Origin of the sequence: Marinobacter sp. UBA2688 (genome assembly GCF_002352785.1) — a bacterium.
GTDB classification, from domain to species: domain Bacteria; phylum Pseudomonadota; class Gammaproteobacteria; order Pseudomonadales; family Oleiphilaceae; genus Marinobacter; species Marinobacter salarius.
The window spans coordinates 474,932-519,986 of sequence record NZ_DELU01000010.1; the positions used below are offsets into that span (position 1 = coordinate 474,932).

Here is a 45,055-nt window from a genome sequence, read left to right on the forward strand (position 1 = left end):
CCCCAGCAACTGTTCTGGTACTCCAAAGCCGGGGAGTTCGACAAAGCCGAGCACCTGAACCTGTTCGATTGCATCGAATGTGGTGCCTGTTCCTACGTCTGCCCCAGCTCCATCCCGCTGGTGCAATATTACCGGGCAGCCAAAGGCGAGATACGGGTACAACAAGCTGAACAGCTGAAGGCGGACCGGGCCCGTGACCGCTTTGAAGCCCGTCAGGCGAGACTCGAACGGGAACAGCAGGAGAAAGAGCAGCGGCGCAAAGAACGCGCGAAGGCGGCGGCCGAAGCCCAGGCCAGGAAACAGGCCGAGGCTGAAAAGGCGGACGCAGAAGGCCAGCCCGCCAACGACCGTGCCGCCAAGGCCGCCCTGGTACAGGAAGCCCTTGCCCGTAAAAAGGCCAAGGGCCAACAGCAGGCCGAAACGAACGCCGGGGCCGCTGAAACCAAAGCCACTAGCGAACCGGCGCCCGATATTGACGCCCGGGAGAAGCAGCTTGCCCAGGCCACCGCCAAGCTCAACACCATGCAAAGCATGCTGGAGGACGCCAGGGCCGAGAGTGCGGACAATGTCGAAAAACTCGAGCGAGCCGTCACCAAGAACCACGACCGGGTAAAACGGGCGGAAGAGGCTCTGGCTGAGGCCCGGCAATCTGTGGCGGCCACCGATACCCAAACGACAGACTCATGATGAACAGGCTCCAACGCTAATGGCACTTGCGCAACAGTCCTCGCCCCACGCCCGTAACGCCCGCTCCACGTCACAGGTCATGCTGTGGGTGATTCTGGCGGCCCTGCCCGGCCTGCTGGCACTGACCCTGTTCTTTGGCTGGGGCAATCTGATCAACGTGATCTGGTGCATCGCGGTGGCACTCGCGGCCGAGGCTGCCATCCTCAAGCTTCGCAAGCGCCCGGTGGCTTTCTTCCTGAAAGACAACACCGCTGCGGTCACTGGCCTTTTGCTGGGCCTTTCCCTGCCTCAGTTTGCGCCCTGGTGGGTGTCCGCGGTTGCCGTCATCGCCGCCATCGTCATGGCCAAGCAACTCTACGGTGGTTTGGGCTCCAACCCGTTCAACCCTGCCATGGTGGGTTACGCTCTGGTGCTGATCTCATTCCCCGTGGCCATGACCACGAATTGGGCGCAGCCCGGCCTCCTATGGGAGACCGCTCCGGGGTTTGGTGACACCCTGAGCATGATCGCCTCCGGCCAACAGACAGCGGTAGACGCCTTCACCATGGCCACGCCGCTGGATGAGTACAAACACAAGATTACCACCCACACCGCAGCGGAAGTGCTTGCTCACCCCACCTTCGGTGACGGTGTTGCCCGGGGCTGGGAATGGGTCAACGCCGCGTTCCTCGTGGGTGGTCTGGTTCTTGTCGGCCTGAAGATTATCACCTGGCACATTCCAGTCAGCATGCTGGCGGGCCTCGCGATTATGAGCCTTGCCTTTGGCAGCAACGCGGACCTGTATGCGCCGCTGTCCATGCACCTGCTGGCTGGGGGCACCATGTTGGGCGCGTTCTTTATTGCCACGGACCCAGTGTCCGCTGCATCCAGCCATCAGGGCAAGCTTATCTACGGAGCGGGTATTGGTATCCTGATCTACCTGATCCGCACCTGGGGCGCCTACCCCGATGCGGTGGCCTTCAGTGTTCTGCTGATGAACTTCGCGGTGCCGTTTATCGACCACTACACGCCGCCCCGTACCTACGGGCATCATAAGCCCCGGCGCGGCATTCCCGGCAAGGGTCAGGGGTAAACCATGGCAGCACTCGCAAAGTCCATCCGTCGCAACGCCATTGGCCTGGGCCTGTTCGCCATCATTACCGGCGGCACCATCGCCATCACCCAGGTCATGACGGCCGAGCGCATACAGGAACAGGCCGCCAGGGCGGAAGCACAGGCGCTGTTTGAGATCATTCCGGAAAACCGGCACGACAATCATCTGCTGACCGACACGGTGCAGCTTCCGGCGGATAACGGAATGAACGCTAACGACCCCGTCACGGCCTGGGTGGCGCGCCGCAATGGCCGCCCTACCGGATTGATCATGCCGGTGGTGGCCCCTGACGGTTATTCTGGCAACATTCACCTATTGGTGGGTCTGGATATGAAAGGCACGGTGCTGGGAGTTCGGGTGACCAGCCACCGGGAAACCCCTGGCCTGGGTGACCGCATTGAAACCAAGAAGTCAGACTGGATCCACTCGTTCACCGGTCGCTCCCTTGGCAATCCGGAACCGGAACGCTGGGCTGTCAGGAAAAACGGCGGGACATTTGACCAGTTCACCGGTGCGACCATCACCCCGAAGGCCGTGGTTAATGCGGTGCAAAAAACACTCATCTATTTCCGTGAGCACCGCAGTGACATTCGCGACATCCTCAATGAACCCGCGTCACCCCGAAGCACGCCGCTGACGCCCGAGGAAATCGCTGGCCAGACACCAGACCGGGAGCATTCGTAACATGGCGACCAAATCCAGCTCAGAGATCATCCGTGACGGGCTTTGGACCAACAACCCTGCCCTGGTTCAGGTGTTGGGGCTTTGCCCCCTTCTGGCGGTGACCAGTACCGTCGTTAATGCCATCGGCCTGGGCCTGGCAACGCTGATGGTGCTGATGGGCTCGAACCTGGCAGTGTCACTGATCCGCAACTTTGTCAGCGAGTCGGTGCGCCTGCCTGCCTTCGTGATGATCATCGCCTCTTTCGTTACCTGCGCTGAACTGTTGATGCAGGCCTATACCTATGAGCTCTACCAGATCCTGGGTATTTTCATTCCGTTGATTGTGACCAACTGTGCCATCCTGGGCCGTGCGGACGCGTTTGCTTCCAAGAACCCGCCCCTACCCGCCCTGCTGGACGGTGTCATGATGGGTATCGGTTTTCTGGTAGTGCTGATTGCACTCGGCGCCATGCGGGAGCTCGTGGGCCAGGGCACCCTGTTTACCGATATGGATCTCCTGCTGGGCCCCATGGCGGCAGACTGGGGAATCCGTCCGCTGGAGCAGTACCCGGACGTGCTCTTCATGGTGCTGCCGCCAGGCGCCTTTGTGGGGCTGGGGCTGCTTATCGCGCTGAAGAATGGCATCGACAATCATCTCAAGGCCCGCCGTACGGCGGCAGAGCCCATCGTGGCCGGTAGCAAGCGAGTGCGGGTAACAGGCCATGTATCCTGAACATCCAATGACCATTACTTTCTCAGCCAGCGGATAACCCATGAACAAGGCAAAACGTACGGAAATCTTTACCCGTTTGCGGGAAGCCAATCCGACACCCACAACCGAGTTGAACTATACCAACCCGTTCGAACTGCTGATCGCGGTGATCCTCTCGGCCCAGGCCACGGACGTCGGTGTGAACAAGGCAACAGCAAAACTATACCCCGTAGCCAACACACCCGAAAAAATCCTCGCGCTGGGAGTGGATGGCCTGAAGGAATACATCAAGACCATCGGGCTGTTTAACAGCAAGGCCGAGAACGTGATCAAGACCTGTCGTGCGCTGATTGAAAAACACGGCGGGGAAGTTCCGGACAACCGGGAAGACCTGGAAGCCCTTCCGGGTGTGGGCCGCAAGACCGCCAATGTGGTTCTGAACACCGCGTTCGGGCAACCGGCAATGGCGGTGGATACCCATATCTTCCGGGTATCGAACAGAACGGGGATTGCGCCGGGCAAGAACGTGCTGGAAGTGGAAAAGCGCCTGATGCGGCTGGTGCCCAGGGAGTTCCTGCTGGATGCCCATCACTGGCTGATCCTTCACGGGCGCTACACCTGTACCGCCAGGAAGCCAAGATGCGGCGCCTGCATCATCGAAGATCTGTGCGAATTCAAGCAGAAACGGGATTACATGGACTGACACCGGCCCCGGATAACCGGAACCGGTGCCCCTACCGGGCGCTTACCGCTGGCCCAGCATCTTCTCTTTCAGGTCTTCCTGGGCAGGCTCATCTGACAACCAGATGCCGAACAGGGCCTTCTTGAACTCCAGATCGCCAATGGTGGCGCGTCCCTCACTATTCTTAAGTACGCGCACGCCCTCACCCGGCAGGTAAACGAGATCAAACACGTCACCGTCCTTGATCTCTTCTGAAAACACATCCAGGAACGCATCCACATCGTCCTTGATCGCGGCCAGGTCTCCCCCTGTGGAATTTTCAAACCCTTCCATTGTGGCGGATTTCATTTTGTCGCTGGTGATCATCCCGGAAATGATGTGCAGGGTGATGGCCTGGGGCTCGTCCGCGTTGATAATGGCCTGGCCATCGTCGATGGTCTCGGGCACATACAGACCACCGATATAAAGGTCCATGAACCACTTGGAACGGGTACCCGCACCATTGAGCTTGAGCTCGGTATCCATCGCCGAGTAGGTATCCGGCACGTCAACGCCCTCCACCGTCAGAGCGGCGGCTGGTGTTGTAAGGGCTGCTGTCAGCAGCAGTGATGCAAATCCTGTTGATAGGGCCTTCTTCATCGTCCTTTCCTTATTGATCGTTATTATTGAATGTCTGATTGCACCGGAGTTCGACACCCATATCCCCCTCCGGCCATCCAAGTTTAACAGGGAGCAAACGAACGCTTACGCCGGCTGGTTCTCATTTGGCAACGCAAAAAAAACCGGCCCGCAGACAACGGGCCGGTTTTTGGTGGTACAGAAGCGATTACTTGAACAGCATGGTTCCCGACAGGCCTTCCTTCTCCAGGATCTCGCGAAGACGACGTAGCGCCTCCACCTGGATCTGGCGAACCCGCTCACGGGTCAGACCAATCTCCTGGCCCACTTCCTCAAGCGTGCTGATGGGGTAACCCCTCAAGCCAAAGCGACGGGAGAGAACTTCCTGCTGCTTGTCGCTGAGCTGATCGATCCACTTTTCGACACAGGAGCACATGTTGTTGTCCTGCAGCAGGTCGGCGGGGTCGGAGGCGCCTTCGTCTGCGACGGTATCCAGAAGGGATTTTTCGCCGCCGGTACCAATGGGCGTGTCCATGGACGCAACGCGCTCGTTCAGGCCCAGCATCCGCTTAACGTCTGCTACCGGCTTGTCGACCATCCGCGCAATTTCTTCCGCTGACGGCTCGTGGTCCAGCTTCTGAGTAAGCTCCCGTGCCGCGCGCAGGTACAGGTTGAGTTCCTTAACAACGTGGATGGGAAGGCGGATGGTGCGGGTCTGGTTCATGATGGCCCGCTCAATGGTCTGGCGGATCCACCAGGTGGCGTAGGTGGAGAAACGGAAGCCCCGCTCGGGGTCAAACTTCTCTACCGCACGAATAAGCCCGAGATTACCCTCTTCGATCAGGTCTAACAGTGTCAGACCACGGTTCACGTAACGTCGAGCAATCTTGACCACCAGACGCAGATTGCTCTCGATCATACGTTTGCGGCCAGACTCCTCTCCCTTACGGGCGAGCCGTGCAAAGTACACTTCTTCTTCGGGTGTCAAGAGAGGAGAGAAACCGATTTCGTTGAGATAAAGCTGGGTGGCGTCCAGTTGTTTCTGGCTGGTGAAGTATCGACCCTGGGCCGGGATGTCTTCTTCTGTTTCAACGGCTTCCACTTCGGCCGTTTCTTTTTCTTCTACTTTGTCTTCTGCTAATAGCTGATCGTCTGCGTCTTCAACATCTGATACACGATCAATGATGAGTTCTTCATGCTCTGCTGACATAACTCTTTGCCCCGCCTTTCAATGATCCTGGAAATTCGCTCACGTCTTTTTGTTATTGCGAGCGCCTGCTTTCTTCGTGTTCTTGTTCAGGACATTTATTGCTAGCTATTGACGGTTGCCGGAACCGTCGTTTTTTTATTGTTTGTCTCGACTATTGTCTTTCGTTGCCTCTGATTTTCGGTGCCGGACGCCAGGTTTTTTCCTGTTAATCCGTTTCATCGGGCCGGGAGGTAGTGGGCGGGGTCGACCGGGTTGCCATTTTTCCGGATTTCAAAATGCAACTTGGGTCTGTCCGTGCCGCTGTTTCCCAGTTCAGCGATGACCTGTCCGGCTTTAACGTCCTCCCCTTCCTGCACCAGAATCTTCCGGTTGTGAGCATAAGCACTCAAATAGTGCTCATTGTGGTTCACTATGATCAGGTTGCCATAACCGAGCAACCCACTTCCGGCATAAACGACATTACCACTTGCCGCCGCCCTCACAGAATCACCTGCTTTTCCAGCAATATCAATACCTTTATTGACTTTCCCGGATGTTGAATATCCTGCAATTACGGTGCCAACGTGGGGCCAGCGCCAGTTGACATTCGAAACCGTCTGGCTCTGACCTGTTAGTGGTGACGAGGTATCGGGCCGTCGCGAGACTGTCGGTTTTGGCTCCGGTTTGGGAGCAGACTGCCGCGACGCGGCGCGGGTTGGCGGTCGAGAGGCCGACGACTTGCTACTCCCACCATTGTGGGCGGTAGATGTTACATTTCCGCGAAGGTCCAGCCTGAGAACCTGCCCTGCCTTGATATGGTAAGGCGGGCTTATACCATTGGCATTGCCTAGTTCCCGGTAGTCACGACCATAACGCCAGGCGATGCTGTAGAGCGTTTCACCGGATTTGACAACATGACGCCCCCAGTACACCGGCGGGTTGTAGAGGTCATCACGGTAGATTGCCTGCGTGTTGCAGCCAGTCAGCAGCATGGAACCAAGAAGCACGAGCAGAAAGGTGTAGAGACGCTTCCGTTTTTTTGAACACGGAGAAGCAGGGGCACCGAAGGGGAGCCGCGGGAAGACTGCCGTCGCAGCAATGATGAACCCACGCACTAATCTCAAAAGAATAAAAATATGCCCGTTATTAGTAATTCGTATAAAAATTCGGCGGTTTATAAAGTGTTTTAAGTAACTTGCTAATTTATTGCACATTTTGGGCATGAAACCAAGTTACCCATCTGTTGCATTTGTTACTGCCCGAAACAACCTTACGGATCAAAAAGTAACACTTAGTCTCGATACGCCCGTGAACGCCGTCACAACAGCGAACAGAAAACCAAGCTAACGGGCGGCGCCAGGCTGTTTTTTCCTACCCACCCATTCCACCAGCAAAACCAGCGACAGACCGGCTAACGCACAGGTCATCGCCAGCAGTAATTGTGACTCGTCACCGGTCAACTCAGCATAGCCCATCGGACTGACGCTTGCTTCGTTCAGGGGCACCTGCTGGCCGGCACTGTTGGTACGCCAGCTTAGTGTCTCTTTCCAGGGCCAGACCTTGTTCAGCGCCCCCACCATAAAACCAGTCAACAACGCCAGCACAAGGTCATGGTAGCGATGGAACGCCCAGGTAATGAGCCGGGCAACCGACAGTAAACCGACCAGGCAGCCAACAGCGAAAATCACGAGGATGCCCAGATCCAGGGAACGTATGGCGTCCAGCACCGGGACGTACATACCCAGAATCACCAGGATAAAACTGCCGGAGATTCCTGGCAGGATCATGGCGCAGATGGCCAGGGCCCCGGCACCGAAGAACACCGGCATTGAGGGCGACAACGGGCTGCCGGACAAGGTCGTTACCCACCAGGCAAAAACGGTTCCCACCGAAAATGGCAACAGCAACAATAGCTCATAGCGACGAATCTGACGGCCGACGTGCCACACCGAGGCGACGATCAGGCCGAAGAAAAAACTCCAGATCAGGATCGGATAGGTGGCAAGGGCATGACTGATCACGGACGCAAGGGTGGCAATACTGCCCAGGATCCCCGCCAGCAGGCACAGTAGGAAGGTGCCGTCACACGCCGCCCAGAACTGCCTCACCTGCCCACGGATCAGGTGCTGGAAGAAGGCTTGTGGAACGGCATTGATGGCTTCCAGCAACCGGAAGTAGATGCCGGTAATGAATGCAATGGTGCCACCCGACACACCGGGTACGATATCAGCCGCCCCCATGGCCATACCCCTCAGGAATACCGCAAAGGGATGATGGGAGTGAGGTACGTCGGCAGAAGACTCAGAGGGGCGTTCTGCCGTCACCGTACAACCCCGCCCAACAGGGGCACAAAACGCACCGGTTCAATATCCCTGGTCTCGAAACGGTCGCCCTGGCGTACCATTTCCACCAACATCTGTGTGCCCTCACCGATCGGGGCCACAATAACGCCTCCATCCGCCAGTTGGTCTTTCAGTTCCGGCGGGATCTCACGGGGTGCTGCGGTGACGATGATGCCATCAAACGGCCCCTGTTCTGGCCACCCCATCCCCCCGTCTGCGTGCTTGAGCATGGTGTTGCGGTAGCCAAGCTGGCGAAGCCGGTCGCGGGCCCGGTCCTGGAGCGGTTTGATGCGCTCAACGCTGAAAACCTGATCCACCAGCCTGGCAAGGATCGCGGTCTGGTAGCCTGACCCCGTTCCCAGCTCCAGCACCTTCCTGGGTTTGTGGCGCATCAGGGATTCGGTCATTCGCGCGACAATATAGGGCTGGGACAGGGTCTGACTGTAGCCAATGGGCAGTGCCGTGTCTTCGTAAGCCCTGTGGGACAGCGCTTCATCCAGAAATATGTGGCGCGGCACATCGGATATCGCCGTCAGCACCTGCTCATCGGCTATACCAGCTTCTCTGAGTCTTTGTATCAGTCGCATTCGGGTTCGGCGGGACGTCATTCCAATACCGTCAATCGCTGCCACCATTAACGTCCCTCCCGTCCTGATAGCAACTCAACCCACTCTCGCAGTGGCGACAGTACCTCATGGCGCGTCATGTCCACGTGGACGGGAGTGATCGAAACGTAATTCTCGCGCACCGCGTTGAAATCGGTGCCCGGCCCGGCGTCGCTGCCCTTGCCAGCGGCACCGATCCAGTAACGGGCCTTGCCCCGGGGACAGGTCATCGGCACCGCGCCTTCAGCCCGGTCGCGATGGCCAAGCCGGGTCACGCGGAAGCCGGCAATCTCTTCCCATGGCACATCGGGAACGTTCACATTGAGAATGCACCGAGGACCAAGGGTTAGCGGCTGATCGCTTTCCAGCAACGCGCGCACAACCCTGGCCGCCGTTTCGTAGTGGAAACGGCCTTCGTTCACCAGCGATACCGCGATTGCCGGCAACCCCAGGTTTCTACCCTCAGTGGCGGCCGCCACCGTACCCGAATAGATGATATCGTCGCCAAGGTTAGCGTGGGTATTGATGCCCGAGACCACGCGATCAAACGGCTCATCAAACAGCCCGTTAACCGCGAGGTGAACGCAATCTGTCGGGGTCCCGTCCACAGAGCGGAAGCCATTGGCATGGTCTTCCACCGTTAACGGGCGACTCAGCGTCAAGGCATTGCTGGCACCGCTATGGTCCCGATCCGGCGCCACGACCTCAAGATGGCCCAGCCCCTGGAGCCCGTCGTGTAGGGCCTGAAGACCAGGCGAGTGAACGCCATCATCATTGGACAACAGAATTCGCACAATTTTCTCCAATAAACGTGGTTGCGTCCGTTATATCAAACACATCGTCCAGCAACGTCGTTGCGTATTGCCCCGGCGCAAGCCGGAATGACAGCCGCAACTGATCATCGCCATCCCAATGCCATTCCAGAGCTTCCGGTTTCAGGTTCAGTGGCCGACGTTCAGGCTTCATGCGGGTGGTTGAAAACACCGCTGCCAGCTGCGGGTGTCCCGCAACCACGGAACGCTCGATTTCGCCCTGGACTGACACTGCCTCGGTGCCACCGTCGCCCCAGAGAGGACCTGTCACCATCAGGTTCTGATTCTCACAGGCGCCTGGCTCTCCCTCCAGAGGTTCCAGCCAGGTGCCTGTCTCAACACGATGGGCGAGCACCTCGTTGAATAACCACGAACGTGCCGCCGAAAAGTACAATACGTTCTTACTGTCACGACTGCCAGAGGTTGACCGCCCTCGCCCACGTTTTTTGACATTGCGACCACTCCGACGGTTCAGTGTTGTCGGGTCCATGATCAGCGCCCTGTCCAGGTTGGCACCGCCATGGCCAAACCGTTGCGAACCGAAATAATTCGGGCATCCGAGGTCCCGCAACCGGGCCAGAGCCGCATCGATAGCAGATGCGTTGCCGACCACGTCCTTTAGCACCAGTTCAAACCGGTTACCCTGATGATCGCCCCGCCTCAGTTTTCGAGCCTGGCGGTACTGAGCCAATACCTGCCAGTGTTCCTCCACCGCCTGGATGAACGTTGCATCGTCGTCTTCCTGTCCCGGCCGATAAAGGCTAAACCATTGACGCGTAATAGCATGACGATCCTTCAGCCCGCAAAAACCCACGTCGAAATGCCGACAGCCGCAAATATTAGCAAGCTGCCGAGCCACGTAGTCGGTGTTGTCCCCGACTTTTTCCAGACGCAGGCAAAGGTGCTCTCCTCCACCGCCACTGTCATCGGGCATAGACAGATCTTCATCCACGAAAAAGTCGGCAGGTAAGGATTTGATACGCGCCGAAGCCACCCGAGAGCCTGAGGAGGTTGGCCAGTCGAGTCGCCAGCCTTTGGAAGCGTACTGAGCATCCGTCATGATGAAACCTGCTCCAGCAGGCAAACCGCCTGGCATGCAATGCCCTCACCGCGACCGGTAAAACCCAGCTTTTCGGTGGTGGTCGCCTTGACGCTGACCCGGCTCGCCGGGATCGCAAGATCCTCGGCAATGGTCAACCGCATGGCCTCAATGTGGGGCGCCATTTTCGGGGCCTGGGCAATAATGGTGGCATCCACGTTACCGACACCAAACCCTTCACCGGCAACACGTTCCATCACGCGGCGCAGCAGGTCCCGGCTGTCCGCGCCCGCCCACTCCTCACTGGTGTCGGGAAACAGATGGCCGATGTCACCGAGGGCCACCGCACCCAACAGGGCATCTGCAAGGGCGTGCAAAAGCACGTCCCCATCGGAATGGGCCTTGAGGGCATGGGTGTGCGGAATCGTCACACCGCCAATAGTGACCTGATCGCCCTCGCAGAAAGCATGGACATCAAAGCCTTGCCCAATTCGCATAGTGCCATTTCCTTCTCAATCAGTGATGATGCAGGTTCGCCGCTAGAGGCGGCCGAGAATAAAACCGGCCAGTGCCAGATCAGCGGGCACCGTTATCTTTATATTATCCGGTCGACCCTCCACGATACAGGGAACATTGCCTGCGTATTCCATGGCCGAGGATTCATCGGTCACCGGGTAACCTGATGCGATGGCAGCCTCCAGAGCCCGCCTCAAGGCGCCACAACGGAACATTTGAGGTGTCAGTGCGCGCCACAGATGACGACGGTCGATGGTTGTCTCCACCTGATTACTGTCACTTGCCACAAGCTTGAGCGTATCGGCCACCGGCGTCGCCAGCAAGCCACCCACAGGGTGATCGTGTAGCTGGGTCAGCAATCGTTCGAGGTCATTGGAATGCAGGCAGGGCCGTGCCGCATCATGTACCAGAACCCAATCGTCATCACCCGCCTGATGTGCCAGCGCGTCAAGTGCAGCCAATACCGAATCCGCACGCTCAGCGCCTCCGGCACAGGTATCGATACGTGTGTCAGAACTGGCCATGGTATCCGGCCACCAGGGATCATCCTCACGAATAGCCACCACACAACCTGAAAAATCGGCATGGTCCAGTAGCCTGGAGAGAGTGATATCAAGGATATATCGATGGTCCAGCTTGAGATACTGCTTGGGACAGTCTGCCTTCATTCGCTGGCCGGAACCTGCGGCGGGAACAATCAACCAATAGCGGGGTTTACTCATGGACGTGGTCAGCTTTGATCGGCCTGGCTTGCGGCTGGGTTACTGCTCGACCACCAGGAAGAAGGTTTCATCGTTACGGATCAGGCCCAGGTTCATACGGGCACGTTCTTCAACCGCGCCTTTCTCGCCGCGAAGGTTGCGCACTTCTGCATAGAGACGCTCATTGCGGACTGCAAGCTCAGCGTTTTCCTCGCGCTGCTCGGCAATGGCGTTCTCCAGTCCCCATACCTGGGCAAAACTACCCTCCCCCACCCACAGGCGAACCTGCAGCAGGAGAATAAGAATAATCATGATGGACCAGAGTAACTTCATTGCGAATTCCGTTTACGATGCATCAACCGGACAGTAAGTATAGACCTTAGTGTAGTTTAGCAACAAGTTCTGCTAACCAGTTGTACAAAAAGGCCATCACGCCTCATCTATTGAGGATCATGATGGCCGTTCCGGATCGGTTACCTGTCAGCACCCTGCCGACAGGGTAATCCTTAACAGGCGATTAACCCTGGCCTTTGATCTCGCTCAGGCCACGATAGGGAGCCTTGCCATCCAACGCTTCCTCAATGCGAAGCAACTGGTTGTACTTGGCAACCCGGTCGGAGCGGCACAGGGAGCCGGTCTTGATCTGACCTGCACAGGTGGCCACGGCCAGGTCGGCGATGGTGGTGTCCTCGGTTTCACCGGAACGGTGGGAAATCACCGCCGTGTAACCCGCATCCTGGGCCATCTTGATGGCATCCAGAGTTTCACTCAGGCTGCCGATCTGGTTGAACTTGATCAGGATGGAGTTCCCGACGTTCTTGTCGATACCCTGCTTGAGAATTTTGGTGTTGGTCACGAACAGGTCGTCACCCACCAGCTGAACCTTGTCACCCAGCTTCTCAGTCAGCACTTTCCAGCCGTCCCAGTCGCTCTCATCCATACCGTCTTCGATAGACACAATCGGATAGCGCTCGCACAGGCCCGCGAGATAGTCGGCAAAACCGGCGGAATCAAAGGACTTGCCCTCGCCGGACAGCTGGTACTGGCCATCCTTGTAGAACTCGGAAGACGCACAATCCAGCGCCAGGGTCACATCGGTACCCAGCTTGTAGCCGGCCTTCTCCACCGCTTCCTGGATCACCGCCAGAGCGCCTTCGTTGGAAGGCAGATCCGGTGCAAAACCGCCTTCGTCGCCGACGGCGGTGTTAAGGCCTTTGCTGTTAAGAACCTTCTTCAGCGCGTGGAAAATTTCCGCACCAATCCTCAGCGCTTCGGCAAATGACTTCGCAGCCACTGGCTGGACCATAAATTCCTGGATATCGACGTTGTTGTCTGCGTGCTCGCCACCGTTGAGGATATTCATCATCGGCACCGGCATGCTGTACTTGCCGGAGGTACCGTTAAGGTCCGCAATGTGAGCATACAGCGGCTTGCCCAATGAAGCGGCAGCAGCTTTGGCAGCGGCAAGGGAGACAGCCAGAATAGCGTTGGCGCCCAGGTTGGCTTTGTTCTCAGTGCCGTCCAACTCCAGCATGATGTTATCCAGGGCACGCTGGTCTGCGGCATCTTTGCCAATCAGCGCTTCACGGATTTTGGTGTTCACAGCTTCGACAGCCGTCAGAACACCTTTGCCCAAGTAGCGATTTGCGTCTTTATCTCGAAGCTCCAGAGCTTCACGGGAACCGGTAGACGCACCGGAGGGTGCACACGCACTACCAATGGTGCCGTCCTCAAGAATCACGTCCGCTTCAACCGTGGGGTTCCCGCGAGAATCCAGTACTTCACGGCCTTTAATGTTGGCAATCTTGGTCATTCTTCTCTGTCTCCAAGTTTGATTTCAAAATTGGGAGTAAGAGCGAGCGGGAACGGCCCTACGAAAAACGCTACAAGCACATCCCTGTGCGCTTGGGCTCCGCCATCCATGGCTCCGCACATTTTCGTAGGGCCGTTCCCGCTCACTCCCATAGTCCTTATGGAACGCAAAAAACCGCCAATCAGGCGGTATCAATAGGTTTGAAACTCTTCACAAGGTCATCAACGGCCTTCACCCGGGCCAGGAACGGCTCAAGCTGGCTCAGGCGGAGAGCACAGGGCCCGTCGCACTTGGCTTGATCCGGGTCGGGGTGCGCCTCAAGGAACAGACCCGCAAGCCCCTGGGACATACCCGCCAGAGCCAGGTCGGTTACCTGGGCGCGGCGGCCGCCGGCTGAATCCGCGCGACCACCGGGCATCTGCAAGGCGTGAGTGACGTCGAACATCACCGGCACATTCATGGATTTCATAATTCCGAAGCCCAACATATCCACCACAAGGTTGTTGTAACCGAAGCTGGTGCCGCGCTCACACAGGATCACCTTGTCGTTACCGGCTTCCCCACACTTCGCAATGATGTGCTTCATTTCCTGTGGCGCCAGGAACTGGGCCTTCTTGATATTGATGACCGCTCCGGTTTCCGCCATGGCAACGACAAGATCCGTCTGCCGGCTCAGGAAAGCCGGCAATTGGATGATATCGCAAACCTCTGCGGCAGGTGCGGCCTGCTCAGGCTCGTGAACATCGGAAATGATAGGAACACCGAACTTGCTTTTGATGTCCGCCAGAATCTGCAGCCCCTTCTCAAGACCGGGGCCGCGGAAGGAGTGCACGGAAGAGCGGTTGGCCTTGTCGAACGACGCTTTGAATACGTAGGGAATCCCAAGCTTGCGGGTAGCCTCGACGTACGCCTCGGCCACTTCCATCGCCATTTCGGCAGATTCCAGCACGTTCATGCCACCGAACAATACGAACGGCTTATCGTTGGCAACCTCGATTCCCGAGACGTTCACCGTACTCTGCGCCATGATCAGGATTCCTTTTTACGGGCCAGGGCTGCCTCAACAAAGCCCTTGAACAGCGGGTGGCCGTCCCGGGGCGTGGAGGTAAATTCTGGGTGGAACTGGCATGCCACGAACCAGGGATGATCAGGCACTTCCACAACCTCAACCAGCTTGCCGTCGGTGGAGCGACCGGAAATTCTCAGGCCGGCACCTTCCAACTGTGGCAGGAAATGATTGTTCACCTCGAACCGATGACGGTGGCGCTCACGGATGGTCTTACGACCGTAACAGTTGGCGATGGTGGAACCTTCAGCGACCACGCAGTCCTGAGCGCCCAGGCGCATGGTGCCGCCCAGATCAGACTCTTCGGTGCGCTCCTCTTTCTCGCCACTGGCATCCAGCCACTCCGTGATCAGTCCCACAACCGGCTCCGGGGTGTGTTCGCGGAATTCGGTGCTGTGGGCATCTTTCAGGCCCGCCACGTTGCGGGCGTATTCAATAACGGCCACCTGCATACCCAGGCAGATACCCAGGTACGGGACCTTGTTTTCGCGGGCGTACTGCACCGTGCGGATCTTGCCTTCGACACCGCGCTCACCAAAGCCACCCGGAACGAGAATAGCGTCGGCACTGGCCAGCGCACCGGTACCATCGCGCTCGATGTCTTCGGAGTCAATGTAGTTCATACGGACTTTGGTGCGGGTCTTGATACCGGCATGCAGGAGCGACTCGATCAACGATTTGTAGGCGTCCAGCAACTCCATGTACTTGCCGACCATGGCGATAGTAACTTCACCTTCCGGATTCATCAGGGACTCAACGACGGCATCCCATTCACCCAGGTTGGCCGGACTGGCATCCAGACTGAAACGCTCAATAACCAGCTGGTCCAGACCAAATTCGTGCAACATGCGCGGGATGGCATAGATGGACTTGGCATCCTGCAGCGGAATGACCGCCCGCTCTTCCACGTTGGTGAACAGTGCAATCTTGCGACGGGAACTGGCGTCCACTTCGTGCTCCGAACGGCACAGCAGAATATCCGGCTGCAGGCCGATGGAACGCATTTCCTTCACCGAGTGCTGGGTAGGCTTGGTTTTGATCTCACCGGCCGTGGCGATGTAGGGAACCAGAGTCAGGTGCATGAACAACGCACGCTGCGGGCCAACTTCCACCTTCAGTTGGCGGCAGGCCTCAAGGAATGGCAGCGATTCAATGTCGCCCACCGTGCCGCCGATTTCGATCAGTGCCACATCGGCGCCAGAAGCGCCTTCAACCACACGACGCTTGATCTCGTCCGTGATGTGGGGAATCACCTGAACCGTACCACCGAGGTAGTCACCCCGGCGCTCTTTACGAATTACTTCCTCGTAAACGCGACCGGTAGTGAAGTTGTTCCGGCGTGACATCGGCGTGCGGATAAACCGCTCGTAGTGCCCCAGGTCCAAATCGGTTTCCGCGCCATCTTCGGTGACAAAAACTTCACCGTGCTGGAACGGACTCATGGTGCCGGGGTCCACGTTGATGTACGGGTCCAGCTTGAGAATAGTGACCTTCAGGCCGCGTGCCTCTAGGATCGCAGCCAGAGAGGCCGATGCGATACCTTTCCCCAAGGAGGACACGACACCGCCGGTGACGAAAATATAACGCGTCATGCAGATTCCGTGATTTGTCTGGTTCGGTGAAGGAGGGAGATTGTCATCTCAAGATGGGACGCCAGACTACCAGAAAGGCGCCACCTTCTCAATTACATTCCCGCTCCACAACAATCCGCCAGCCACTGGCCGGGGCCTCTCCACAGTATTTGCCGGAAACCCACAAGTCGCCAGCTCCGACCACTTCTTCATGGCCGTCCACCACCTCAAGAAGCAGCGGTAGCCGGGCTCTTTCCCAGGGTGGAACATTTTTTTCCTGAAGCCAGTTCTTCAATAATTTCGACGGGCCGCCAGGGGCTGGGCGGATGCGTTCGCCCCCTGCCCTCGTAGATACCCTTATTTCCGGCGCCGGTGTTTTAGGCTTACCTGACGCCGCCAGCGTCAATCGCCATCCACCCCACGATAGCGCCTGATCCGGAACCAGGACAGACTTTCCGGCAGGCAATTTCGTGAACTCGGGAACCAGGTACAGACACCCCCGAAAACGTCGAATCACGAACCCCGTTCCCCGAAGCTCCGGCTCCCTGTCCGCCGGCGAGCTCAGAAAATCTTCCAGAACCTGCGGCCAGTCTGCAATGGCGGGGGGCTGATAACGAAAATACCTTGCCCACCAGCGCAGCAGGTTTTTCTGCTCCGCCAGAGACAGTGCACCGAGCGCACTCAAACAAAGCTCACCAGAAGGCCCGGCACATTGTTTAAAGTGGATTTCCGCCAGCTTTGCAGCCAACTCGTCCCCCTCTCGACACGAATCGGCGGTATGCCCCATACGACTGATCAGCGACGGCCAGCGTGACTTGAGGAGAGGAAAAATCGACGTACGGAGAAAGTTGCGATCAAAGCGCTCATCGATATTACTGGGATCTTCCATCCACTCGATACCGTGCTGAACTGCCCATCCGTGAAGCTCTGCGCGACTGAAATCAAGCAGTGGTCGATACAGCCGACCAGCACCCAGAGGGCGTGTCACCGGCATACCACCCAGCCCCGCCATGCCAGTCCCGCGCAACAACCGAAACAGCACTGTTTCAGCCTGATCATCACCATGATGGGCCATCAACAGTAACTCACCTGGAGCCAGAATCTCCTCGAACACCTGGTACCGCGCATCCCGGGCAGCTTCTTCAACACCACCACTGACGCCAATGTCAGGAGATTCTCGACCGCCGACGGTGACCCGGCGGCTGTCGAGAGGCACACCAAGCTGCCGGCAAATCGATCGACAAAAACGCTCGGTTTGATCGGCATTGGGCTGCAACTGATGGTTGATATGAACCGCAGAAATCTGGCCGTTATGGGCATACAGCTGGGCGGCAACATGGAGAAGCAAAACCGAATCCATACCGCCGCTGAGGGCAATGCGAAGGTGTGAATGATCAGGCAGGTGCCTGACCGGAGCACATAGCGCTTCCGGCCAGTTTTGTCCGAAGCCGGGGTTACCGGCCGGTGTCATATCGGGTCAACCGCTCATAGCGGCGGGACACCAGTTCGTCGGCCGGCAGGCGACTGAGTTCGGCGACGCCCTTGCTCAGGGTCTCACGCAGGGATTCTGCCATTTCTTCCGGGCTGCGATGCGCCCCGCCCAGCGGTTCTGAAATAACGTTGTCCGCCAGCCCAAGATCCTTCAGTCGGTCGGCGGTCACGCCCATCGCCTCTGCCGCCTGGGAGGCGTATTCCGCACTCTTCCACAGAATCGACGCACACCCTTCGGGTGAAATGACTGCATAGGTGGAATATTGAAGCATATTCAACTGATCGCACACGCCGATGGCCAAAGCACCGCCGGAGCCACCCTCGCCTACCACCGTGGAAATAATCGGCGTCTTCAGGCGGGACATGACGGCAAGGTTGAAGGCGATCGCTTCACTCTGGCCGCGTTCTTCGGCCCCGATACCTGGATAGGCACCCGGAGTATCGATAAAGGTCAGGATCGGCATACGGAAACGCTCAGCCATTTCCATCAGCCGCAGGGCCTTACGATACCCTTCCGGGCGAGGCATACCAAAATTCCGCTTTACCTTGTCGCGCACCTCCCGGCCTTTCTGGTGCCCAATCACCATGACCGGCTTGCCATCCAGGCGGGCTGTACCACCCACGATGGCCTGATCGTCCGCATAACGACGGTCACCGTGCAACTCGTCGAAGTCGTCAAAGATCATGTCAACGTAGTCGAGGGTATAGGGCCGGCGGGGATGACGAGCCAGGCGGGCCACGTCCCAGGGCTTGAGGTTCGAGAAGATGCTTTCAGTCAGGCTGACACTCTTCTTGCGCAGCCGGCTGATCTCATCGGTGATGTTGATATCGGTATCATTTCCCACCATGCGAAGCTCTTCAATCTTGGCTTCAAGGTCGGCAATCGGTTGTTCGAAATCCAGATAATTAGGGTTCATGATGTTCCATCATTTGCTTGCAAGGCGAGAATGTAAGTCGCCAAACCAGAATTTTGGACAAAGATAGCAGCGCCTGAGCATTGGCTAAAGCGGACCTTCGTATGAGTCCGCTTTCTGACAAAAACGTAATTATTCAACGTGTCCGCCATACCCGGGATGAACCTTGCCGGATAGTATCAATCATAGACCAGTTCTACCGACTGGTCGCCTACGAGGTATTTCAACTCCAATAACAGGTCGTCATCGGGCTGTACGCGCCACGATTCACCCAGTTCGATACGGGTACTGGCATTATCGCTACTGTATTCAATCCATACCGGGCTGCCCTCACAACGGAAGGGCCTGAGCGTGGAGTCCAGTTTATCCAGCAGGCCGTTCTGAAGCTGATCCGCGTGAATAGCGAGCTTGAGACCACGACTGAACTGTTGCCGGGCCGTACCAACGTCCATCACCGAGCTGACGCGCATCTTCATCTGGCCAGAATAATCATCATGGCTGACCTGGCCTTCCACCACAATGACCTGGTCGGACTGAAGCAACTCCCGATTCTCGAAAAAAGCCTCTGAAAACAAAGTGGCCTCAATGCGGGCACTGCGATCATCCAGGGTGATAAACGCCATGGTCGACCCTGTACGGGTCTTCATGGAACGTTGCGCAACGACAAGGCCGGCAACACGCTGGGGCTGGCGAGCCGGTTTGAGATCAGCAATGGATGAGCGCACGAAACGCCGCACTTCTTTCTCATATTCATCGAACGGATGGCCCGTCAGGTAAAGGCCCAAGGTGTCTTTCTCCCCCTTGAGGCGCTCTTTCTTGGGCCATTCCCGCACATTCGCCACATCGGAATAAGGGTCTCCGTCTTCCCCGCCCATCAGCATGTCGCCAAACATATCGGTCATGCCCACGGACTCGTTGCGGGATTGCTGGCCGGCCTGCTGAATGGCCTTATCTATGCTGGCCATCAACTGGGCGCGCCCTGCCCCCAGCTTATCCATGGCACCGGAGCGGATCAGGGCCTCCATGGCCCTCTTGTTTACTTTTTTCAGATCCACCCGGCGGCAGAAATCGAAAATATCCTGGTAGGGCTCGCCGTCGGCGCGGCCGGCCTGAATACTGCCAATCGGTCCCTCACCAAGCCCCTTGATGGCGCCGAGACCGTACACAATGGCGCCGTCATCGTTGACGGTAAAGGTGTATTCAGAGCGGCTGACGTCGGGCACCAGCAGCTCCAACCCCATGCTGCGGCACTCCTCCACCAGCGTGACCACCTTGTCGGTGTTCTGCATATCCGCCGTGAGTACCGCGGCCATAAACTCAGCGGGATAATGAGCCTTCAGCCACAGGGTCTGGTAGGAAACCAGCGCGTAGGCCGCCGAGTGGGATTTGTTGAAGCCATAGCCGGCAAACTTTTCAACCAGGTCGAAAATGTTCTCCGCCAGGGTTTTGTTGATGTCATTGTTTTCACAGCCGTCGAGAAAGAACTGCTTCTGCTTGGCCATTTCCTCGGGCTTTTTCTTACCCATGGCCCGGCGCAGCATGTCGGCGTTACCAAGACTGTAGCCGGCCATCACCTGGGCAATCTGCATGACCTGTTCCTGATACAGGATAACGCCATAGGTAGGCTCGAGAACGGGCTTCAACCCCTCATACTGATAATCAGGATGCGGGAATGACATGGGCTGCCTGCCATGCTTCCGGTCGATAAAGTCATCCACCATGCCCGACTGCAGTGGCCCCGGACGGAACAGGGCCACCAGGGCGATCATATCCTCCAGGGAGTCCGGTTGCAGGCGGCGAATCAGGTCTTTCATGCCGCGGGATTCAAGCTGAAACACCGCTGTGGTTTCCGCCTTCTTGAGCATGTCGAACGAAGGCACGTCGTCCAGCGGAATCTCGTTAATGTCCAGCGCCGGCTTGCCCTGTTTCTCCAGGCGCGGGTTAATCATCTTCAGGGCCCAGTCGATGATGGTCAGGGTCCGCAGCCCCAGGAAGTCAAACTTCACCAGGCCGGCATCTTCCACATCGCCCTTGTCGAACTGGGTCACCAGGCTGCCGCCCTCGTCATCACAGTACAGCGGCGAGAAATCGGTAATCTTGGTGGGTGCAATCACCACGCCACCGGCGTGCTTACCGGCGTTTCGGCACACACCCTCGAGTTTCAGGGCCATTTCCCAGATTTCCTGGGCTTCCTCGTCATTTTCCAGGAACTCCACCAACTGTGGTTCCTGCTCCAGGGCCTTCTCCAGGGTCATGCCCGGCTCGAAGGGGATCATCTTGGAGAGTTTGTCCGCCAGCCCGTACGACTTGCCCTGAACCCGGGCAACGTCCCGCACAACCGCCTTGGCAGCCATGGTGCCGAAGGTAATGATCTGGGACACCGCCTCGCGGCCGTATTTTTCCGCCACGTAGGCGATAACACGATCACGGCCCTCCATGCAGAAGTCGACGTCAAAGTCAGGCATCGAAACCCGTTCGGGGTTCAGGAAGCGCTCAAACAGCAGATCGTATTCCAAAGGATCAAGATCGGTAATCAACTGGGCGTAGGCCACCAGGGAGCCAGCACCGGAACCCCGGCCAGGACCCACCGGCACGCCGTTATTCTTGGCCCACTTGATGAAATCCATAACGATCAGGAAGTAGCCCGGGAATCCCATCTGGATAATGATATCCAGCTCGAAGTTCAGGCGCTTGTAGTAGGCCTCGCGCTTGCTGTCGTATTCCGGGTCGTCCTTGCTGAGGGTTTTCGCCAGCCGCTCTTCCAGCCCCTCTTCCGACACCTTTCGGAAGTAGTCATCCATGGTCATGCCATCGGGAATGGGGTAGTTCGGCAGGAAATACTCCCCCATACGCACCGGGACCGAGCAGCGTCGGGCAATTTCCACCGTATTTTCGACTGCCTCGGGGATATCAGAGAACAGCTCAATCATTTCATCGGCGCTGCGCAGATACTGCTGGTCGCTGAAACGACGCTCCCGCCTGGGGTCGTCCAGGGTCCGGCTCTCGCCAATGCAGACCCTTGCCTCATGGGCTTCGAAATCCTCGGCATGGAGGAAGTGGACATCGTTTGTCGCCACCACCGGGCAGCCCAGCGCCTCCGCCAGCTCAACATTCAGGTGCAGGCAATCTTCATCCCCAGGACGCCCGGTGCGTTGCAACTCCAGGTAAAACGACCCCGGGTAAAGGTTCATCCAGTATTCGGCACGCTGTCTGGCAAGGTCCAGCTTGCCCGACATCAGCGCCTTGCCCACGTCCCCCAGTCGCGCTCCAGACAGGGCAATCAGCCCTTCGGTGCGGCTTTCCAGCCACTTTCGCTGGATAATTGGCTTACCGAAACGCTGCCCCTCAGTGTACCCCAGCGAGACCACTTCGGTCAGATTCAGGTAGCCATCGTTGTTACGGGCCAGCAGAGTGATGCGAAACGGGTTGTCGGGCTCGTCCGGGTTTTCGACCCACAGGTCTGCGCCGATAATGGGCTTCACCCCAGCACCCATGGCCGCCTTGTAGAAGCGCACCAGGGAGCACATATTGGACTGCTCCGTAAGCCCGACAGCGGGCATGCCCAGTTCTGCAACACGACCGATCAGGGGTTTCACGCGCACCAGGCCATCGACCATGGAATATTCGGAATGCACGCGGAGGTGGACAAAGGTCTGTGACATAGCGTCGGAAATTTCCTGCAGGTTAATGGCGGTTCGGGGCCAGGTCAGCGACCAATCAATTCTTTGATGTCTTCTTCAGTTTGCGGGCCGAAGCGGGCCTCGACGAGGTCTCCATCCGGATCCACAATAAACGTTGCGGGCAGGGCCACGGGTGTTTCCCAGCCAAATTGCGGCCCTGGATCCTCTGCCAGCATGCTGTACTCAATACCCATTCTTCGCCCCAGGTCGATCAGTTCCTGGCCACGAACATCATCAAAATTCACACCGAGGACCACCACTGCACTGGCGGTGTCGATACTGTTCAGCTCCGGAATTTCCTCCAGGCAGGGTTTGCACCACTCGGCCCAATAATTGACCAGCACCCAGTGGCCCCTCAGGCTCTCCCACTGCAGTACGGTTCCGTCCGACTTTTCAAACTCGTGGTTCTGGCAGCCTGCCAGCGGCAACAAGGCCAATAGTATACCGATCCTGCACAACCTGGTGGAATAACGCACCAGTGCAGAGTACTTTGCAGGATATCGCGCAGGGTATTGCAAAGGGTGGCCTCCTGTTAGACTACGGCGCTCAGACAAACTTGCGGTTAACCTGACCTGGGAAGAGGGAGAACCATGACAGAACCAACCCGAATTTTCCACAATCCGCGCTGTTCAAAATCCCGGCAAACCCTTGAACTCCTTCGCGAACAAGGTGTTGAACCGGACATTATACGTTACCTGGAAACGCCACCGACAGAGCAAATCCTGGAACAGATCCTTGCAGCCCTGGACATCACTCCCAGAGAGCTGATGAGAACCGGGGAAAAGGAATACAAGGAACAGGGCCTGGACGACCCCGAGCTTGGCCGTGAGACGCTGATCAAAGCGATGGTCGACACTCCGAAGCTGATCGAGCGGCCCATCGTAATCAGGGGTAACAAGGTAGCCCTGGGCCGACCGCCTGAAAATGTCCTGAATATTCTCTAACCGGAGATCTCCAATGGCGACCACCTCGCCCTATATCCTGGTGCTGTATTACAGCCGCACTGGGCAAACGGCCGAATTGGCCGCCCAGATTGCCCGGGGTGTATCCCGGGTGCAGGGTATGGATGCCAGAATTCGCACCGTGCCCAGCGTGTCGCCGGACACCGAGGCGTCCCTGCCTGCGGTACCGGACGACGGCGCGCCCTATGCCAGCAAGGATGATCTTGCGAACTGTGCGGGCCTGGCCATCGGCAGCCCGACCCGGTTCGGCAACATGGCAGCACCGCTGAAGTATTTCCTCGACAGCACCGGCGACCTGTGGCTGAACGGAACCCTCAGCGGAAAGCCCGCCGGCGCGTTTACGTCCACTGGCAGCCTGCATGGCGGTCAGGAGAGCACCCTGCTGACGATGATGGTGCCACTGCTGCATCATGGAATGGTGCTGTGCGGTGTGCCCTATTCGGAAAGCGCGCTCAACGAGACCTCCGCCGGGGGTACGCCCTACGGCCCTTCCCACTGGGCTGGCACCGGAGAGCCACAGTCCGTGAACGACCATGAAAAAGCCATATGCCAGACGTTTGGCGAGCGCCTTGCGCGGCTTGCCATGAAATTGCACTAACCCCGGCGCCACTCAACCACAACGGATCACCGAATGCTTCACAACCCCAAAGCCCGAATAACCGCCCGGCTGACCATTCTGCTTTATCTTGCCACCCTGGCGGCCCTGCTTGTCAGCACCTTTTACCCCGCGCAGGTCGAGGGCGTATCCGTCACGCTGATGCTCAGCGTAAAGCTGGTCCCGCTGCTGGCGTTTGCCGTACCAGTGTTCCGGGGCCACAACCGTGGTTACATCTGGCTCAGTTTCGTGGTGATTTTCTATTTTACCCAGTACGTCGTATCGTCCTGGCTCAGCGAAGGCGCTATCACCCCTCTGATCATCGCGGTGCTGACCTTCCTGCTGTTTACTGTGGCCATGGTCCACCTTAAGGTGAACCGTCCGCAGCCCGTTACCGAAACCTGACAGGGAACGCATCATGGCCGACAGCACTCATCCACCCGCGCCACATAGAAGTACCTTGACCCTGAGGGATATCTGCACGGCGCTGGTCACCGGTGGTGAGATTACCCAGGAGGATGCCGAACGGGTTCTCTCGGCCAACATTGGTATCCAGACAGGGGGCAGCGGGCCCGCTAGCCAGCGCCACCCACTGGAACTGGTCGCCAAGGCCGGGTTGGAGAGCCAGAAAACCGGCCGCACCCTGGATCTGGACAGACTGACCCAGTGGCTCGCGGAGTGGGCGGAACAGCCCTACTACCACATCGACCCCCTGAAGATAGATACACCCGCGATTGCCCGGGTGATGTCCTATGCCTTTGCCCAGCGACACGGCATTCTCGCGGTTGAAATAGGTGAAAATGAAGTTCTCATCGCCAGCACCGAACCCTTCAAGAATGACTGGGAAGGCAACCTGCGCCAGGCGGTGAGAAAAGACATCCGCCGCGTGGTCGCCAACCCCGAGGATATCCGCCGTTACACCGTTGAGTTCTATCAACTGGCGAGCTCCGTCAGCAAGGCAGGCGGCAACAACGCAGCCAACCCCGCCGGTACCCAGAATTTCGAGCAACTGCTGGACCTTGGGGCCAGCGAACACCCGGATGCCAACGACCAGCACGTGGTCAAGATTGTTGACTGGCTGCTGCAGTACGCCTTCGACCAACGCGCATCGGATATCCACATAGAACCACGGCGCAATGTCACCCAGGTGCGCTTTCGCATCGATGGGGTGCTGCACAACGTCTACGAATTCCCGGACCAGGTCGGCGTGGCCGTGACCAGCCGCCTGAAGATTCTCGGCAGGCTGAACGTGGCGGAAAAGCGCCGCCCCCAGGACGGCCGCATAAAAACCCGAAAGCCGGACAACAGCGAGGTGGAATTGCGGCTAGCCACCATGCCAACCGCGTTTGGCGAGAAAATGGTGTTGCGGATATTTGATCCGGAAGTGCTGTTGAAGTCCTACGAACAACTGGGGTTTTCCAAGGAAGACCGGGAACGCTGGCAGGCTATTACCGATCACCCCCACGGCATTGTTCTGGTCACCGGCCCTACCGGCTCTGGCAAGACCACCACCCTGTACTCAACCCTCAAGCAACTGGCCACTCCCGAGGTGAACATCTGCACCATCGAGGACCCGATTGAGATGGTGGAGCCGGCCTTCAACCAGATGCAGGTTCAGACCAACATCGAACTGACGTTTGCCTCGGGCGTGCGGGCGCTGCTGCGACAGGATCCGGACATCATCATGATTGGTGAGATCCGTGACCTGGAAACTGCAGAAATGGCGGTTCAGGCCGCTCTGACCGGGCACCTTGTGCTGTCCACCCTGCACACCAACGATGCCCCCAGCGCCATCACCCGCTTGATGGAACTGGGCATCCCCCCCTACCTGATTCGTGCCACGGTGCTGGGCGTAATGGCACAACGGCTAACCAGAACCCTGTGCCCCCACTGCAAGGCGCCAGGGCCGGTGGACGCGCAGGCCTGGCAAAGCCTGACCCGACCCTGGAAAGCCACCATGCCCAAGCAGGTCTACCACCCGGTTGGCTGCCTGGAGTGCCGAAACACCGGTTACTATGGTCGGGCCGGCGTGTATGAAATCATGCAACTGTCCGGCAACCTGATCCGGCAGATTACCGAGCAGTGCGAACTGGACCAACTGAGAGTGGATGCGTACAAGGATGGCATGAAATCCCTGCGGCTTAGCGGCGCGCAGAAAGTGGCCGCCGGCTCCACCACGGTCGAGGAAATCCTGCGGGTAACCCCCGAAAGCCAGCGTTGATGCGCTCCCGGTCATCATGCCAGACATGGTTGAGCGCTACTGGGGAAACGCTCCGCACTGGGTGAGCAACTGCTGCCAACGCTCTTTATGGGCCGTAATGGCGCGGGCCAGTTGTCCCCAGACACTGTCGGTATTGCCCGTTTCCAGATAGAGCCGATACCAATCGCGGAACGCAGACGGCATGGTCTCTGACTGCTGGGCGGCGAGCGTATCCAGCGGTTTGATCAGCGCCTCCCTCGCCTGCTCAATGCGGCCGAGATAGTCCTCAATATCAGCGCCGTAACCGTCGGTATAGATATCCACGAGCTCGTCGGGCGGCGCTTCAGGCTCCGACCCCGAGCAAAGTGGCGCCCCTTCCACTCTCCTGATCAACAGAGCCGTTGCATCCTCAAGCCGCGCTGTGATCAGCCGAGCGCTGTTTAATAGCTGACCCGCACGATGTTCTGCCTGCCAGAGTTGATGCACACCACCCACATAATCCAACGGCTCATCTGTGTTGCCGTCCAGCAGACCTCTGACCGTCTGGTTGACTCGCTTTACGCCCGAAGACAACTCCGCCAGAACCTTGTCATCGCCGCTCCCGGGATAATATCCCTGCGACAGGGTAAACAGACGCTCAATCTCTTCCACCCCCCAGGTGGCGTTCCATATCGCAATGGGGAGCGACTCGGTTTTATGGGCGATGGCCTCTTCCAGTTCTTCCTGTATATCCTCGCCATCGGTCTCCGAAATACAGGTCTCAGCGGCACGGATAAACCGTGTTTCATAACGCAATCGATTCAACGGTTGCATTACCCGCCCCATGATCGAATTCCTTTCGCCGACCACGTATTGCAACTCACACCCGTAAAGAGACAGGAAATCGAGCATTCCCATGTCCAGATCCGGCATGTCGAGAACGCGCTCCCGTCGGCGCGGGATCTGGGGAACAGGGGCTATATCGGAGAGTTCGGGGCGCAGTTCCAGAGCATCGGCTACGCTCACAACGTACCCATCCATCATATCTGGAACACCGGAATCCGGCGCGCAGCCGGCAAGGTATAGGCACACCAAAGGCATTATCAGGCATCGAACGTCAGGCACCATGGAGGGTCAACCCTGCTGCAGAAACCTGTCGACCCCTGCAAAGTCCGTAGCCACCGCCCGCTTCGTGTCCGGCAGATCTCCCTCACGCACAAGCCAGACCGTGCGCATGCCAGCGTCCTCAGCGGCCTTCAGTTCGGCCTCAACATCGGAGAGGAACAGCACCGTTCTGGGTTCGACACCCAATTCGTCGATGATGTTGCTGTAGGAAGTTGATTCCTTCTTACCGCCGATACGGGTATCAAAGTAACCGGAAAAGAATGGCGTTAAATCCCCGGCTTCGCTGAAACCGAAAATCAGCTTCTGTGCCTTCACAGAACCGGAAGAATATACGAACAGCCGCAAACCTCGATCATGCCAGCGCTGCAGATACTCGGCGGCATCGTCGTAGATGTGCCCCCGGAAAGCACCCTGCTGGTAACCCTGCTCCCAGAGCATTCCCTGCAAGGCCTTCAACGGTGTTTCCTTGCGATCTTCCCGAATCCAGGTATCCAGCACCTCAACAAGCCCGTCGATATCCTCCCTGGCGACACCTGATGTGTGGGCAACGGCATCCAACTGCTCACGGATTTCCGTACTGTCCGCCGCACCTTCCCGTACAAACTCGGCCATATGCTTCGCCGAATAGGGAAACAAAACCTCATGCACAAAGGAGATCGAACTGGTGGTTCCCTCGATATCCGTCAGGATCACGCGGATCATCCAGCCACTCCCGCCAGGCGCTCATAGCGCGGCAGCCGGCTGGCGATGTCTTCACCAGTGAAGTCTGCCACCCAGCCTTCCGGGTTGGTAAACAGACGGATGCAGGTAAACGCAGGCTCCGGCCCCATATCAAACCAGTGGCGTGTGCCATCCGGCACGCTGATAAGGTCATTTTTCTGGCACAGAACAGCGTACACCTGGTCACCAAAATGCAGGTAAAACAGGCCCTGCCCGCGAACAAAGAAACGCACCTCGTCTTCGCTGTGCACATGCTCATCCAGAAATTTCTGGCGGAAGGCCTCTTTCTGGGGGTTGTCCGGGTTCAGGCTGATGACATCCGCTGCCTGGAAGCCACATTCCTCCTTCAGCGCCTGGATCTCACCGGAATAGGCCTCAAGAATGTCATCAGATGACGCGTCTGCAGGCAGATCCCGGGTAGCCCATTGTTCAAAGCGCACGCCGTGCTCTGCCAACAGGTTAGCGATTTTGCCCGCGTCTTCGGTCACGATGCGGGGGGATTCGGGCACACTCTGGTCAAAAATACTCAAGGTTGTCATCGGCGGACCCTCATGGTTTCAAGCTCACATTCGAAAAGGAATTCAAAGGCTTCGACGTGGCGCAGGCAGTCTGACATGGTCCTGCCCCAGGTATAAAGGCCGTGCCCACGAATCAGGTAACCCGGTTGTTCAGGATGCTGACGAAACCAATCTCTGGTTTGGTCCGCCAGCGCCGGAATATCCTGAGTATTGTCGAACACCGGCACGGTCAGTTGCGACTCGTGGGTATCAACCCCGGAAAACGCTTTCTGTAACTCGTACCCCTGTAACTTCAGCGGTTCTCCGGCGGGCAGCAGCCGGCTCAACACCGTTGCCTTGACAGAGTGGGTATGCAACACCGCACCAACGTCCGGAAAGGTCTGGTAAAGCACCGTATGCAAACGTGTTTCCGCCGACGATCGGGCATTGCTCTGGACGGGGGTACCAGCAAGGTCCACCACCATGACATCACCTGCCACCAGCTGGCCTTTGTGTCGGCCGGACACAGTGACGGCGATATGCTCATCATCGATCCGCGCCGAATAGTTGCTGCTGGTAGCGGGCGACCAGCCCTGGCCGTAGAGAAACCGGCCGGCATCAATGATGGACTGCGCGGCAGTGGCGTAGCGGGTTACGTCAAACAAAAATCACCTCGGAACAGACACGCCGGATCAGCGCTTGATAATTACCATTATAAGGATGAGCGTGCCGCCCGCAAAGGCCGACGAACGCTCACCGGTCAGCCTGGAAAGCCATGGATCATACCGTGGCTTTCAGCGGAAGGCTGCGCTGGCGCTTCCCGCTCAGGGCAAATAACGCGTTACCCAAAGCGGGTATCACCGGAGGTACACCGGGCTCCCCCACACCGGTGGGCGATTCATCGCTATCGATGATATCCACCACCACCTCGGGCCGCTGATCATGACGCATGAGCGGGTAATCGTGGAAATTGCTTTGCTGGACCTGTCCGCCTTCCAGGGTAATGTTGCCGTAGAGCGCTGCCGTGAGGCCAAAGATAATACCGCCCTCGATCTGGTCGCGAACAATGTCCGGATTGACCACCTGGCCGCAATCCACAGCACAGTACACCCTGTGCACCCGGATTTCCCCGAACTCAACGCTGGCCTCAACCACCTGGGCCACGTAGGTGCCAAAACTGCGGAACAGGGCAACGCCACGGGCCCGCCCTTCGGGTGCGGCGCTATCCCATTGGGCAAGTTGGGCAACCCTGTCCAGCACGCCCAGGTGTCTAGGTTCGTGGTCAATCAATGAGCGCCGGAACCGGTACGGGTCCTGGCCTTGCTCATGAGCCAGCTCATCCATAAAGGTTTCAACAGCAAAGCCGTTGTGAGAGAAACCCACAGACCGCCACCAGGACACCGGCACCCCCGGATCTGTGTGGGTATGGCGTATGTCGATATTCGGCACCCGATACGGATATTCTATGGCACCTTCGATGGCGGAATGATCCTTCGGAGTCGCGACACCCTCGGCGAGCAGCCCAACGCGCCCCAGAGTGCCGTACAGGAATTTCGGAGCCCAGGGGTACTGGGCTGGTGCCGCATTGCGTACGTACCAGTCCAGTATCTGCGGGCCAACAATCTGATGGTGCCAGCCAGTGACGTTATCGCCGCTGACACTGGCCCGCATCCGGTGCAGCATGGCCGGACGATAAACATCGTGACGGGTATCTTCTTCCCGAGACCAGATCAGCTTGACCGGTTTGCGTACCCGGTAGGCGACAGCCGCCGCTTCCTCAATGTAATCATTGGTCAGCCGGCGCCCAAAGCCACCGCCGAGGAAGGTGGTATGGATGGTCACCTCATCGGGCGAGAGGTCCGTCACCCTCGCAGCCGCGATCCGACCAAGATCGGGTGCCTGGGTCGGTGCCCAGACTTCAATGGCGCCGTCCCGATACCACGCCGTAGCGTTCATCGGTTCCAACGTCGCATGGGCAAGGTAAGGCTGCTCATAACTGGCCTCCACCACGCGCTCCGCACCTTGTTGTGCGTCGTCATAATCACCTTCGCTGCGCTCGCTTTCCCCCGGGTCTTCATCGGCGGCTTTGTGGTACGAGGAGAACACCAGTTCGGCGGACACATCCAACGCGCCGTCGTTGTCCCATTCGATCGTCAGGGCGTCCTGGGCCTTACGGGCCCGCCAGTATTTATCTGCCACAACTGCCACGCCACGCTCGATCTCGAACACATCCAGAACGCCCGGCAACCGGCGAGCGGCGGTATCATCGTATGATTTTACCCGGGCGCCATAGCGCGCAGGGCGGGACACCACCGCGTAAACCATGCCTTCCAGCTCGACATCAATGCCGTAGATTGGCGCGCCAGTGGACTTGGCTTCGGCATCCAGGCGTCCCCGTTGCTTGCCTATGTACTTCCACTCCTCACGGGGTTTGAGTGACGGAGCCTCCGGCACCGGCTGCTTCGCCGCCAGTTCTACCAGCCGACCGTAAGCCAGGCTGTCGCGCCCGTTCGGATGGATCACCCTGCCTTCGACCGCCCGGCACTCAGCGGGGCTGACTTCCCAGACATTGGCTGCTGCAGCAACCAGCATCATACGGGCAGAGGCTCCCGCCACCCGTAACGGCTGCCAACTGGTCGCCAGACTGGTGCTGCCGCCGGTCAATTGCAGGTTGTAGAGGGGATTACGGTATTCCGGGGCCGCAGGGGCAAATCGCGGTTTGATGGAGGCTGGCGCCACCCCGAGCTCTTCCGCAATGAGGGTGGTCAGGCCAGTGTAAGTTCCCTGCCCCATCTCAACACGCGCCAAGGTGAAGTAGACCTGATCATCGGTCGTCAGCTCCAGCCAGGCATCCGGTTTCCAGCTACCATCCTGCTCATCATAACCATTCTGGATGCCAGCGCAGCCCGGAAGCGACAGGGACAAGACCAGCCCGCCGGAGGAGCCGGCGGTTACCTTCAGGAAATCGCGTCGATTCATGGACATATTACGCTTCCCCCCGATCAGGTCGGGCAGCGTCGTCAACAACCACAGACTCAACCGCCGCGATGATGCGGGAATAGGTACCGCAACGGCAAAGGTTTCCGCTCAAGGCCGCGACGATATCATCGTGAGAGGGAGCGTCGTTGTGCTGCAAAAGGTGGGCGGCGCTCATGATCTGGCCGGACTGGCAGTAACCGCATTGGGGCACGCCATGTTCGACCCATGCCTTTTGCAAAGGATGCAGGTTTCCATCTTGCGACAGACCTTCGATGGTCGTCACATCCCCACCGTCGGCCAATTCTACCGGGGTGGAACAGGAACGCACCGGATGCCCGTTCAGGTGCACGGTACAGGCGCCGCAGAGCCCCATGCCGCATCCAAATTTGGTACCTTTCAGTCCGAGTTCATCGCGGATCACCCACAACAGCGGAGTATCGCTGTCTATGTCGAGCATCCGTTCCCGGCCATTAACGGTAAGGCTCACGGCCATGGTTGTTCTCTCCCCTGCTGCCCAGAGCACTGGCCCCGGCTGAGTTTTATTATTATGAACGCTGAGCGTTCTTATTTGATGACGTCGTTGCCGTCCTTATCCGTCCAGATCTTCCGTTCGCCGGTTTCCATTTTACCCTGGGAGTCCCAGACCTCGCGGTCGGTTGTTGCCTCTTCCACCTTGCCGTTGTCATTCCACATAACCCGGTCTTTACATCCGGCCAGTGCCGCTACCACGAAAAGTACCAACATCAGTTGCTTCACACTTACCTCCAGACCGATCTTATCGGCGTTGGGTGAATAGTCAGGATCCGTGAATCTCACGGTTACGCTGTTTGTCGCGGTCGCCCTTGCGGACCATGACATAGACGGCGCCGGTGCCGCCATGGCGCTTCTGGGCCGAATGAAACGCCAGCACATCTTCCAACTCTGGCAGCCATTTGGCCAGATGGCTCTTGAGCTGGGCGATACCGTCGGGGTTACGCTCTCCCTTGCCGTGGAGAATAATGACGGATCGAAGTCCATAGCGCACGCAATCATTAATGAAGCCGAATACATCCCGACGCGCTTCTTCAACGGTCATCCGGTGCAGGTCCAGGCGCGCTTCGATCGGGTATTGCCCAAGACGGAGCTTACGGAATACGCCATGCTGAACTCCGGGCCGTTGCCAACAGAGAACATCGTGCGCTGTCAGAGGCTCAACCATATCCGCCGTCAGTGGATTGCAGTCTCTGTGCGGCTGATCTATGGCGGACCGCTGACGCTCAAGGTGCCCTGGGGTCAGATCCTTTGGGGCTTTAACATCGGCTTTGTTCGGCTTCCGGATACGGCGGACATCCTTCATTTCCTCCAGGAAGCTCAGGCGCTCATCTTTGGTTGTCATGGCGATATCATTTACGGTCGAAGTTGCATGGACTTTACCACCCGGCTCACCCATCATAAAGGAGGCCCCTCGCCCTACCCACTGCCGGGCCGGGGCTGGCCCGCGCTCAGACAACCATCGTAGGGCCGGTAGATAGACCGTTGGTCTACACTTCAGGCTCATAAGCACGACAACGGACCGCGATTATGACTGCCGCATCGCAAGACAGTGCACGCCCCCAGAATACCCGTGCCATCATGGCATTTCTGCGGGAGCATTCGCCTTTTTCAAACATGGACGATGCACATCTGGCCCATTATGCCGAGCATGCCTCGCTGAGATTCTACGCCGATGGCGATGTAGTGCTGTCACCGGACGACGGCCCGGTGCAACGGTTCTACGTGGTCAAACAGGGCCGTATTCGCGGCGAACGGGAGCGAGACAGGGACGGAGAAACCGAAACCACCTTTGAAATCAGCCAGGGCGAATGTTTTCCATTGGCCGCGCTGATTGGAGAACGCCCCACCCGCACACTGCATCGCGCCTCCGGAGACACCTTCTGTCTGAGCATTGAACACGACACCTTTGTCATGCTGTTCTCGCAGAGTGATCCCTTTCGTGATTTCTGCCTTCGCGGCGTCAGCAGCCTGCTTGATCAGGTGAATCAGCGCATACAGACCGGCGCCATGGCTTCCATTGGTTCCAGTAACTCGCTGGACACCCCGCTGGAACGTTACGCTATTCGCAACCCCATCGTCTGCTCGCCGGACCTCCCGGTCCGAAAAGCGGTTGCGCGCATGCACGAAAACAGTGTCGGGAGCATCGTGATCACCGATGACGAACGGCATCCTACGGGTATATTCACCCTCAGGGACCTGCGCACCATGGTGGCAGAGGAGAAGGGCCCTCTGGACACGCCTATCGGCCAGGTCATGACCCGGAACCCCTGCTGCCTCACAGCCAACGCAGATGCTTTTGAAGCCGCCATGCTGATGGCAGAGCATCACTTTGCTCACATTTGCGTGGTGGATGACGAGCACCGACTGATTGGCATGGTATCCGAGCGTGATCTGTTCTCGCTTCAGCGGGTCGATCTGGTCAACCTTGCCAGGACCATTGGCACTGCCAGTCATCTCCGCACCTTGGTCAGCCTCCGTAAGGATGTGTCCCGGCTGGTGGACGCGATGCTCGCTCACGGGGCCGATTCCGGTCAGGTGGTAAAAATCATTACCACCTTGAACGATGTCACTGTAAGACGGGTCCTGGAACTGAACATCAAGAAGAACGACCCCGGCATCCCTTTCACCTGGCTGACATTCGGAAGCGAAGGTCGGCAGGAACAAACCCTGTTAACGGATCAGGACAACGGCATCCTGTTCCAGACACCGGAGGGGATGACCGAGGAACAGGTCAGGGAAAAACTGCTGCCCTTCGCGGAAACCGTCAACAAGGAGTTGGCGGAATGCGGCTTTACCCTGTGCAAGGGTAATATCATGGCCAGCAATCCCAAACTGTGCCTTAGCGGCAGGGAGTGGGATGACTGGTTTGCCCGTTTCATTGACGCCTCAACCCCGCAGAATCTGGTGTATTCGTCCATTTTTCTCGACATGCGGGCGGTATTCGGGCCAATGGAACCACTGGAACGATTGCTGGATAAAGTGCTTACGCGCATACGCAAGAACGACCTGTTCCAGAAGATGCTGGCGGGCAACGCCATTACCCGCAAACCTCCCCTGACCATGTTCCGCAACTTCCGTTATGCCCCGGATGGCAAGAAAAACACACTTGATCTGAAGCGCCAGGGGCTTGCTCCTTTCGTGGAAGCCGTTCGGGTATTTGCCCTCGCCAATAGCGTCGGCTCGGCCAACACATTGGAGCGCATGCAACAGCTCGCCATAAAAGGTGTCTTTGACACCAAAGACGCCAACGCATGGCAGGAGGCCTACAGCCTGATCCAGGCTATCCGGATGAGGGCACACCAGGAAATGCTGGACCGGGGCGAGCCCCTGTCCAATTATATAAACCCGGATGACCTTAACCCGCTGGACCGCCGGATTCTTCGCGAATCCTTCCGCCAGGCACAACGCCTGCAACAGAAACTGGAAATCACCTACCAACTCTGAAAACCGGGTCAACAGTTATGCTGGAGCAGATCAAAGACTGGATCGAACGGCGCAGGGCCGGCAGCACCGGTGGTCACGACCGAGAACACTTGCCAACGCCAAAAACCGCCGGAGACCAGCGCCTGTCAGACTGCCGGCTGATCGTACTTGATCTGGAAACGACCGGCCTCAACCCGGCAAAAGACAATGTCATCGCCATTGGCGCGGTGGCTATCCGGCACAACGCCATTGACCTGGGTGACCAGTTTGATCTGATCCTGCGTCGCCCGGAGCTGGACATCAGCGAGACGGTACTCATCCACGGCATTGGGCCGGAAGCCCTGACTCAGGGACATGAGACTGAAGACGCACTGCTCCATCTGCTGGAATGGATGAATGGCGACCCTATCCTTGCCTACCATTCCGCCTTTGACCAGAAATTCCTTGAAAAGGCTCTCAAGCAAACATTGGGCTACACCCAGCCCCACACCTGGCTCGATGTCGCCGAGATGCTTCCCGCCTACTTCCCCAATTCCAAAACCGGGGGCAAAGGACTGGACAACTGGGCCGATTTTTTCGACCTGGAAGTCAGCGCCCGCCACCATGCCGCTGCCGACGCCATGGTGACGGCTGAGTTAACCCTCGCAGTTATCAATAAGGCACAAAAAAGCGGTGTCACCAGCCTGCGTGACTTCAATGGCAAACTGAAGTACTACCGACAACTGAAGAATATCCATCGACAAGGCTAGAGCCCCGGAACTGTGTCGCGTTTGCAGACCTTTTGGCCCTCAAATAACTGAGAATTAGACCTTTTGCCAATATCTATCTATCGCTTGACGGGTAAAGTCGAATAGGACATCACGTCGGAGAAGAACTATATGAATAATAATTTCTCTACAACCAACACTTCACAGAAAACCCACCCAACCTCCACAACAACAATACAGGAGTGATCCTATGTCAGGTCATGACTACGATGCTGTGAACTACTGGAAGGCGAACCTACGCCTTATATTCGGGAGCCTTATTGTCTGGGCCCTCGTGTCTTATGGGTTTGCGATACTGCTTCGCCCCATGCTCGCCGGAATCCCCATTGGCGGAACCGACCTCGGCTTCTGGTTCGCCCAACAGGGTTCGATTCTTACTTTCATCGCGTTGATCTTCCATTACGCCTGGCGGATGAACAAGCTCGATGAAAAATTCGACGTGCATGAGGAGTAAGTTCGAATGAGTCAATTTGCCATTAACCTATTATTTGTGGGCGGCTCATTCGCCCTCTATATCGGTATCGCCATCTGGGCGAAGGCCGGTAGTACGAGTGATTTCTACGTTGCCGGCGGCGGCGTTCACCCGATCACCAACGGTGCGGCGATCGGTGCTGACTGGATGTCCGCAGCATCCTTTATCTCCATGGCGGGCCTGATTGCCGCTGGTGGTTATGCAAACTCGACGTTCCTGATGGGCTGGACAGGCGGCTACGTTCTGCTGGCCATGCTTCTGGCGCCTTACCTGCGTAAGTTTGGTAAGTTTACGGTTCCCGAGTTCATTGGTGACCGCTTCTACAGCAAAAATGCTCGCTTGGTGGCAGTTATCTGTCTGATCGTAGCTTCTGTAACCTACGTCATCGGCCAGATGGCGGGTGCCGGCGTAGCCTTCTCCCGCTTCCTTGAAGTCGAATCAACCATGGGTCTGATCATTGCGGCTGTGGTGGTATTTGTCTACGCCGTACTCGGCGGCATGAAGGGCATCACCTATACGCAGGTGGCTCAATACTGCGTACTGATCGTCGCCTATACCATCCCTGCGGTCTTCATCTCCCTACAGTTGACCGGTAACGCCCTGCCCCCGCTGGGTCTGTTCTCGACTCACGTGGATTCTGGCATGCCGATCCTGGACAAGCTGAACCAGGTCATCACGGATCTCGGCTTCAACGAGTACACCGCTGATGTGGACAACAAACTGAACATGGTTCTGTTTACCCTGTCCCTGATGATCGGTACCGCTGGTCTGCCTCACGTCATTATCCGGTTCTTCACTGTGCCAAAAGTAGCGGATGCTCGCTGGTCTGCAGGCTGGGCGCTTGTTTTCATCGCCCTGCTCTACCTCACAGCGCCGGCTGTTGCTTCCATGGCTCGCTTGAACCTGATGACCACCATCTACCCGGAAGGCACCCAAGCAGAGCCGATCCAGTATGATGAGCGTCCAAACTGGATCAAGGACTGGGAAGTCACTGGGCTGATCCAGTTCGAGGACAAAAACCAAGACGGCCGTATTCAGCTGTACAACGACTCACCTGAGTTTGAAAGCACAGCTCAGTCCCGTGGCTGGGAAGGAAACGAGCTGGTCGTTAACCGGGACATCCTGGTACTGGCCAACCCGGAAATCGCCAACCTGCCAGGATGGGTTATCGGCCTTATCGCCGCTGGTGGTCTGGCGGCAGCCCTGTCGACGGCAGCCGGTCTGTTGCTGGCAATATCGTCGGCGGTCAGTCACGACCTGATCAAAGGCTCGATAAATCCCAACATCACGGAGAAAGGCGAGCTGCTCGCAGCCCGAATATCGATGGCAGTCGCAATCTGTGTTGCCACCTATCTGGGCGCAAACCCACCGGGCTTCGCGGCACAAGTTGTTGCACTAGCCTTCGGCATCGCAGCAGCGTCCCTGTTCCCGGCACTGATGATGGGTATTTTCTCCAAGCGGGTTAACAATGTCGGTGCAATCGCCGGTATGCTGACCGGTCTGGGCTTCACCCTGGCGTACATCTTTGTGTACAAGGGCTGGCTGTTCATTCCGGGTACCAACAACCTGGCAGACACCCCAGAAAACTGGGTACTGGGCATTTCGCCCCTGTCTATCGGTGCAGTTGGTGCTGTCGTTAACTTTGCGGTAGCCTTCATTGTGTCCAACGCAACTGAAGAACCGCCCGTTGAGATTCAGGAACTGGTTGAAAGCGTCCGCTACCCACGTGGTGCGAGTCAGGCTCACGACCACTAAGCAACGAATCAGCCTAATTCACTGAATGAATTAGAAGGTTGATGACGAACGGGCTTCCTCTGTGAGGGAGCCCGTTCTTTTTTAAGGAAACCCGTTTTATGTTCTGGACGTTTGTCGCTACCGTTGTTTGCGGCCTGGGAGCCGCAGGTATTGCGCTCGGAATTCGGGCGATTACCCGAAACCTCGCTCCGAAGTGGATCATTCCAGTCTTTGCCGGGGCTGGTATGCTCGGGTACCTCATCTACACCGAATACACCTGGTTTGAACAGAAACAATCCCTGATGCCCGAAGAGGCTGTCATCGTGGACACAGAGAGCAACGGCATTCTCTGGCGCCCGTGGACGTTTTTCTTCCCTTACGTCAATGCTTTCTCGACAGTCGATACCAAAAGCATCAGCGAAACCCCGTCAAACCCGGACGTTTTGCGCTTCACCCTGTATCGCTTTGAGCAGAAAATGGTCGATGCTGTTTCTCATCGGATTCATATTCTTAACTGCAATACCCGCGAACTTGTACCACTGGGTTCAGACGGCGCCCCACGGCTTGATAACATGAAAGAACTGGACCCGCATGACAAACTGTTGATGACCGTTTGCGGCGAATGAAGATAACCCCAACCGCTCCCGAGAACCCCGGGTAGAATAAAAAGAGCGAACTATGATTAGTGCCTGGTTGCTGGTCTTAATTTCCATCACCTACATTTCGATTCTTTTTGTTATTGCCTGGGCCGGCGACAAGCATCCTGGTCTCTACCGTCGCCGACTGGCACGTACCCATATCTATGCTCTGTCACTGGCGGTCTACTTCACCTCCTGGACGTTTTACGGTGCCGTAGGCCGAGCCACTCAGGAGGGGCTCGGCTTTTTGCCAATCTATCTCGGCCCGTTACTCGTTTTTGTCTTTGGCGCTCCCCTGTTGCGCCGTATCATCTTCATCAGCAAGCGCAACAACACCACCTCGATTGCGGACTTCATAGCATCCCGTTATGGCAAATCCCAGTCACTCGCCGCCATGGTGGCAATCTTCGCACTGATCGGCAGTGTTCCTTACATCGCCCTGCAGCTTAAAGCCATCTCCATGGGCTTTAGCGTCCTCTCGGACACTGGCGTGGAACCCAATGAACTCAGTACCGCTGCGTGGAACGATTCGGCCTGGTATATCACGCTGGTACTCGCAGTATTTACCGTCCTGTTCGGTACCCGACACCTCGAGTCAACCGAGCACCACCGGGGCATGATACAGGCAGTGGCCTTTGAGTCATTGATAAAGCTCGTGGCCTTCGTGGCCGTTGGTTTGTTCGTTATCTATGGTCTTTACGGCGGCTTCGGTGATCTCTGGAGCAACGTCCGCAGCGCCGGGCTCGTCGGCACACTGACCACCGACAGCGTAGAGGCTCCGGCTTTTATTACCCAAACGCTGGTGGCCATGCTGGCAATCATCTGCCTACCCCGACAGTTCCATGTCATGGTGGTGGAAAACACCGACCACCGGGATTTTGAAACCGCCCGCTGGGCGATGCCGATTTACCTGATTATTGCCAGCGCCTTTGTTCTACCTATTGCGGCAGCAGGCTTGTTGTCCCCGGAAGCCAGCGCGTCCGATCCGGACATTCTGATTCTGAACCTGCCAATTCTGGCCGGAGAACAATGGCTCGCTATCCTGGCATTCCTGGGCGGTGGATCAGCGGCGGCAGCAATGGTCATCGTCTGTTCGGTCGCCATCGCAACCATGGTCAGCAACGAAATCATCATGCCGGCGCTGCTGAAGTTCTTCCGCCCCGGCATGAACAAACGTTCCGATCTCAGCTACCTGCTACTCAGCATTCGACGGGTTGCTATCTTCGTGGTGCTGCTCACTGCCTACGGGTTCTATCGCATGGCAGGAGCGGATTACAGCCTGACGGCCTTCGGGCTGCTCTCATTCGCCGCAGCGGCCCAGTTCGGGCCTGCACTTGTCGGAGGTATCCTCTGGCGCAAGGGCAACCATACCGGCGCTGTCTGGGGCCTTGGTCTTGGTTTCCTGATGTGGTGCTATACCCTGTTGTTACCCGCCTTGGCATCCACTGGCTGGTTAAGCGATACCCTTATTGATCATGGGGTTTGGGGCATTAACTGGACAAGGCCCACGGCTCTTTTCGGTTCTGAACTTGATCAGACCAGCCACGGCATTATCTGGAGCCTGGGCATCAACACCGTTACCTACATCGTTCTCTCGATGCTGACCCGCCAACGGGTGCGGGAAAAGATCCAGATCGCCTCGTTCTTCCACGATCCCCAACCGAGAGCTGAGACGCCGCAGCAACAGAGCTGGCAGGGTGAAATCTTGACCTCTGATCTGCAGGCAATCTCCGACCGTTTCATGGGGGAAGAGCGAGCCGAAGCCATCTTCCGCAACTACGAGCGGCGCAACGCCATTCGCCTGCACCCTCATAGGCCAGCTTCGTCACACCTGATGAAGTTCATTGAGCGGCAACTGGCATCGGTTATCGGGGCGTCCACGGCACGCGTGGTACTGGAGTCCACGCTCACCGGGCGGGACATGCAGATCGAGGACGTCGTGAGCATCGTCGATGAAGCCTCGCAGGCCATGACCTTCAGCCGGGAATTACTGCAATCGGCAATTGAAAACATCAGCCTGGGTGTTTCCGTCGTGAACCACCAACAACAGCTGGTGGTATGGAACCACCGCTACCTGGAGCAATTCAGCTACCCGAAGGGCTTCGTCCGGGTCGGCCGTCCGGTGGAAGACCTGATGCGGTACAACCTGACCAGTGCCAACCTGCCAGCGAGACGAATCGACGAGGTCATTGCTGATCGCTGCGCCAGCATGCGCGAGGGTCGGCCGATGTCCTACGAGCGACAACGACCGGACGGCACCGTACTGAGGATTGATGGTAGCCCGATTCCCGGAGGTGGTTACGTAACCACCTTCCAGGACATCACCGCTATGCGAAGGACCGAGCAAGCGCTGAAGGAAACCAATATCTACCTGGAGCAGCGCGTCAAAGAACGCACCCAGGAACTCCAGGTGATCAATGAGCAGATGCTCAAGGCGAAATCCGTGGCTGAACAGGCCAACCAGAGCAAAACCCGCTTCCTGGCGTCAGCAAGTCATGACCTTCTCCAGCCCCTGAATGCCGCGCGCCTGTTCACCTCGGCTCTGGCGGGTAAAGCCAGGGATCCTGAAATGACCGAACTGGTGGACCACATTGACAGCTCGCTGGGCGCCGCCGAAGAAATCATCAGCACCCTATTGGACATCTCAAAGCTGGACGCCGGTGCACTGGAACCGGATATCGGTGTGTTTCCGGTTAACGAGATCATGCGGCACCTGGCAACCGATTTCTCTGCCATCGCAAAAGACCAGGGACTGGATCTTCATGTTGTCCCCAGCAGCGCCTGGGTGCGATCAGACTCAAAACTACTGCGGCGCGTTATCCAGAATTTTCTTTCCAACGCCATTCGTTACACCCCAAGTGGGAAAATCCTGCTGGGCTGTCGGCGTCTGAAAGGGTATATCCGCATTGAGGTATGGGATACCGGGCCGGGTATTCCGGAAGACCAGCTTACTCACATCTTCGAGGAATTCCGTCGTTTTCAGCAGGGCCGGGACAAAAAAGGCCTTGGTCTGGGGCTCGCGATTGTCGACCGCATCTGTGGCATGCTGAATCACCCGGTGAACGTACAGTCCGTTCAGGGACTCGGCAGCGTATTCAGCATCACCGTGCCAGTTGCGCCGGCCGAGCAAAGTGACCAGAGCACCACCAAATCTGCACCCGCGTCGCGGCGTGTATCGAGCCTGGGAGGCCTTCACGTGGTCTGTATCGACAATGACCCTGCTATCCTCCATGGCATGAGTGCCTTGCTGGATAACTGGCACTGTGACGTGACAACAGCCGAAAGTCTGGAGGATGCTCGGGACAAACTGAACGGCACGAAACCGGACATCATATTGGCCGACTACCAATTGGACGGTAACCGGAATGGGCTCGACGCCATGGACTCATTGAGGGACGAGATCAGCAATGATATACCTGGCATACTCATTACCGGCTATATGGCTCCGGACGTGAGGGAGGATGCGATCAACAGGGGCTACCAGATCCTTTATAAACCGGTGAAACCAGCCGCATTGCGAGCACTGGTTAACAAGTTGCTGAAACAGAAACGGTCATGACCGAACCCACTAGCAATGCCATCGGCGCCAACTTCGGGAAACTCAGTTACCTGGTCGTCGACGACTTTGAGAACTTTCGATTGTCCATGCGGCAAATCTTGCGGAATTGCGGCGCCGACAAGATCGAGTCGGTCGCCAACGCATCCGCTGCCGTCCAGTATTGTGCCTATAACCACGTAGACGTGGTGCTTTGCGACTACAACCTGGGTGAGGGCAAGAACGGCCAGCATATACTCGAGGAGCTCCGGCACAAGAAACTCCTGAAACGCTCTTCGCTGTTTCTGATGGTGACCGCCGAAACCTCCAAGGAGATGGTGATGGGCGCCCGGGAATACCAACCTGACGGCTACCTCACCAAGCCCATCAACCGTGCCATGCTTGAAAAGCGACTGGGCGGCCTTATCGCGCAACGCAATGCCCTGCTTCCGATTAACCGGGAGATCGATCGGGAAAACTTCCCCGAGGCCATTTCTCTCTGCCTGCAGACGCTACCCTCGCAACCTCGCTACAAGACCTGGCTAATGAAAACGCTGGCCGACCTCTATTATCAGGTTGGAGACTTCAGCCATGCCCTGAAAATCCATGACGATGTACTGAGCCAGCGCGATCTGTCCTGGGCACGGCTTGGTCGTGGCAAAATTCTGATTGCCAACCAGAATTACGATGAAGCGGCGGCAACCTTGAAAGCACTGGTGTCTCAGCATCCGGATTACATGGAAGCGTATGATCTTCTTGCCGAGGCTCTCGAAAAACAGGGCCGGCCCACCCAAGCCCAACAGATTCTTGAGAAGGCGGCAGAGCACTCCCCTAACGCGCTGTTGCGACACAAGCACCTGGCCGTACTTGCCTCGTCCAATCAAGACATGCCGACAGCGTCCAAAGCCTGGCGGCAGACCGTCAGCCTTGGCACCTACTCGATACACGACAACTCCGAACACTATCTTGCATTGGGCCAGTCACTGTCAGACCTCAGTGAAGGGGACTCGTCAAATGAGGGCACAGCCCATGCGGACGAAGCTCTGACCATACTCCGACGTATGGAAAAGCGGTTTGCCGGACAGGAAAACATTAAGCTGCGTAGCCGAATTGTCCAGTCCCGGGTTCATGCCGGCCAGGACCGAATGAATGAAGCCCAAAATGCTCTAGACAGCGTTGCGGACGAACTCGACCCTGATCTAATGCCTCCCGAAGCCTGCCTTGACTACGCCAAGACGCTGTTCCGTCTGGGCCGGGAGGCCGATGCCAAGGGCCTGCTCAATGCCCTTGCCCTTCGTTGCAGCGATAACCCTCCGCTATTGCAGAAAATCGAGAGCTTACTCGATGAACCGGTGGGCTTCCGACAAAAACTTCAAGCCCGGTCTCTGAATCGTGAAGGCATCAAGGCGTTCGAGGCAGGCAATCTGGAAGAGGCCGTGACCACATTCAACCGGGCACTGGATATCGTGCCCTCCCACGCCTCTCTCAATTTGAACCTGGTACAGGTATTGATGAAGCAATATCAGGGTACAGCAGGTGATCGAGAGCTTTTGAAGCGCTGTGAAAAATGCCTGGAAAAACTCGCTGATCTGCCAGAACAACATCGCCAGCACCGACGCCTGATCTCTTTGCGCAAGAAACTGGAGGGAATGATGTCATGACCACCAATGATCATGATGAGTTGACTCACCCCCGAGGTACACAGAGCATCGACTTTTCAATGGTGCTGGCCTCAGCCGTCCATGACATGAAGAATTCGCTGGGCATGTTGCTGAACTCCCTGGATGAGCTTCGCCAGGAGCAGACAGACACCATCGGCGATTCTCCCCGCTTCAACACCCTGCAGTATGAAGCCGAACGCATGCACAACGATCTGGTGCAGTTGCTGGGCATCTACAGGCTCGGCGAAAACAACCTGTCCGCACATGTTGAGGAGCACTTCGTTCCGGACTTCCTGGCCCAGCAAATGGCACGCCATACGCCGCTTCTTGAGGGCATGGGGATCAAGCTGGCGATCGAATCCGATGATATCAACGGCTTCTTCGATGAGGACCTGCTGACCGGCGTACTCAATAACACCATCAACAACGCCATCCGATACACCAAGAGTATGATCAAGCTGACAGCGGCAATACATGATGATTTTCTGGTTATTGGCGTGGAAGATGACGGCGACGGATACCCGGAAAACATGCAGCACAATGGAACGCCCAGCTTCAAATCCCTGAACTTCAACAGTGGAAGTACCAGCCTTGGGTTGTTCTTCGCATCATCGGTTGCCCAGCTTCATAGCAATGGTGACCGCCATGGATATATCAAGCTGCACAATGATGGCCGCCTGGGCGGTGGCGTATTCGAGATCTGGCTGCCATGATGGAACACAGCCAACACTTCAGGAAGGGAACCAATGGCTCGAGGTCACGCTTTAATTGTCGATGATTCGTCGACGGCACGCATCATCCTGGCCCGCCTGCTGGAACGCGCCGACCTGACGACAAAAGGCGTCGCCAGCGCTGAGGAAGGCCTCACACAGTTACGTGAAGAGGCTTTCGACCTGGTTTTCCTGGACCACCTCTTGCCCGGAATGAATGGCTTGGAAGCCCTGGATGTGATCAAGGCGGACTCTGAGCTACGGCACATCCCGGTTTTCATGTACACATCGCAAAGCGCGGAGCGTTATCGTCAGGATGCCAAGGCCCGTGGTGCCGCTGGTGTGGTTGGCAAACAGGTTGATCGGGAACAACTCCTTACCACTATCGAGGCTATCCTGACAGATGCCTCCACCTTGCCTAGTCTGTCGCCAATCGACAATACCACTGGCGAACTCATTGAACAAAGCTACACAAGACGACTGACAGGACGGCTCGCCACCCTGGAGATCGCCTATGAGGAAACGCACGACGAACTCAGGCAGCTGCGCAAAAGTGTTGCCCTATTGGAAGCCATGCATCAGGAAGGTCTTGACGGGCAGCGCAACCGACTGAAGTGGCTGGCGATTGGCAGTGTCGCCGGCCTCGCAGGTATCGTTCTCTTCTTCGGTCTGGAATTGAGAGACCTGTCGATCTTGCTTGAAAGCCTGAACGGACAACTGGCCGTTATGCAGGAAATCGTAGGTAGCCTGGTTGAACTTGAGGAAGCGAGCAGGCAATAAAAAACCCCGTCGGCGAAGCCGCGGGGGTTTTTGGTATTAAGAGCCTGACGA

The 45,055-nt window shown here is 57.4% G+C and carries 43 protein-coding genes (1 of these 43 only partly in view); 18 read left to right on the top strand and 25 right to left on the bottom strand.

All coding sequences use genetic code 11. The annotated features are described in order from the left end of the window. The 5 genes in view from rsxC to nth are tightly spaced (at most 40 nt apart) and all read left to right on the top strand, a layout consistent with a single transcriptional unit that may run on beyond the window. On the top strand, positions 1 to 687 hold the 3' portion of the coding sequence (gene rsxC / locus B3M52_RS06930) for an electron transport complex subunit RsxC (protein WP_286749216.1). 1,152 nt of this gene lie to the left of the window's left edge; only the last 687 of its 1,839 coding nucleotides appear in the window; its start codon lies off the left edge, out of view; the stop codon is at positions 685 to 687. Between the two features lie 19 nt (positions 688 to 706). Next, positions 707 to 1,759 (top strand): electron transport complex subunit RsxD, encoded by a 1,053-nt coding sequence (rsxD, locus tag B3M52_RS06935; RefSeq protein WP_286749218.1) that lies wholly within the window; start codon positions 707 to 709, stop codon positions 1,757 to 1,759. 3 nt (positions 1,760 to 1,762) lie between these two features. Next, entirely contained in the window at positions 1,763 to 2,464 is a 702-nt protein-coding gene (gene rsxG / locus B3M52_RS06940; protein ID WP_286749220.1) for an electron transport complex subunit RsxG, read from the top strand. Between the two features lies 1 nt (position 2,465). After that, positions 2,466 to 3,176, top strand: coding sequence for an electron transport complex subunit E (locus tag B3M52_RS06945; RefSeq protein WP_036206662.1), 711 nt, complete (start codon positions 2,466 to 2,468; stop codon positions 3,174 to 3,176). 40 nt (positions 3,177 to 3,216) lie between these two features. Next, positions 3,217 to 3,858, top strand: a complete 642-nt coding sequence (nth, locus tag B3M52_RS06950) for an endonuclease III (protein ID WP_286749223.1) — start codon at positions 3,217 to 3,219, stop codon at positions 3,856 to 3,858. A gap of 42 nt (positions 3,859 to 3,900) precedes the next feature. On the opposite strand, the gene B3M52_RS06955 is transcribed toward nth, so the two are convergent. From B3M52_RS06955 to B3M52_RS07035, 17 genes are all read right to left on the bottom strand, one after another. Next, on the bottom strand, positions 3,901 to 4,476 hold the full coding sequence (locus B3M52_RS06955) for a chalcone isomerase family protein (protein ID WP_286749224.1): 576 nt from the start codon (positions 4,474 to 4,476) through the stop codon (positions 3,901 to 3,903). Between the two features lie 187 nt (positions 4,477 to 4,663). Beyond that, positions 4,664 to 5,665 (bottom strand): RNA polymerase sigma factor RpoS, encoded by a 1,002-nt coding sequence (gene rpoS, locus B3M52_RS06960; protein WP_036206655.1) that lies wholly within the window; start codon positions 5,663 to 5,665, stop codon positions 4,664 to 4,666. Positions 5,666 to 5,880: 215 nt separating this feature from the next. Next, positions 5,881 to 6,636 (bottom strand): peptidoglycan DD-metalloendopeptidase family protein, encoded by a 756-nt coding sequence (locus B3M52_RS06965; RefSeq protein ID WP_339665112.1) that lies wholly within the window; start codon positions 6,634 to 6,636, stop codon positions 5,881 to 5,883. Between the two features lie 351 nt (positions 6,637 to 6,987). Continuing rightward, a complete protein-coding gene (locus B3M52_RS06970) occupies positions 6,988 to 7,890 on the bottom strand; it encodes a DUF368 domain-containing protein (RefSeq protein WP_317308325.1) in 903 nt (300 codons plus the stop codon). Between the two features lie 74 nt (positions 7,891 to 7,964). Continuing rightward, a complete protein-coding gene (locus B3M52_RS06975; protein ID WP_286749229.1) occupies positions 7,965 to 8,621 on the bottom strand; it encodes a protein-L-isoaspartate(D-aspartate) O-methyltransferase in 657 nt (218 codons plus the stop codon). After that, positions 8,621 to 9,385: a 5'/3'-nucleotidase SurE gene (gene surE / locus B3M52_RS06980; RefSeq protein WP_286749230.1), complete on the bottom strand. Its 765-nt coding sequence runs from the start codon at positions 9,383 to 9,385 to the stop codon at positions 8,621 to 8,623. Before surE ends, B3M52_RS06975 begins: the two co-directional genes overlap by 1 nt. Further along, entirely contained in the window at positions 9,363 to 10,463 is a 1,101-nt protein-coding gene (gene truD / locus B3M52_RS06985) for a tRNA pseudouridine(13) synthase TruD (RefSeq protein ID WP_286749232.1), read from the bottom strand. The genes surE and truD overlap by 23 nt, the downstream gene beginning before the upstream one ends. Next, positions 10,460 to 10,939, bottom strand: a complete 480-nt coding sequence (gene ispF, locus B3M52_RS06990; protein ID WP_286749234.1) for a 2-C-methyl-D-erythritol 2,4-cyclodiphosphate synthase — start codon at positions 10,937 to 10,939, stop codon at positions 10,460 to 10,462. Before ispF ends, truD begins: the two co-directional genes overlap by 4 nt. A gap of 42 nt (positions 10,940 to 10,981) precedes the next feature. After that, positions 10,982 to 11,680 (bottom strand): 2-C-methyl-D-erythritol 4-phosphate cytidylyltransferase, encoded by a 699-nt coding sequence (ispD, locus tag B3M52_RS06995; protein ID WP_286749236.1) that lies wholly within the window; start codon positions 11,678 to 11,680, stop codon positions 10,982 to 10,984. Between the two features lie 39 nt (positions 11,681 to 11,719). Next, on the bottom strand, positions 11,720 to 11,992 hold the full coding sequence (locus B3M52_RS07000; protein WP_286749238.1) for a septum formation initiator family protein: 273 nt from the start codon (positions 11,990 to 11,992) through the stop codon (positions 11,720 to 11,722). A gap of 184 nt (positions 11,993 to 12,176) precedes the next feature. After that, positions 12,177 to 13,472, bottom strand: a complete 1,296-nt coding sequence (eno, locus tag B3M52_RS07005; RefSeq protein WP_286749240.1) for a phosphopyruvate hydratase — start codon at positions 13,470 to 13,472, stop codon at positions 12,177 to 12,179. Between the two features lie 181 nt (positions 13,473 to 13,653). Beyond that, positions 13,654 to 14,499 (bottom strand): 3-deoxy-8-phosphooctulonate synthase, encoded by an 846-nt coding sequence (gene kdsA, locus B3M52_RS07010; RefSeq protein WP_286749242.1) that lies wholly within the window; start codon positions 14,497 to 14,499, stop codon positions 13,654 to 13,656. 2 nt (positions 14,500 to 14,501) lie between these two features. Beyond that, positions 14,502 to 16,130 carry a CTP synthase gene (locus B3M52_RS07015; protein ID WP_036206623.1) on the bottom strand — a complete coding sequence of 543 codons (1,629 nt, stop codon included), beginning with the start codon at positions 16,128 to 16,130 and terminating at the stop codon, positions 14,502 to 14,504. 88 nt (positions 16,131 to 16,218) lie between these two features. Beyond that, the gene (gene tilS / locus B3M52_RS07020; protein WP_286749245.1) at positions 16,219 to 17,580 is read right to left on the bottom strand and encodes a tRNA lysidine(34) synthetase TilS; all 1,362 of its coding nucleotides are present in this window, start codon (positions 17,578 to 17,580) and stop codon (positions 16,219 to 16,221) included. Continuing rightward, positions 17,564 to 18,517 carry an acetyl-CoA carboxylase carboxyl transferase subunit alpha gene (accA, locus tag B3M52_RS07025; RefSeq protein WP_286749247.1) on the bottom strand — a complete coding sequence of 318 codons (954 nt, stop codon included), beginning with the start codon at positions 18,515 to 18,517 and terminating at the stop codon, positions 17,564 to 17,566. The genes tilS and accA overlap by 17 nt, the downstream gene beginning before the upstream one ends. Positions 18,518 to 18,693: 176 nt before the next feature. Beyond that, a complete protein-coding gene (gene dnaE, locus B3M52_RS07030; RefSeq protein WP_075195287.1) occupies positions 18,694 to 22,176 on the bottom strand; it encodes a DNA polymerase III subunit alpha in 3,483 nt (1,160 codons plus the stop codon). Positions 22,177 to 22,220: 44 nt separating this feature from the next. Beyond that, positions 22,221 to 22,631, bottom strand: coding sequence for a TlpA family protein disulfide reductase (locus tag B3M52_RS07035; RefSeq protein ID WP_226909903.1), 411 nt, complete (start codon positions 22,629 to 22,631; stop codon positions 22,221 to 22,223). Between the two features lie 153 nt (positions 22,632 to 22,784). On the opposite strand from B3M52_RS07035, the gene arsC reads away from it, so the two are divergent. From arsC to B3M52_RS07055, 4 genes are read left to right on the top strand one after another with little or no spacing between them, the layout of a single operon-like run. Then, the gene (gene arsC, locus B3M52_RS07040) at positions 22,785 to 23,138 is read left to right on the top strand and encodes an arsenate reductase (glutaredoxin) (protein WP_041334988.1); all 354 of its coding nucleotides are present in this window, start codon (positions 22,785 to 22,787) and stop codon (positions 23,136 to 23,138) included. 13 nt (positions 23,139 to 23,151) lie between these two features. After that, a complete protein-coding gene (gene wrbA, locus B3M52_RS07045) occupies positions 23,152 to 23,754 on the top strand; it encodes an NAD(P)H:quinone oxidoreductase (protein WP_075195288.1) in 603 nt (200 codons plus the stop codon). 33 nt (positions 23,755 to 23,787) lie between these two features. After that, the gene (locus B3M52_RS07050) at positions 23,788 to 24,156 is read left to right on the top strand and encodes a DUF2069 domain-containing protein (protein WP_075195289.1); all 369 of its coding nucleotides are present in this window, start codon (positions 23,788 to 23,790) and stop codon (positions 24,154 to 24,156) included. Between the two features lie 13 nt (positions 24,157 to 24,169). Then, positions 24,170 to 25,972, top strand: a complete 1,803-nt coding sequence (locus B3M52_RS07055) for a GspE/PulE family protein (protein ID WP_075195290.1) — start codon at positions 24,170 to 24,172, stop codon at positions 25,970 to 25,972. Positions 25,973 to 26,008: 36 nt separating this feature from the next. Here the strand turns inward: B3M52_RS07055 and B3M52_RS07060 are convergent, their stop codons facing one another. The 8 genes from B3M52_RS07060 to smrA all read right to left on the bottom strand — a co-directional run bounded on the left by B3M52_RS07060 (position 26,009) and on the right by smrA (position 32,626). Beyond that, positions 26,009 to 27,058: a DUF3080 family protein gene (locus B3M52_RS07060; protein WP_075195291.1), complete on the bottom strand. Its 1,050-nt coding sequence runs from the start codon at positions 27,056 to 27,058 to the stop codon at positions 26,009 to 26,011. Positions 27,059 to 27,064: 6 nt separating this feature from the next. After that, positions 27,065 to 27,757: an acireductone synthase gene (gene mtnC, locus B3M52_RS07065; RefSeq protein ID WP_075195292.1), complete on the bottom strand. Its 693-nt coding sequence runs from the start codon at positions 27,755 to 27,757 to the stop codon at positions 27,065 to 27,067. Next, on the bottom strand, positions 27,754 to 28,314 hold the full coding sequence (locus B3M52_RS07070; RefSeq protein ID WP_036206594.1) for a 1,2-dihydroxy-3-keto-5-methylthiopentene dioxygenase: 561 nt from the start codon (positions 28,312 to 28,314) through the stop codon (positions 27,754 to 27,756). The genes mtnC and B3M52_RS07070 overlap by 4 nt, the downstream gene beginning before the upstream one ends. Beyond that, on the bottom strand, positions 28,311 to 28,937 hold the full coding sequence (locus tag B3M52_RS07075) for a methylthioribulose 1-phosphate dehydratase (protein WP_075195293.1): 627 nt from the start codon (positions 28,935 to 28,937) through the stop codon (positions 28,311 to 28,313). The genes B3M52_RS07070 and B3M52_RS07075 overlap by 4 nt, the downstream gene beginning before the upstream one ends. Before the next feature lie 115 nt (positions 28,938 to 29,052). Then, on the bottom strand, positions 29,053 to 31,257 hold the full coding sequence (locus B3M52_RS07080) for a xanthine dehydrogenase family protein molybdopterin-binding subunit (protein ID WP_075195294.1): 2,205 nt from the start codon (positions 31,255 to 31,257) through the stop codon (positions 29,053 to 29,055). A gap of 1 nt (position 31,258) precedes the next feature. Next, positions 31,259 to 31,744: a (2Fe-2S)-binding protein gene (locus tag B3M52_RS07085; protein WP_075195295.1), complete on the bottom strand. Its 486-nt coding sequence runs from the start codon at positions 31,742 to 31,744 to the stop codon at positions 31,259 to 31,261. A 71-nt stretch (positions 31,745 to 31,815) separates the two neighbouring features. Further along, a complete protein-coding gene (locus tag B3M52_RS07090) occupies positions 31,816 to 32,007 on the bottom strand; it encodes a hypothetical protein (RefSeq protein ID WP_040474675.1) in 192 nt (63 codons plus the stop codon). 40 nt (positions 32,008 to 32,047) lie between these two features. Beyond that, positions 32,048 to 32,626, bottom strand: coding sequence for a DNA endonuclease SmrA (smrA, locus tag B3M52_RS07095; RefSeq protein ID WP_075195305.1), 579 nt, complete (start codon positions 32,624 to 32,626; stop codon positions 32,048 to 32,050). Positions 32,627 to 32,811: 185 nt separating this feature from the next. Here smrA and B3M52_RS07100 point away from each other — a divergent pair, with 185 nt between their 5' ends. The 9 genes from B3M52_RS07100 to B3M52_RS07140 all read left to right on the top strand — a co-directional run bounded on the left by B3M52_RS07100 (position 32,812) and on the right by B3M52_RS07140 (position 45,004). After that, a complete protein-coding gene (locus tag B3M52_RS07100; protein ID WP_075195296.1) occupies positions 32,812 to 34,728 on the top strand; it encodes a putative nucleotidyltransferase substrate binding domain-containing protein in 1,917 nt (638 codons plus the stop codon). Between the two features lie 17 nt (positions 34,729 to 34,745). Continuing rightward, the gene (locus B3M52_RS07105; RefSeq protein WP_075195297.1) at positions 34,746 to 35,456 is read left to right on the top strand and encodes a 3'-5' exonuclease; all 711 of its coding nucleotides are present in this window, start codon (positions 34,746 to 34,748) and stop codon (positions 35,454 to 35,456) included. 208 nt (positions 35,457 to 35,664) lie between these two features. Then, positions 35,665 to 35,928, top strand: a complete 264-nt coding sequence (locus B3M52_RS07110; protein ID WP_007154785.1) for a DUF4212 domain-containing protein — start codon at positions 35,665 to 35,667, stop codon at positions 35,926 to 35,928. A gap of 6 nt (positions 35,929 to 35,934) precedes the next feature. Then, positions 35,935 to 37,701 (top strand): sodium:solute symporter family protein, encoded by a 1,767-nt coding sequence (locus tag B3M52_RS07115; RefSeq protein WP_075195298.1) that lies wholly within the window; start codon positions 35,935 to 35,937, stop codon positions 37,699 to 37,701. A 98-nt stretch (positions 37,702 to 37,799) separates the two neighbouring features. After that, positions 37,800 to 38,306: a hypothetical protein gene (locus B3M52_RS07120; RefSeq protein ID WP_075195299.1), complete on the top strand. Its 507-nt coding sequence runs from the start codon at positions 37,800 to 37,802 to the stop codon at positions 38,304 to 38,306. 52 nt (positions 38,307 to 38,358) lie between these two features. Next, entirely contained in the window at positions 38,359 to 41,877 is a 3,519-nt protein-coding gene (locus B3M52_RS07125) for a hybrid sensor histidine kinase/response regulator (protein ID WP_075195300.1), read from the top strand. Further along, positions 41,874 to 43,514: a tetratricopeptide repeat-containing response regulator gene (locus tag B3M52_RS07130; RefSeq protein ID WP_041334957.1), complete on the top strand. Its 1,641-nt coding sequence runs from the start codon at positions 41,874 to 41,876 to the stop codon at positions 43,512 to 43,514. Before B3M52_RS07125 ends, B3M52_RS07130 begins: the two co-directional genes overlap by 4 nt. After that, positions 43,511 to 44,227, top strand: a complete 717-nt coding sequence (locus B3M52_RS07135) for a sensor histidine kinase (RefSeq protein WP_051946885.1) — start codon at positions 43,511 to 43,513, stop codon at positions 44,225 to 44,227. Before B3M52_RS07130 ends, B3M52_RS07135 begins: the two co-directional genes overlap by 4 nt. Positions 44,228 to 44,260: 33 nt before the next feature. Further along, on the top strand, positions 44,261 to 45,004 hold the full coding sequence (locus B3M52_RS07140; protein ID WP_075195301.1) for a response regulator: 744 nt from the start codon (positions 44,261 to 44,263) through the stop codon (positions 45,002 to 45,004). Positions 45,005 to 45,055: the final 51 nt, after the last annotated feature.

Excerpts from the sequence above, each read along its gene's own strand:
- rsxD (WP_286749218.1), top strand. The coding sequence starts at position 707 with ATGGCACTTGCGCAACAGTCCTCGCCCCACGCCCGTAACGCCCGCTCC.
- rsxG (WP_286749220.1), top strand. The coding sequence starts at position 1,763 with ATGGCAGCACTCGCAAAGTCCATCCGTCGCAACGCCATTGGCCTGGGC.
- B3M52_RS06945 (WP_036206662.1), top strand. The coding sequence starts at position 2,466 with ATGGCGACCAAATCCAGCTCAGAGATCATCCGTGACGGGCTTTGGACC.
- nth (WP_286749223.1), top strand. The coding sequence starts at position 3,217 with ATGAACAAGGCAAAACGTACGGAAATCTTTACCCGTTTGCGGGAAGCC.
- B3M52_RS06955 (WP_286749224.1), bottom strand. The coding sequence starts at position 4,476 with ATGAAGAAGGCCCTATCAACAGGATTTGCATCACTGCTGCTGACAGCA.
- rpoS (WP_036206655.1), bottom strand. The coding sequence starts at position 5,665 with ATGTCAGCAGAGCATGAAGAACTCATCATTGATCGTGTATCAGATGTT.
- B3M52_RS06965 (WP_339665112.1), bottom strand. The coding sequence starts at position 6,636 with ATGCTGCTGACTGGCTGCAACACGCAGGCAATCTACCGTGATGACCTC.
- B3M52_RS06970 (WP_317308325.1), bottom strand. The coding sequence starts at position 7,890 with ATGGCCATGGGGGCGGCTGATATCGTACCCGGTGTGTCGGGTGGCACC.
- B3M52_RS06975 (WP_286749229.1), bottom strand. The coding sequence starts at position 8,621 with ATGGTGGCAGCGATTGACGGTATTGGAATGACGTCCCGCCGAACCCGA.
- truD (WP_286749232.1), bottom strand. The coding sequence starts at position 10,463 with ATGACGGATGCTCAGTACGCTTCCAAAGGCTGGCGACTCGACTGGCCA.
- ispF (WP_286749234.1), bottom strand. The coding sequence starts at position 10,939 with ATGCGAATTGGGCAAGGCTTTGATGTCCATGCTTTCTGCGAGGGCGAT.
- ispD (WP_286749236.1), bottom strand. The coding sequence starts at position 11,680 with ATGAGTAAACCCCGCTATTGGTTGATTGTTCCCGCCGCAGGTTCCGGC.
- B3M52_RS07000 (WP_286749238.1), bottom strand. The coding sequence starts at position 11,992 with ATGAAGTTACTCTGGTCCATCATGATTATTCTTATTCTCCTGCTGCAG.
- eno (WP_286749240.1), bottom strand. The coding sequence starts at position 13,472 with ATGACCAAGATTGCCAACATTAAAGGCCGTGAAGTACTGGATTCTCGC.
- kdsA (WP_286749242.1), bottom strand. The coding sequence starts at position 14,499 with ATGGCGCAGAGTACGGTGAACGTCTCGGGAATCGAGGTTGCCAACGAT.
- B3M52_RS07015 (WP_036206623.1), bottom strand. The coding sequence starts at position 16,130 with ATGACGCGTTATATTTTCGTCACCGGCGGTGTCGTGTCCTCCTTGGGG.
- tilS (WP_286749245.1), bottom strand. The coding sequence starts at position 17,580 with ATGACACCGGCCGGTAACCCCGGCTTCGGACAAAACTGGCCGGAAGCG.
- accA (WP_286749247.1), bottom strand. The coding sequence starts at position 18,517 with ATGAACCCTAATTATCTGGATTTCGAACAACCGATTGCCGACCTTGAA.
- dnaE (WP_075195287.1), bottom strand. The coding sequence starts at position 22,176 with ATGTCACAGACCTTTGTCCACCTCCGCGTGCATTCCGAATATTCCATG.
- arsC (WP_041334988.1), top strand. The coding sequence starts at position 22,785 with ATGACAGAACCAACCCGAATTTTCCACAATCCGCGCTGTTCAAAATCC.
- wrbA (WP_075195288.1), top strand. The coding sequence starts at position 23,152 with ATGGCGACCACCTCGCCCTATATCCTGGTGCTGTATTACAGCCGCACT.
- B3M52_RS07050 (WP_075195289.1), top strand. The coding sequence starts at position 23,788 with ATGCTTCACAACCCCAAAGCCCGAATAACCGCCCGGCTGACCATTCTG.
- B3M52_RS07055 (WP_075195290.1), top strand. The coding sequence starts at position 24,170 with ATGGCCGACAGCACTCATCCACCCGCGCCACATAGAAGTACCTTGACC.
- B3M52_RS07060 (WP_075195291.1), bottom strand. The coding sequence starts at position 27,058 with ATGGTGCCTGACGTTCGATGCCTGATAATGCCTTTGGTGTGCCTATAC.
- mtnC (WP_075195292.1), bottom strand. The coding sequence starts at position 27,757 with ATGATCCGCGTGATCCTGACGGATATCGAGGGAACCACCAGTTCGATC.
- B3M52_RS07070 (WP_036206594.1), bottom strand. The coding sequence starts at position 28,314 with ATGACAACCTTGAGTATTTTTGACCAGAGTGTGCCCGAATCCCCCCGC.
- B3M52_RS07080 (WP_075195294.1), bottom strand. The coding sequence starts at position 31,257 with ATGTCCATGAATCGACGCGATTTCCTGAAGGTAACCGCCGGCTCCTCC.
- B3M52_RS07085 (WP_075195295.1), bottom strand. The coding sequence starts at position 31,744 with ATGGCCGTGAGCCTTACCGTTAATGGCCGGGAACGGATGCTCGACATA.
- smrA (WP_075195305.1), bottom strand. The coding sequence starts at position 32,626 with ATGACAACCAAAGATGAGCGCCTGAGCTTCCTGGAGGAAATGAAGGAT.
- B3M52_RS07100 (WP_075195296.1), top strand. The coding sequence starts at position 32,812 with ATGACTGCCGCATCGCAAGACAGTGCACGCCCCCAGAATACCCGTGCC.
- B3M52_RS07105 (WP_075195297.1), top strand. The coding sequence starts at position 34,746 with ATGCTGGAGCAGATCAAAGACTGGATCGAACGGCGCAGGGCCGGCAGC.
- B3M52_RS07110 (WP_007154785.1), top strand. The coding sequence starts at position 35,665 with ATGTCAGGTCATGACTACGATGCTGTGAACTACTGGAAGGCGAACCTA.
- B3M52_RS07115 (WP_075195298.1), top strand. The coding sequence starts at position 35,935 with ATGAGTCAATTTGCCATTAACCTATTATTTGTGGGCGGCTCATTCGCC.
- B3M52_RS07120 (WP_075195299.1), top strand. The coding sequence starts at position 37,800 with ATGTTCTGGACGTTTGTCGCTACCGTTGTTTGCGGCCTGGGAGCCGCA.
- B3M52_RS07125 (WP_075195300.1), top strand. The coding sequence starts at position 38,359 with ATGATTAGTGCCTGGTTGCTGGTCTTAATTTCCATCACCTACATTTCG.
- B3M52_RS07130 (WP_041334957.1), top strand. The coding sequence starts at position 41,874 with ATGACCGAACCCACTAGCAATGCCATCGGCGCCAACTTCGGGAAACTC.
- B3M52_RS07135 (WP_051946885.1), top strand. The coding sequence starts at position 43,511 with ATGACCACCAATGATCATGATGAGTTGACTCACCCCCGAGGTACACAG.
- B3M52_RS07140 (WP_075195301.1), top strand. The coding sequence starts at position 44,261 with ATGGCTCGAGGTCACGCTTTAATTGTCGATGATTCGTCGACGGCACGC.